Source organism: Geobacillus uzenensis, from assembly GCF_002217665.1.
GTDB lineage: Bacteria > Bacillota > Bacilli > Bacillales > Anoxybacillaceae > Geobacillus > Geobacillus subterraneus.
Genome location: NZ_NEWL01000006.1, coordinates 55,703 through 113,373 on the forward strand (window position 1 = coordinate 55,703; position 57,671 = coordinate 113,373).

51 protein-coding genes, 7 tRNA genes, 1 rRNA gene and 3 pseudogenes (1 of these 62 cut by a window edge) are annotated in these 57,671 nt (G+C 48.2%); 35 read left to right on the forward strand and 27 right to left on the reverse strand.

The features are described 5' to 3' along the window. The first annotated feature begins 206 nt into the window (after window positions 1-206). From B9L21_RS17910 to B9L21_RS07705, 9 genes are all read left to right on the forward strand, one after another. Window positions 207-296: a putative holin-like toxin gene (locus B9L21_RS17910; protein WP_223812045.1), complete on the forward strand. Its 90-nt coding sequence runs from the start codon at window positions 207-209 to the stop codon at window positions 294-296. 339 nt (window positions 297-635) lie between these two features. Further along, window positions 636-752: ribosomal RNA gene (gene rrf / locus B9L21_RS07670) — 5S ribosomal RNA — on the forward strand. Window positions 753-761: 9 nt separating this feature from the next. Continuing rightward, window positions 762-836: transfer RNA gene (locus tag B9L21_RS07675), tRNA-Val, on the forward strand. A 4-nt stretch (window positions 837-840) separates the two neighbouring features. After that, window positions 841-912 (forward strand) — tRNA-Ala (locus B9L21_RS07680). Window positions 913-920: 8 nt separating this feature from the next. After that, window positions 921-1,003: transfer RNA gene (locus B9L21_RS07685), tRNA-Leu, on the forward strand. A gap of 17 nt (window positions 1,004-1,020) precedes the next feature. Beyond that, window positions 1,021-1,113: transfer RNA gene (locus B9L21_RS07690), tRNA-Ser, on the forward strand. Between the two features lie 315 nt (window positions 1,114-1,428). Continuing rightward, a tRNA-Thr gene (locus B9L21_RS07695) sits at window positions 1,429-1,501 on the forward strand. Between the two features lie 11 nt (window positions 1,502-1,512). Beyond that, window positions 1,513-1,594 (forward strand) — tRNA-Tyr (locus B9L21_RS07700). A gap of 20 nt (window positions 1,595-1,614) precedes the next feature. After that, window positions 1,615-1,688, forward strand: a tRNA-Ile gene (locus B9L21_RS07705). A gap of 353 nt (window positions 1,689-2,041) precedes the next feature. On the opposite strand, the gene B9L21_RS07710 is transcribed toward B9L21_RS07705, so the two are convergent. Beyond that, complete coding sequence (locus B9L21_RS07710) at window positions 2,042-2,890, reverse strand: MBL fold metallo-hydrolase (RefSeq protein ID WP_063165870.1); 849 nt, start codon at window positions 2,888-2,890, stop codon at window positions 2,042-2,044. Between the two features lie 167 nt (window positions 2,891-3,057). On the opposite strand from B9L21_RS07710, the gene B9L21_RS07715 reads away from it, so the two are divergent. Next, window positions 3,058-3,357 carry a phasin family protein gene (locus B9L21_RS07715; protein ID WP_033014101.1) on the forward strand — a complete coding sequence of 100 codons (300 nt, stop codon included), beginning with the start codon at window positions 3,058-3,060 and terminating at the stop codon, window positions 3,355-3,357. Between the two features lie 51 nt (window positions 3,358-3,408). Beyond that, window positions 3,409-5,085, forward strand: a complete 1,677-nt coding sequence (locus tag B9L21_RS07720) for an ABC1 kinase family protein (RefSeq protein ID WP_063165871.1) — start codon at window positions 3,409-3,411, stop codon at window positions 5,083-5,085. A gap of 356 nt (window positions 5,086-5,441) precedes the next feature. Here B9L21_RS07720 and B9L21_RS07725 read toward each other — a convergent pair whose 3' ends face one another. Next, window positions 5,442-5,900, reverse strand: coding sequence for a hypothetical protein (locus tag B9L21_RS07725; protein WP_318825731.1), 459 nt, complete (start codon window positions 5,898-5,900; stop codon window positions 5,442-5,444). Window positions 5,901-6,313: 413 nt separating this feature from the next. On the opposite strand from B9L21_RS07725, the gene B9L21_RS07730 reads away from it, so the two are divergent. The 4 genes from B9L21_RS07730 to B9L21_RS07745 all read left to right on the forward strand — a co-directional run bounded on the left by B9L21_RS07730 (window position 6,314) and on the right by B9L21_RS07745 (window position 11,678). Continuing rightward, complete coding sequence (locus B9L21_RS07730) at window positions 6,314-6,733, forward strand: CoA-binding protein (RefSeq protein WP_063165872.1); 420 nt, start codon at window positions 6,314-6,316, stop codon at window positions 6,731-6,733. 158 nt (window positions 6,734-6,891) lie between these two features. Continuing rightward, entirely contained in the window at window positions 6,892-8,829 is a 1,938-nt protein-coding gene (parE, locus tag B9L21_RS07735; protein WP_063165873.1) for a DNA topoisomerase IV subunit B, read from the forward strand. Window positions 8,830-8,889: 60 nt separating this feature from the next. Continuing rightward, entirely contained in the window at window positions 8,890-11,334 is a 2,445-nt protein-coding gene (gene parC, locus B9L21_RS07740) for a DNA topoisomerase IV subunit A (RefSeq protein ID WP_063165874.1), read from the forward strand. Further along, window positions 11,331-11,678 (forward strand): PilZ domain-containing protein, encoded by a 348-nt coding sequence (locus tag B9L21_RS07745; protein WP_063165875.1) that lies wholly within the window; start codon window positions 11,331-11,333, stop codon window positions 11,676-11,678. Before parC ends, B9L21_RS07745 begins: the two co-directional genes overlap by 4 nt. Window positions 11,679-11,872: 194 nt before the next feature. Here the strand turns inward: B9L21_RS07745 and B9L21_RS07750 are convergent, their stop codons facing one another. Continuing rightward, the gene (locus tag B9L21_RS07750) at window positions 11,873-12,580 is read right to left on the reverse strand and encodes a MerR family transcriptional regulator (RefSeq protein WP_063165876.1); all 708 of its coding nucleotides are present in this window, start codon (window positions 12,578-12,580) and stop codon (window positions 11,873-11,875) included. A 287-nt stretch (window positions 12,581-12,867) separates the two neighbouring features. Between B9L21_RS07750 and treP the strand changes: the two genes are divergently transcribed. The 6 genes from treP to B9L21_RS07780 all read left to right on the forward strand — a co-directional run bounded on the left by treP (window position 12,868) and on the right by B9L21_RS07780 (window position 20,793). After that, the gene (gene treP / locus B9L21_RS07755; RefSeq protein WP_063165877.1) at window positions 12,868-14,283 is read left to right on the forward strand and encodes a PTS system trehalose-specific EIIBC component; all 1,416 of its coding nucleotides are present in this window, start codon (window positions 12,868-12,870) and stop codon (window positions 14,281-14,283) included. 115 nt (window positions 14,284-14,398) lie between these two features. Continuing rightward, window positions 14,399-16,090, forward strand: coding sequence for an alpha,alpha-phosphotrehalase (treC, locus tag B9L21_RS07760; RefSeq protein WP_063165878.1), 1,692 nt, complete (start codon window positions 14,399-14,401; stop codon window positions 16,088-16,090). 22 nt (window positions 16,091-16,112) lie between these two features. After that, entirely contained in the window at window positions 16,113-16,826 is a 714-nt protein-coding gene (gene treR, locus B9L21_RS07765; protein WP_063165879.1) for a trehalose operon repressor, read from the forward strand. A 202-nt stretch (window positions 16,827-17,028) separates the two neighbouring features. Beyond that, window positions 17,029-18,441 carry a Na+/H+ antiporter NhaC family protein gene (locus B9L21_RS07770; protein ID WP_063165880.1) on the forward strand — a complete coding sequence of 471 codons (1,413 nt, stop codon included), beginning with the start codon at window positions 17,029-17,031 and terminating at the stop codon, window positions 18,439-18,441. A gap of 278 nt (window positions 18,442-18,719) precedes the next feature. Continuing rightward, window positions 18,720-19,166 carry an acyl-CoA thioesterase gene (locus B9L21_RS07775; protein WP_063165881.1) on the forward strand — a complete coding sequence of 149 codons (447 nt, stop codon included), beginning with the start codon at window positions 18,720-18,722 and terminating at the stop codon, window positions 19,164-19,166. A gap of 127 nt (window positions 19,167-19,293) precedes the next feature. Further along, window positions 19,294-20,793, forward strand: coding sequence for an aminotransferase class V-fold PLP-dependent enzyme (locus B9L21_RS07780; protein ID WP_063857353.1), 1,500 nt, complete (start codon window positions 19,294-19,296; stop codon window positions 20,791-20,793). 52 nt (window positions 20,794-20,845) lie between these two features. Here B9L21_RS07780 and B9L21_RS07785 read toward each other — a convergent pair whose 3' ends face one another. Continuing rightward, window positions 20,846-21,064: a DUF3888 domain-containing protein gene (locus B9L21_RS07785; protein WP_318825734.1), complete on the reverse strand. Its 219-nt coding sequence runs from the start codon at window positions 21,062-21,064 to the stop codon at window positions 20,846-20,848. A gap of 103 nt (window positions 21,065-21,167) precedes the next feature. Between B9L21_RS07785 and B9L21_RS07790 the strand changes: the two genes are divergently transcribed. Then, a complete protein-coding gene (locus B9L21_RS07790; RefSeq protein ID WP_063165883.1) occupies window positions 21,168-22,343 on the forward strand; it encodes an acyl-CoA dehydrogenase family protein in 1,176 nt (391 codons plus the stop codon). 96 nt (window positions 22,344-22,439) lie between these two features. On the opposite strand, the gene speE is transcribed toward B9L21_RS07790, so the two are convergent. The 5 genes from speE to nsrR all read right to left on the reverse strand — a co-directional run bounded on the left by speE (window position 22,440) and on the right by nsrR (window position 24,575). Further along, entirely contained in the window at window positions 22,440-23,315 is an 876-nt protein-coding gene (gene speE / locus B9L21_RS07795; RefSeq protein ID WP_063165884.1) for a polyamine aminopropyltransferase, read from the reverse strand. An 81-nt stretch (window positions 23,316-23,396) separates the two neighbouring features. Further along, complete coding sequence (locus B9L21_RS17605) at window positions 23,397-23,546, reverse strand: hypothetical protein (protein WP_168157881.1); 150 nt, start codon at window positions 23,544-23,546, stop codon at window positions 23,397-23,399. A 22-nt stretch (window positions 23,547-23,568) separates the two neighbouring features. Then, window positions 23,569-23,904, reverse strand: a complete 336-nt coding sequence (locus tag B9L21_RS07800; protein ID WP_143424845.1) for an FAD-dependent oxidoreductase — start codon at window positions 23,902-23,904, stop codon at window positions 23,569-23,571. Continuing rightward, complete coding sequence (locus B9L21_RS18260; RefSeq protein WP_082816543.1) at window positions 23,789-24,037, reverse strand: FAD-dependent oxidoreductase; 249 nt, start codon at window positions 24,035-24,037, stop codon at window positions 23,789-23,791. Before B9L21_RS18260 ends, B9L21_RS07800 begins: the two co-directional genes overlap by 116 nt. Before the next feature lie 91 nt (window positions 24,038-24,128). Then, complete coding sequence (gene nsrR / locus B9L21_RS07810) at window positions 24,129-24,575, reverse strand: nitric oxide-sensing transcriptional repressor NsrR (protein WP_063165886.1); 447 nt, start codon at window positions 24,573-24,575, stop codon at window positions 24,129-24,131. Between the two features lie 173 nt (window positions 24,576-24,748). Here nsrR and hmpA point away from each other — a divergent pair, with 173 nt between their 5' ends. The 7 genes from hmpA to B9L21_RS07845 all read left to right on the forward strand — a co-directional run bounded on the left by hmpA (window position 24,749) and on the right by B9L21_RS07845 (window position 32,161). Next, on the forward strand, window positions 24,749-25,984 hold the full coding sequence (hmpA, locus tag B9L21_RS07815) for an NO-inducible flavohemoprotein (protein ID WP_063165887.1): 1,236 nt from the start codon (window positions 24,749-24,751) through the stop codon (window positions 25,982-25,984). A 144-nt stretch (window positions 25,985-26,128) separates the two neighbouring features. Continuing rightward, window positions 26,129-27,031 carry a formyltetrahydrofolate deformylase gene (gene purU / locus B9L21_RS07820; RefSeq protein WP_063165888.1) on the forward strand — a complete coding sequence of 301 codons (903 nt, stop codon included), beginning with the start codon at window positions 26,129-26,131 and terminating at the stop codon, window positions 27,029-27,031. A gap of 115 nt (window positions 27,032-27,146) precedes the next feature. After that, a complete protein-coding gene (locus B9L21_RS07825) occupies window positions 27,147-27,521 on the forward strand; it encodes a helix-turn-helix transcriptional regulator (RefSeq protein WP_063165889.1) in 375 nt (124 codons plus the stop codon). 128 nt (window positions 27,522-27,649) lie between these two features. Continuing rightward, window positions 27,650-28,525 carry an AAA family ATPase gene (locus tag B9L21_RS07830; RefSeq protein WP_063165890.1) on the forward strand — a complete coding sequence of 292 codons (876 nt, stop codon included), beginning with the start codon at window positions 27,650-27,652 and terminating at the stop codon, window positions 28,523-28,525. Window positions 28,526-28,535: 10 nt separating this feature from the next. Next, a complete protein-coding gene (locus B9L21_RS07835) occupies window positions 28,536-30,446 on the forward strand; it encodes a vWA domain-containing protein (RefSeq protein WP_063165891.1) in 1,911 nt (636 codons plus the stop codon). A gap of 18 nt (window positions 30,447-30,464) precedes the next feature. Continuing rightward, a complete protein-coding gene (locus B9L21_RS07840) occupies window positions 30,465-31,706 on the forward strand; it encodes a DHH family phosphoesterase (RefSeq protein WP_063165892.1) in 1,242 nt (413 codons plus the stop codon). A 260-nt stretch (window positions 31,707-31,966) separates the two neighbouring features. Further along, complete coding sequence (locus B9L21_RS07845; protein ID WP_063165893.1) at window positions 31,967-32,161, forward strand: hypothetical protein; 195 nt, start codon at window positions 31,967-31,969, stop codon at window positions 32,159-32,161. 118 nt (window positions 32,162-32,279) lie between these two features. Here B9L21_RS07845 and B9L21_RS07850 read toward each other — a convergent pair whose 3' ends face one another. Then, window positions 32,280-33,332, reverse strand: a complete 1,053-nt coding sequence (locus B9L21_RS07850) for a sulfite oxidase (RefSeq protein WP_318825732.1) — start codon at window positions 33,330-33,332, stop codon at window positions 32,280-32,282. A 350-nt stretch (window positions 33,333-33,682) separates the two neighbouring features. Between B9L21_RS07850 and B9L21_RS07855 the strand changes: the two genes are divergently transcribed. Next, window positions 33,683-34,588 carry a tyrosine-type recombinase/integrase gene (locus B9L21_RS07855; protein ID WP_033005840.1) on the forward strand — a complete coding sequence of 302 codons (906 nt, stop codon included), beginning with the start codon at window positions 33,683-33,685 and terminating at the stop codon, window positions 34,586-34,588. A gap of 39 nt (window positions 34,589-34,627) precedes the next feature. On the opposite strand, the gene B9L21_RS07860 is transcribed toward B9L21_RS07855, so the two are convergent. From B9L21_RS07860 to B9L21_RS07875, 4 genes are all read right to left on the reverse strand, one after another. Further along, entirely contained in the window at window positions 34,628-36,082 is a 1,455-nt protein-coding gene (locus B9L21_RS07860) for a tyrosine-type recombinase/integrase (protein ID WP_063165895.1), read from the reverse strand. A 251-nt stretch (window positions 36,083-36,333) separates the two neighbouring features. Beyond that, entirely contained in the window at window positions 36,334-36,822 is a 489-nt protein-coding gene (locus tag B9L21_RS07865) for a hypothetical protein (RefSeq protein WP_063165896.1), read from the reverse strand. Window positions 36,823-37,854: 1,032 nt separating this feature from the next. Continuing rightward, complete coding sequence (locus B9L21_RS17610) at window positions 37,855-38,184, reverse strand: hypothetical protein (RefSeq protein WP_174539024.1); 330 nt, start codon at window positions 38,182-38,184, stop codon at window positions 37,855-37,857. Between the two features lie 88 nt (window positions 38,185-38,272). Continuing rightward, window positions 38,273-38,578: a hypothetical protein gene (locus tag B9L21_RS07875; RefSeq protein WP_225995632.1), complete on the reverse strand. Its 306-nt coding sequence runs from the start codon at window positions 38,576-38,578 to the stop codon at window positions 38,273-38,275. 382 nt (window positions 38,579-38,960) lie between these two features. On the opposite strand from B9L21_RS07875, the gene B9L21_RS17315 reads away from it, so the two are divergent. Continuing rightward, a complete protein-coding gene (locus B9L21_RS17315; protein WP_143424846.1) occupies window positions 38,961-39,503 on the forward strand; it encodes a hypothetical protein in 543 nt (180 codons plus the stop codon). Window positions 39,504-39,648: 145 nt separating this feature from the next. Here the strand turns inward: B9L21_RS17315 and B9L21_RS18265 are convergent, their stop codons facing one another. From B9L21_RS18265 to B9L21_RS07885, 3 genes and pseudogenes are all read right to left on the reverse strand, one after another. Continuing rightward, a complete protein-coding gene (locus B9L21_RS18265) occupies window positions 39,649-39,861 on the reverse strand; it encodes an ATP-binding protein (RefSeq protein ID WP_063857330.1) in 213 nt (70 codons plus the stop codon). Further along, on the reverse strand, window positions 39,809-40,030 hold the full coding sequence (locus tag B9L21_RS18270; RefSeq protein ID WP_413229272.1) for an ATP-binding protein: 222 nt from the start codon (window positions 40,028-40,030) through the stop codon (window positions 39,809-39,811). Before B9L21_RS18270 ends, B9L21_RS18265 begins: the two co-directional genes overlap by 53 nt. Before the next feature lie 546 nt (window positions 40,031-40,576). Next, window positions 40,577-41,134 (reverse strand): annotated as a pseudogene (locus tag B9L21_RS07885) (type I restriction endonuclease subunit R); the annotation flags it as partial. 187 nt (window positions 41,135-41,321) lie between these two features. Between B9L21_RS07885 and B9L21_RS07890 the strand changes: the two are divergent. Together B9L21_RS07890 and B9L21_RS07895 are read left to right on the forward strand one after the other, a co-directional pair. Continuing rightward, window positions 41,322-41,780, forward strand: coding sequence for a hypothetical protein (locus B9L21_RS07890; protein WP_082816545.1), 459 nt, complete (start codon window positions 41,322-41,324; stop codon window positions 41,778-41,780). A 621-nt stretch (window positions 41,781-42,401) separates the two neighbouring features. Beyond that, complete coding sequence (locus B9L21_RS07895; protein ID WP_225995633.1) at window positions 42,402-42,854, forward strand: tyrosine-type recombinase/integrase; 453 nt, start codon at window positions 42,402-42,404, stop codon at window positions 42,852-42,854. A gap of 30 nt (window positions 42,855-42,884) precedes the next feature. Here the strand turns inward: B9L21_RS07895 and B9L21_RS07900 are convergent, their stop codons facing one another. Further along, on the reverse strand, window positions 42,885-43,682 hold the full coding sequence (locus B9L21_RS07900) for an endonuclease NucS domain-containing protein (protein ID WP_063165907.1): 798 nt from the start codon (window positions 43,680-43,682) through the stop codon (window positions 42,885-42,887). Window positions 43,683-43,875: 193 nt separating this feature from the next. Between B9L21_RS07900 and B9L21_RS07905 the strand changes: the two are divergent. Next, a pseudogene (locus tag B9L21_RS07905) lies at window positions 43,876-44,106 on the forward strand (IS701 family transposase); the annotation flags it as partial. 138 nt (window positions 44,107-44,244) lie between these two features. Here B9L21_RS07905 and B9L21_RS07910 read toward each other — a convergent pair. The 3 genes and pseudogenes from B9L21_RS07910 to B9L21_RS07920 form a co-directional block, all read right to left on the reverse strand. Further along, the gene (locus B9L21_RS07910; RefSeq protein ID WP_047818383.1) at window positions 44,245-45,228 is read right to left on the reverse strand and encodes a DUF3800 domain-containing protein; all 984 of its coding nucleotides are present in this window, start codon (window positions 45,226-45,228) and stop codon (window positions 44,245-44,247) included. A gap of 533 nt (window positions 45,229-45,761) precedes the next feature. Beyond that, window positions 45,762-46,016: pseudogene (locus B9L21_RS07915) on the reverse strand (multidrug ABC transporter permease); the annotation flags it as partial. Between the two features lie 46 nt (window positions 46,017-46,062). Beyond that, window positions 46,063-46,635 (reverse strand): Uma2 family endonuclease, encoded by a 573-nt coding sequence (locus B9L21_RS07920; RefSeq protein ID WP_063165910.1) that lies wholly within the window; start codon window positions 46,633-46,635, stop codon window positions 46,063-46,065. 246 nt (window positions 46,636-46,881) lie between these two features. Between B9L21_RS07920 and B9L21_RS07925 the strand changes: the two genes are divergently transcribed. Beyond that, window positions 46,882-48,921, forward strand: a complete 2,040-nt coding sequence (locus B9L21_RS07925) for a molybdopterin-dependent oxidoreductase (RefSeq protein ID WP_063165911.1) — start codon at window positions 46,882-46,884, stop codon at window positions 48,919-48,921. Between the two features lie 347 nt (window positions 48,922-49,268). Here B9L21_RS07925 and B9L21_RS07930 read toward each other — a convergent pair whose 3' ends face one another. The 6 genes from B9L21_RS07930 to B9L21_RS07955 all read right to left on the reverse strand — a co-directional run. Next, window positions 49,269-49,694 carry an NUDIX hydrolase gene (locus B9L21_RS07930; protein WP_063165912.1) on the reverse strand — a complete coding sequence of 142 codons (426 nt, stop codon included), beginning with the start codon at window positions 49,692-49,694 and terminating at the stop codon, window positions 49,269-49,271. A 185-nt stretch (window positions 49,695-49,879) separates the two neighbouring features. Continuing rightward, window positions 49,880-52,090 (reverse strand): catalase/peroxidase HPI, encoded by a 2,211-nt coding sequence (gene katG / locus B9L21_RS07935; RefSeq protein WP_063165913.1) that lies wholly within the window; start codon window positions 52,088-52,090, stop codon window positions 49,880-49,882. 1,395 nt (window positions 52,091-53,485) lie between these two features. After that, entirely contained in the window at window positions 53,486-54,220 is a 735-nt protein-coding gene (locus B9L21_RS07940) for a LytR/AlgR family response regulator transcription factor (RefSeq protein WP_063165915.1), read from the reverse strand. A gap of 82 nt (window positions 54,221-54,302) precedes the next feature. Next, the gene (locus B9L21_RS07945) at window positions 54,303-56,030 is read right to left on the reverse strand and encodes a DUF342 domain-containing protein (protein WP_225995634.1); all 1,728 of its coding nucleotides are present in this window, start codon (window positions 56,028-56,030) and stop codon (window positions 54,303-54,305) included. Between the two features lie 188 nt (window positions 56,031-56,218). Continuing rightward, entirely contained in the window at window positions 56,219-56,935 is a 717-nt protein-coding gene (locus tag B9L21_RS07950) for an EAL domain-containing protein (RefSeq protein WP_063165916.1), read from the reverse strand. Between the two features lie 171 nt (window positions 56,936-57,106). After that, window positions 57,107-57,671, reverse strand: partial view of an MHYT domain-containing protein gene (locus B9L21_RS07955; RefSeq protein ID WP_063857366.1) — the final stretch only. The gene runs 2,165 nt beyond the window's last position; 565 of the gene's 2,730 nt are visible here — the last part of the coding sequence; its start codon lies beyond the right edge, outside the window; the stop codon is at window positions 57,107-57,109.

Genomic DNA, 57,671 nt, shown 5'->3' on the forward strand with positions numbered 1-57,671 from the left:
GTTTTCAAACGGTGATCAGGACTAGAAAGAAAGGGAGAAGAGGCCAGCGAGGTAAGACAGGAGGTTCGGGTAGGGAAACATTCCTAATTTTCGACGAGAACACGAATGTATATTCGCATTTGCTTCATTCAATGGTATAATGAAACATGCACAGCTATATGCAGGGTGGGCAGTGGCCACTCCCCGAATGAAAGGGGGTGGTGCTGATGGTGACGATTGCCGATGCGCTGACGCTCATGATTGCGTTTGCGTCGCTCGTCGTTGCGGTGATCGCCGTCGCAAAAGACAAAAAGTAACCCACCCTGCTAGGCCGAGGCGAGGGTAGGTTACGATGCCCGAGGCTTGGGCCACTGCGCTTCTTGCAGCGGCTGTGCATGCAGGGCATTGGTGGCCGCCAGTGCCCTGCTTTATTGTACGTTTCCGTTTCTTTTATTATACGCGTACAAAGTAGGTGATGACAAGAACTTTCCAAAAAGAGACGGCGAATATCGAAAAGAGGAAAAATGGTGTTGACTCTTTCGATTTTTTATAGTAAATTTCATATTGTCGTTCTGATGCTCAAAGCATGAAAGAAAAAAGAGCAAAAAAGCTTGACAAATATTTTGATTGGTTTATAATAAATATCGTCGCCATTGCCTAGTGGTGATAGCGGAGAGGAAACACTCGTTCCCATCCCGAACACGGAAGTTAAGCTCTCCAGCGCCGATGGTAGTTGGGGCCAGCGCCCCTGCAAGAGTAGGTCGCTGCTAGGCATAGAAGATGGAGTATTAGCTCAGCGGGAGAGCACCACGTTGACAGCGTGGGGGTCACTGGTTCGATCCCAGTATACTCCACCATGATGGGGCGTTAGTTCAGGGGGAGAACGCTTCGCTGGCAGCGAAGAGGTCAGGGGTTCAAATCCCCTACGCTCCATTGATCATGCGGTCGTGGCGGAATGGCAGACGCGCTAGGTTGAGGGCCTAGTGGGGGCAACCCCGTGGAGGTTCAAGTCCTCTCGACCGCATCGCTCCAAACAGTTACGGAGGAGTACCCAAGTCTGGCTGAAGGGGTCGGTTTCGAAAACCGATAGGGGTGTCACAGCCCGCGGGGGTTCGAATCCCTCCTCCTCCGCCATATAAAGTCGGAATTTCATATTATGCCGACTTAGCTCAATTGGTAGAGACGAGCATCCGCTTCATCGAATCAGCTGCGAGTTGCCTCGACGCATCCATCTTCCATGGAATAAGCGAGTAGAGGAAGAGGCACAGAGCTCAATAGCGAGCCAGTTTCCTGATCTGTATTATGCCGACTTAGCTCAATTGGTAGAGACGAGCATCCGCTTCATCGAATCAGCTGCGAGTTGCCTCGACGCATCCATCTTCCATGAATAAGCGAGTAGAGGAAGAGGCACAGAGCTCAATAGCGAGCCAGTTTCCTGATCTGTATTATGCCGACTTAGCTCAATTGGTAGAGCAACTGAATCGTAATCAGTAGGTTGCGGGTTCAAGTCCTGCAGTCGGCATCATTGATCACGGAGGGGTAGCGAAGTGGCTAAACGCGGCGGACTGTAAATCCGCTCCCTTTGGGTTCGGCGGTTCGAATCCGTCCCCCTCCATTTGTTTATTTCCTATAAGCGGGCCTATAGCTCAGCTGGTCAGAGCGCACGCCTGATAAGCGTGAGGTCGGTGGTTCAAGTCCACTTAGGCCCATCTCTTATGTTGGACGGCAAGAGTCATTCTTGCCGTTTTTGTATGATGGCTGACGGTGCAATGTGCTCCGTTTCTCATCCTGAACTGAGAAGTTCTTCGTTTCCACATGTGAGTAGCCGGCTTTCATTTTGTAGTAACAAGACATCGTTCATGCCTGCTATCCGGCGACGTAAGGGGGCTGACCCAAAAGGTCGTCTACCTTTAAGATAGGAACAACATATAGTGTGGCAGAAACAGTCAGTACGTATATATAGCGGTGAAAGAGGGTGTCCCGAAAGGATCGGGACACCCTCTTTTCTTGTTTGAACATCATTGCAAAGGTTGCCTTTGACATGGAACGGTCGTTCGGTTGCCTACTGGACATACTTCCCATAGTCCGGGACAGCGATGCGGTCAAAATCACGGGCGAGTTTTGTCAGTCCTTCGCGCAGCTCTTCGCCGGAGACAGGGGCGCCGTGCCCGGTGATGGCAACTGACGGAAGGAGCGCCGCTAACTTGCGCACTGACTCGCGGGCAGCGTCCCAATCGATGGTATAATAGCGCGGCGGGCCGCTAATCTCTGTTTGCTGGATCAATACTTTATACAGCGAGTCTTGACGGACGGTGACGAACGCGTCGCCGGCGATTAAGGCGGCATCGCGCGGCCGGAATAAGGAAATATGGCCTGGGGTGTGTCCCGGTGTGTGGATCCAGCGGAACTCCGGCAAGTGCGGGACGGTGCCGTCCGCAGGGAGCGGCTGGACGCGGTTGCCTAACTGAATCGGCTCGTTCGGAAAAAACGGTGAGATTTTGGCGATGAAGCCACCCTCGACGGAAGCGTCCGGCTCAGGGTAGCGGACTTTCCCAGTCAAATACGGGAGTTCGGCCGAGTGGGCATACACCGGGACGTTCCAATGTTCTACGAGCTCGACAATCGCCCCGACGTGGTCAAAATGGCCGTGGGTTAAAATAATGGCTTGCGGACGGCTGCCTTCTCCAAACCGTTGTTCCACAACAGAAATAATGTCATCCGCCGATCCCGGCATGCCAGCGTCGATCAAGACGAACGCGCGGTCGTCCGGGCGGCCGACAAGACAAATGTTCACGATTTGGATCGTATGGCAGTACAAATCGGGAAGCACGCTGACGCCGACACCGCTTGCTGCCGATGTCGCGGGAATGAAACGGTAGTCTTCTCCATAGTGCAGCTGTTCATCAGTCATCGAGATCCCCTCCTGCGAATGATCGTCCAACGATAGCATGCCGCACCATGGCATGACGTATACAAAACAGTGCCAGATCCATCAAGGAAATCCACTGTCTAACTCGACAAGGATCACCAAAGAATGGTACGATAGGGAAAAACGAATGGATAAAGGAGGCAAAGCGGATGAGCATTTTGAAAAAGGGGTTGGCGTTTGGGCTTGGACTAGCCATTGCCAGTAAAGAACAAGCGGAAAAATTGATCGATGAGTTGGTCAAAAAAGGAGAGCTGTCGCTCGATGAATCGAAAGAAGTGATCGACCAATGGAAGCAGCAAACCGAAGCGCGGAAAGCGGAAGTGCAGCGGCTTGTGCGTGAGCAAATCAAACAAGTGATTGACAAGCTTGATTTAGCGACGAAGGAAGATGTGCGGCAGCTCGAGGAACGGATCCGCCGCCTCGAAGAAAAGGAACAAAGCGGGCAGTAAACTGTTACCGGCTGTCCGCTTGCTTTTGGCCGTTGTAAGGGAGATGGTCGGATGATCGGGAAGCGGATGCGCCATATTGGCCGATACCATGAAATTGCTGTCGCCTTGCTTCGGCACGGGTTCGGGATGATTGTTGACGAGCTCGGTTTTTCGTCCTTTCTTTCCTTGCCGCCGCGCGGGCGGGCAGAACAGGGGAAGCGGGAAGGAAAGACGGTTGGGGAACGTCTCCGCCTTGTGCTTGAGGAGCTCGGCCCGACATTTATTAAGCTCGGGCAAATTGCCAGCACGCGGCCGGATTTGATTCCTGAATCGATCATCCGTGAGCTCGAAAAGCTGCAAGACCAAGTTCCGCCGTTTTCGTTTTCCGAGGTCCGCCGGATTGTGGAAGCGGAGTTAGGCGGTTCCCTAGAGGAGCTTTTTCGGTCATTTGACGAAACTCCGCTGGCGGCTGCTTCGCTCGGGCAAGTACATCGGGCCGTTCTTCCTTCCGGACAAGCTGTTGTGGTGAAAGTGCAGCGCCCGCATATTGCGGTGCGGATTGAGACGGATTTGGACATTTTGCAGGACTTAGCGATGCTCGCGGAACGGCGCTTAGATTGGGCGGCGTCTTATCGGCTATCTGAGATCGTTGATGAACTGGCCAAATCGCTGCGGCAAGAGCTCGATTATACGGTCGAGGCGCGTCACGCCGAAACGTTTGCGAGTCAATTTGCCGGTGATCCATCGATGTATGTCCCCGGCGTTTTTTGGGAATATACAACGAAAACGGTATTGACGATGGAATATGTGGAGGGAATTAAGCTCGGGGAAATCGAGCGGCTGAAAGAGAGCGGCTATTCGTTAAAAGCACTGGCGGAACGCTTGACTGTCTCAATGTTGAAGCAAATGTTCGAACATGGTTTTTTCCATGGTGATCCTCATCCTGGCAATGTATTCGTTCTCCCCGGCGGAGTGCTGGCCTTCATTGATTTCGGCTTAATGGGACGTCTCCGCCCGCATGTCAAGCACCACCTTTCGTCGCTTGTCATCGCCTTGATGCGGCAAAACACGGACGGGGTGTTGAACGCGATTTATGGCCTCGGCCTTGTTCCAGATGAGGTGGATGAAGGGAAACTGCGCGACGATATGGACGAGTTGCGCGAGAAGTATTATCGCGTTCCGCTTGGTGAGGTGAGCCTCGGCGAAGCGGTCGGAGATCTTCTGACGGTGGCGTTTCAGCATGGCATTCGCATTCCGAGCGACTTGACGCTGTTAGGGAAAGCGTTGTTGACGGTCGAAGGAGTGGTGGAGACGCTGGATCCGCAGTTTCGTGTGATGGATGTTGCTGAACCGTTCGGAAAAAAATTACTGAAAGAGCGGCTTCGGCCCGACCGCGTGGCAGAAACGGCGTGGAAGCGCGTGGCCGATTATGGCGAGTTGCTGCTTCGGCTGCCGGACAGTGTCAAGGAACTGACGAAGGTCATGCGGCGCGGCAAACTTCAGCTCGAGATGACAGCGTCAGACCTTGAGGCCCTTTTGCGTAAGCTCGATCAAATTAGCAACCGACTGTCAATTAGCATCGTTCTTCTTTCGGTGAGCATCGTCATGGCTGGCATGATGATCGCGTCATCGCTAGGACGGCAGTCGATGATGTTATGGAAAATTCCGGTCATCGAAATCGGGTTTGGGATAGTGGCGATCATGTTTGGTTGGTTGCTTTATTCCATTTTCCGTTCAGGAAAGCTTTAGCTCGGGTGTATGCCGTATGGAACTTAATGTTTCGAAAGGGTCATTTATATTTGAGTGAAACGCGAGAAGGCGGTGGTGTAGTAGGAGCCACTGTTGATTATGATACGTTTTCCAATTAAGGGGAAATTTGCGCGATCCGCTTTCTTTTTTGGCGAAATGCGGCCAATTTGGGCGCGGCAGCCGTTTTTCACCGGCCTTCTAGGATGGGAAGAAGTGGATGTGTATATGCAGTGGTGAAGTGGGCGTCTCACCGCTTTTTGAGACGCCCGCGTAAATGCGCGATTCCGTCTATGAGGGAGGGACGGAAGAATATCTATCACTACACAAAAACCCTGCCGCTTTCGCTATCAGGGGATTCACGCAGGGCGGTGGTTTGCCTGGATGCGAACGAGAAAGCGGGTCGCTCCATAGGCAATGAATACGATAATTAAATCGATGAGGAAGAGATGGAACTCGCGCAACCCTCGGTGCAGTTCAAGCAAGCCAAGCCACTGTTCAAGTGAAGCGAGTCCGAAAGCAAATATTGCGCTCAACAATATCGTATATAAATAAAAATTTTTGTTGTGGTTCGTGCAATATTGGTAAAGCAGCAAAAAGCCGACTGGCAGCACCGACGCGGTAATGTTTAAGGCAAACGGCAAAAACGGTGTCAAAAAATAACGGGGCGACAAATACATGGCGTTTTCTAAGGCGATGTAAGCATAGGTCCATAAAACGTGGACAGTATAGCCAAAGAAAAAGATTTCGAAGATCCGTTTCCGATCGACGGTGAAAACCAGCAACACTAAAGGAGCGATGAGAAACGCGAAGATCAACCAAAACGGTCACGTTCCGACGCTGGAGTAATCGTTCCAATACGATTGGAGCAGCCTGTGCAACTGTTCACGTGTTTGGTCGATGTCTTTCCAATATGCTTGAGCGTTCACAAACAATCCCCTCCTTTGCCTGTCTTTGTTTATCATGTTGCATAATCGAACGGGATATGCAACAAACGTCTGTCTCAGGCGGCGTAAACGGTGGAAAAAGAGGAAAACGCTGTTTCAGGCGCTGTGATTTCGGGGAAGATAAAGGACAACTGTGTTTTCTGCCGGCTTGCCGCGGCTGTGCATAGAGGCGGTGTACGAAAGGCAGACGATTTTTCCGTATTTTCCATGAACTCGGCAGGATTTTCATCCCTAAGAGGCGAAACTAGTACAACGAAAAGAGGAACGAGGAAGGAGAGAACCCGATGTCCATTGTCAATCCAAGTCGGGAAGAGATCGGCGACATTTTGCGGAAGGCGAAGCGGATTGCTGTGGTTGGCCTGTCCAACAACCCGGAACGTGAGTCGTATATGGTAGCGAAGGCGATGAAGGATGCCGGATACGAAATTATTCCCGTCAATCCGATGATTGATGAATGGGAAGGCATTCCGGCGGTCGACAAACTGACCGATATCGAAGGGCATGTTGATATTGTCGATGTGTTTCGCCGTTCCGAACATTTGCCGGAACTCGCCCGCGAGTTTGTTCAAATCGACGCCGACGTGTTTTGGGCGCAACTTGGCGTTGTGAACGAAGAAGCGTATCGCTTTTTAAAAGAAAAAGGCTATACGGTTATTATGGACCGCTGCATCAAAGTGGAACATGCGCTCACGAAGCGCGTATAACGACGAAACGGCCATCTTCCCTAAGATGGTCCTTTCGTTTTTTCGGCGCATTTGTCCGATTTTGTCAGGCGGTGTCAAAAGACAATGGACAGCTGGGCGTTTTATGGTACAATAAAACAGAAACAGATGTTCTTGTTTTGGCAGGAAAGGGTGGTCTTGTGGCAAAGCGATCGGTATATGAATATAACGAAGAGGCGATTCAAGTATTAGAAGGGCTTGAAGCGGTGAGAAAGCGGCCGGGGATGTACATCGGCAGCACTGACAGCCGCGGCTTGCACCATCTCGTCTATGAAATTGTCGACAATTCGGTTGACGAGGCATTAGCTGGATACGGAAACTACATTCTTGTCCAAATACATAAAGATCACAGCGTCACCGTTTTGGATGAAGGGCGCGGCATGCCGGTTGGGATGCATAAGCTCGGCAAGCCGACGCCGGAAGTGATTTTGACCGTGCTGCATGCCGGCGGCAAGTTCGGTCAAGGCGGGTATAAAACGAGCGGCGGTTTGCACGGGGTCGGGGCGTCGGTCGTCAACGCCTTGTCTGAATGGCTTGTTGTCACCATTCACCGCGACGGCTTCATCTATCGGCAGCGGTTTGAGAACGGCGGCAAGCCGGTGACGACGCTTGAAAAAATCGGGACGACAAACAAAACCGGGACGATCATTCAATTCAAGCCTGACCCGGCGATTTTCAGCACGACGGTGTTTGATTACGAAACGTTGAGCGAGCGGCTGCGCGAATCAGCGTTTTTGTTAAAAGGGCTGAAAATCGAACTTGTTGATGAGCGGACCGGGATGTGTGAAGTGTTTCATTACGAAAATGGAATTGAAGCGTTTGTCGCCTATTTGAATGAAGAAAAAGACGTGCTCCATCCGGTCGCCTATTTTGCCGGCGAGCAAAACGGCATTGAAGTCGAGTTTGCCTTCCAATTTCATGACGGCTACTCGGAAAATGTCTTGTCGTTTGTCAACAACGTGCGCACGAAAGACGGGGGCACGCACGAAGCCGGGGCGAAAACAGCGATGACGCGTGTCTTTAACGAATACGCCCGCCGCGTCGGCTTATTGAAGGAAAAGGATAAAAACCTTGAGGGGGCCGATATTCGCGAAGGGCTGTCAGCCATCGTTTCGGTGCGCATTCCGGAGCATTTATTGCAGTTTGAAGGGCAGACGAAAGGCAAGCTTGGAACGAGCGAGGCGCGTTCAGCCGTCGATGCGGTCGTGTCTGAACAGCTGACCTACTTTTTGCAGGAAAACCCGGATGTGAGCGCGATGCTCATTAAAAAAGCGATCCGGGCGTACCAAGCGCGCGAGGCGGCTCGCAAAGCACGCGAAGAGGCGCGAAGCGGCAAAAAGCGGAAAGGGAAAGAGGCGCTGTTAAGCGGCAAGCTGACGCCGGCGCAAGGGCGCAATCCGCAAAAAAACGAACTGTATTTGGTCGAAGGCGACTCGGCGGGCGGTTCGGCGAAGCAAGGGCGCGACCGCCGCTTCCAGGCGGTGCTGCCATTGCGCGGGAAAGTCATTAACACCGAGAAGGCAAAGCTTGGCGACATTTTGAAAAACGAGGAAATCAATACGATCATCCACGCCATTGGCGGTGGTGTCGGCGCCGATTTTTCGCTTGAGGACATTCACTACGACAAAGTGATCATTATGACGGACGCTGACACGGACGGCGCCCATATTCAAGTGCTGCTGCTGACGTTTTTTTACCGTTACATGCGCCCACTCATCGAGGCGGGGAAAGTGTACATCGCCTTGCCGCCGCTTTATAAAATCAGCAAACGAAGCGGCAAAAAGGAAACGGTTGAGTACGCGTGGACGGATGAACAGCTTCGGGAGATCACGAAAAAAATGGGCCGCGGCTACACGATTCAGCGCTACAAAGGGTTAGGGGAAATGAACGCCGACCAGCTGTGGGAAACGACGATGAACCCACAGACGCGCACGTTAATCCGCGTGCGCATCGAAGACGCCGCCCGCGCCGAGCGGCGGGTGACGACGCTCATGGGCGATAAAGTCGAGCCGCGCCGCAAATGGATTGAAACGCACGTCGCCTTTGGGCTTGAGGAGGAGCCAGGCTGGATCGGCTGATGGCGGCTTGAGGCAAGCCGCCTTTTTGGCGTTGATGTTCGTTAGGAAAGGAGAATGACGATGGCAGAACGATTGTTGGAATTGCCTTTAGAAGATGTGCTTGGCGACCGCTTTGGCCGCTACAGCAAATACATTATCCAAGACCGGGCGCTGCCTGATGCGCGCGACGGGTTAAAGCCGGTGCAGCGCCGCATTTTATATGCCATGTATGTCGATGGCAATACGGCCGATAAGCCGTTTCGCAAAGCGGCGAAAACGGTCGGAAACGTGATCGGCAACTTCCATCCGCACGGCGATTCGTCCGTGTATGAGGCGATGGTGCGAATGAGCCAGGATTGGAAGCTGCGCAACGTGCTCATTGAAATGCACGGCAACAACGGGAGCTTGGATGGCGACCCGCCGGCGGCGATGCGCTACACGGAAGCGCGTCTGTCGGCCATCGCCGCTGAGCTGCTTCGCGACATTGACAAGGAGACGGTCGCCTTTGTGCCGAACTTTGATGATACGACGGATGAACCGACTGTCCTGCCGGCGATGTTTCCGAACTTGCTCGTCAACGGTTCGACCGGCATCTCAGCCGGCTATGCGACGGACATTCCGCCGCATGCGCTCGGCGAGGTGATCGATGCCGTCCTGCTTCGGGTTGATCGGCCGGATTGCACCGTGGACGATCTAATGACTGTTCTTCCCGGCCCCGATTTTCCGACGGGGGGCATCATCCAAGGGAAAGACGGCATTCGCAAAGCATACGAGACCGGGCGCGGGAAAATCATCATCCGCGCCAAGGCGGCGATCGAGCAGGCAAAAGGCGGCAAAAGGCATATTGTGATTACCGAGTTGCCTTACGAGGTGAACAAAGCGAACTTAGTGAAAAAGATCGATGAGCTGCGCCTGGACAAAAAGCTCGACGGCATCGCCGACGTCCGCGACGAAACGGACCGGAACGGGCTGTCGATCGTGATTGAACTGAAAAAAGATGCCGATGCTGAAGCGATTCTCAACTATTTATACAAAAACACCGACTTGCAAGTGCCATACAGCTTCAATATGGTGGCGATTCACGAGCGCCGGCCGAAGCTGATGAGCTTGCCGGAACTGCTTGATGCGTACATCGCCCACCGGAAGGACGTTGTTACGAACCGTTCGCATTTTGAACTGAAAAAAGCGAATGAGCGGAAACATATCGTGGACGGCTTAATTAAGGCGCTTTCCATTTTAGACGAGGTAATTGCGACGATTCGCGCCTCAAGCGACAAGCGGGACGCCAAAGACCGGCTGATCGCCAACTACGGATTTACCGAGGCGCAGGCGGAGGCGATCGTGACGCTTCAGTTGTACCGGCTGACGAATACGGACATTGCCGCACTCCGGCAAGAGGCGGAAGGGCTCGACAAAACGATCGCCGAGCTGACCGCGATTCTCGCTGACGAGAAAAAGCTTCTTGCGGTTATTAAAAAAGAGTTAAAGGCGATGAAAAAACAATACGCCGACGAACGGAGAACGGTGATTGAAGAAGAAATTGAGGAGCTGAAAGTCAACGTCGAAGCGCTCATTCCGGCGGAAGACGTCATCGTGACGGTGACGAAAGAAGGATATGTGAAACGGACGAGCTACCGTTCCTACAGTGCGTCCAACGGCCAGGACATCGGGATGAAAGAGACCGACCGTCTGCTCGCCCAGTTGGAGATGAATACAACTGATGTGCTTTTGTTGTTCACCCGGCGCGGCTATTATTTGTATTGCCCGGTGCACACGCTGCCGGACATTCGCTGGAAAGACGTTGGCCAGCATATTTCGAGCCTCATTCCGCTCGAGCGCGATGATGAACTTGTTGCGGCCGTTCCGGTTTCCTCTTTTGAAACGAATGAGCAGCTTGTCTTTGTGACAAGGCATGGCATGGTGAAGCGAACGGAGCTTTCCCAATACCAAGTGCAGCGCTATACACGCCCGCTTGTGGCGGTCAATCTGAAAGACGATGATGGTGTGATTGCCGTCTATGCGACTGACGGCCGGGGCCTCGTTTGGCTGGCGACGCATGATGGCTATGCGCTCTTGTTTGCCGAAGAGGAGATGAGCTTAGTCGGTGTGCGTGCCGCCGGGGTGAAAGGCATTCAACTCAAAGAAGGTGATTTTGTCGCCGCCGCCTGCCCGATTCGTCCCGAAGATAACGGTTCTCTCGTTGTTGTGACGCAGCGCGGTGCCGTGAAAAAAATGGCTGTTAGCGAGTTCGAGCCGACGTCGCGCGCCAAGCGCGGAGCGATGATCGTGCGCGAAGTGAAATCCAACCCGCACCGCATCGTCGGGGCAGTCAAGGCTAGTGACGGTGAAGAAAGGATTGGGCTGCGGACGGAAAAAGGGGTCACCGAGACGGTCGATGCAGCTTCGCTCCGACCGACCGACCGTTATGGTACCGGTTCCTTCCTCATTGACACCGACGAAGCCGGGGCGGTGGTCGACGTTTGGAAAGAGCCGGCGAAGTTGTTCGGAAAAGGGGAAGAAGAATGAGGTTTAAACGTCAAGAACCGTTTCGCTATCAGTTAGGACAACCGCTGTCAGCTGAACTGATCGCCTCCGATGGCCAACATAGCGTGTTGATTCATGACATCAGTCCGCATGGCATGAAGTTGGAAGCGAAAAAACGTCTTCCGTTTTCTCGAGAAGGTTCCGAAGTGGAAGTGTCGTTTGCGGTAGGCGGGGGTTCCTTGACAGTTGGCGGCCGGCTTGTGTGGGAACGGCCGTTTGCCCGCATCTATTATTACGGTATCCGCCTCCATGTAACCAAGCAAGAAGAAGAGCGGTTGATCGAGGCCATCAAACAGCATGCGGCCGAGAGCCGGCGGATGCAATGAACAAAAGCGGCATGTCAAATCAAGTCGTTCCACCCTTGTAAGGAATCACGATCATTGGAGGTTAAGACATATTATTCAAGGGGGCTGATCCCAAAATGTGTTCGTATTTCGGGATCAGCCCCAAGTTCATTGAAAATCATCGTGTTTTCCCCAATACTTTAAAAAGGGTTTTTCCACATCCGCGATTCGTTCCTTCACCAAAACTTCCACCATTTGTTCGCCCGGGTGCGGGCGGCGACGGCGCTTGTCGCTGTTTGGCGGAAGGAAAGGACGAGTTCGCGGAACGCTTTCTCCCGCTCTAAAATGCGCTGTTCGAGCTGCTTTCGTTCTTCTTCCTGCCTTGCCTTTTCCTCGTGGCAAAACGCGACGACCGTTTCCAAATGTTCATGCAGCTGTTCGGTTTTTTGCTGCCAAGCTTCTTTATAATCGCGAAGTGAGCGGTGTACGGTCTCGGCGGCGGCCGCCGTTTGCTCCCCGATATCGTCAAGCTTCCCTTTGACTTCATCCATCGCTTGCCGCACGACAGCAACTGTTTCCTGCTTTAAGGCGGTGACGATGTCGTCTCTCATGCGGGCAGCCAGCTGCTCGGCTATGTATGGGGCGCCATGGCGCAGCAAGCGGGGAACATCGATAATTTCTCCTTCCATGACCGCCGCTTCCGGGGGAGCGGACGGCTCGTTCGCCTGTTTCAATTCCGCGGCGATCTCGTGCGGACGGCGGCCGCTAGCGAGCAGCGTCTGGATATGGCGGAACTGGTTGATAAGCTCTTCAGTGTAAATGCGCGCTCCTTGGGAGGTGCGCGGGATGGTAATCCATTCAGCAAATTGTTTTTCCCATTGTTTCAAGTCGCGGGACGTGACCCCGATTTTTTTCGCTGCTTCGCGGAGCGTATATGTTTTCATGGTGTTCCCCTCATCCTTTCTTTCCTCGTTTATGATCGCTATCTTTTTATTTTCCCACTCAGCCGTTTATTTTCCTGCTGTTTGACAAAACATAACAAAAGAAGTGGGAGTTAGCAAAAAACAAACATTCTTTGTCGAACTGTGTAAATATTTGCCGAAAGACGTTGACATACTTGTATATACAGGGTAAAATAAAGTCAGGTTGTATATACAAGTTTTTTTGTAACCGATTGCTGAAAGCGATTTAACGCAATCGAAAGCGGGAGAAAGAAAAGGAGGCATTCATCATGGGGGCATATGCACAAGCAGCTGCACAAATCGTTGAGGCCGTCGGCGGCAAAGAGAACATCGTCGCCGCTACGCATTGTGTGACACGGCTTCGGTTTGCGCTCAAAGATGAAGGAAAAGTTGATAAAGATGCGCTTGAACGCATCGATGTCGTGAAAGGGTCGTTTTCGGCCAACGGCCAGTTTCAAGTCGTCATCGGCCAAGGGCTCGTGGATAAAGTGTATAACGAGCTTGTCGAGCTGACCGGCATCGGCCGGGCGACAAAGCAGGAAATTAAGGATGCGGCGGAAGCGAAGCTCAACCCGCTGCAGCGCGCCATTAAGACGCTCGCTGACATTTTTATCCCGATTTTGCCGGCGATCGTCACAGCCGGTTTGTTAATGGGGATCAACAACGTTTTGACCGGTCCAGGCATTTTTTATGAAGGAAAATCGTTTGTCGACGTGCATCAAGAATGGGCCGATCTGGCGAACATGATCAACTTGATCGCCAATACGGCGTTCGTCTTCCTGCCTGGTTTGATCGGCTGGTCGGCAGTGACAAAATTCGGCGGCAGCCCGCTGTTGGGAATTATCCTTGGCTTGATGCTCGTTCACCCGGATTTGCTGAACGCCTGGGGCTGGGGCGCGGCGAAACAAGAGGGGGAAATCCCGGTTTGGCATTTATTCGGGCTTGATGTGCAAAAAGTCGGCTATCAAGGACAAGTGTTGCCTGTGTTAGTGGCTTCGTACGTATTGGCGAAGATCGAGCTGTTTTTGCGCAAGCGCATCCCGGATGCGTTCCAACTGCTGCTTGTCGCGCCGCTTGCTCTGCTTGTTACAGGTTTCTTGGCGTTTATCGCCATCGGGCCGATCACGTTTACGATCGGGAACGCGATTACGAACGTGTTTGTCGGGATTTTTGACAACGTTCCGGCCATTGGCGGCTTGCTGTATGGGGCGCTGTATGCGCCGCTTGTCGTCACCGGGATGCACCATACGTTCTTGCCGGTTGACTTGCAGCTGATCGCCAGCACAGGCGGTACGTTCCTATGGCCGATTTTGGTCATGTCGAACATCGCCCAAGGCTCTGCGGCATTAGCGATGATGTTCGTCGCCAAAGACGAAAAGCTGCGCGGATTGTCGTTCACGTCAGCTGTTTCAGCGTATCTCGGCATAACCGAGCCGGCGATGTTCGGGGTTAACTTGCGTTTCCGCTTCCCGTTTATTGCCGCGATGACAGGGGCCGCGATCGCCGGCATGTTCATCACGATCAATAAGGTGATTGCTCCGTCAATTGGTGTTGGCGGTCTGCCGGGCTTCTTGTCGATTGTGCCGCAAAAATGGATCCCGTTCTTTATCGGGATGGCGATTGCTATTGTGGTGCCGTTTGTGCTGACGTTTGTTTTCGGCAAAGTGCGCAAAGCAGCACGCTAATCGCTCGCCTTCATCGGGGGAAAGGAACGATGCATTCGCTGGCATACCGTTGGCCGCTGACGCCAATGGTATGCTTTTCATTCATTGTTGAAGCCAACAAACGAGGTGAAGAGACGTGTCAACAACACCATGGTGGAAAAAGGCGGTTGTCTATCAAATTTATCCGAAGAGCTTCCGCGATACGAATGGGGACGGCATCGGCGACTTGCCGGGCATCATCGAAAAGCTTGATTATTTGAAAGAACTAGGCGTCGATGTCATTTGGCTGACGCCCATTTACGCTTCGCCCCAGCGCGACAACGGCTATGACATTAGCGATTATTTCGCCATTCATCACGCATACGGAACGATGGGCGATTTTGACCGTTTGCTTAAGGAAGTGCATGCGCGCGGCATGAAGCTTGTCATGGATATGGTCGTCAACCATACGTCAACCGACCATGAATGGTTTAAGCAGGCGAGCGCATCGAAAACGAATCCGTATCGCCATTTTTACATTTGGCGCGACCCGAAGCCGGACGGCAGCGCGCCGAACAACTGGCAGTCGAAATTCGGCGGCTCAGCGTGGCAATACGATGAACAAACCGGGCAATATTATTTGCATTTGTTCGATGTGACGCAAGCCGATTTGAACTGGGAAAACGAAGAACTACGCCGCCGCATTTATGACATGATGCATTTTTGGCTGAAAAAAGGGGTGGACGGCTTTCGGTTGGATGTTATCAACTTGCTGTCCAAAGACCAGCGTTTTCCAGACGATGACGGCTCGATTCCGCCGGGGGACGGACGCCGCTTTTATACGGACGGCCCGCGCATTCACGAATTTTTGCAAGAGATGAATCGGGAAGTGTTTTCTAAATATGACGTCATGACGGTCGGGGAAATGTCGTCAACGACGATCGATCATTGCATTCGTTACACGAACCCGGAAAATCGCGAGCTGAACATGACGTTTAATTTCCATCACTTGAAAGTCGATTACCCGAACGGGGAAAAATGGGCGGTCGCTCCATTTGATTTTCTCGCGTTAAAACGCATTTTGTCGGAATGGCAAGTACGGATGCACGAAGGAGGGGGATGGAATGCGCTCTTTTGGTGCAACCACGACCAACCACGCGTCGTGTCGCGCTATGGCGATGACGGGACGTATTGGAAAGAGTCAGCGAAAATGCTGGCGACGACGATTCATCTCATGCAAGGAACGCCATACATTTACCAAGGCGAAGAAATCGGGATGACCGATCCGAAATTCACCGATATTCGTGACTACCGCGACGTGGAGTCGCTTAACATGTACCGGATCTTGCAAGAACAAGGCAAAAGCGAGCAGGAAGTGCTCGAGATTTTGCAGCGGAAGTCGCGCGACAATTCGCGCACACCGATGCAATGGGACGACAGCCCGCACGCCGGTTTTACATCCGGCACACCGTGGATTCGCGTCGCCGACAACTACCGGCGCATCAACGTGAAACAGGCGCTTGCCGACCGTGATTCCATTTTTTATCACTATAAGCGGCTGATTGAGCTGCGCAAGCAGTATGACATTATTACGACCGGCCGCTACGAGCTGCTCCTTGCCGACGATCCGCATCTTTTCGCCTATATGCGCCACGGCGATGGGGAGAAGCTGCTTGTCGTCAACAACTTTTATCCGGTGGAGACAACGTTTGCGCTGCCGGAAGAAGCAGGAGCGAATGACTATACGGGCGAATTGCTGCTCGCCAATTACCCGGATGCACCGGCTGATTTCCGCCGCATGGTGCTGCGCCCGTATGAATCGGTCGTTTATCTTCTCCGCCGTCCATGATACAATACAGACGGTGATGATTATGCATGAAAACAAATATTTAGCCATTTATCACGATCTCGTTTCCCGCATCCGCCGCGGGGAATGGAAGGCGTATGACAAGCTGCCGTCGGAAAACGAGCTGGCTGTCCGGTATAAGACATCGCGCGAGACGATTCGCAAAGCGCTCAATTTATTGTCCGAGCACGGATATATCCAAAAAATGAAAGGAAAAGGATCGATCGTGCTCGATGTCGGCAAATACGACTTTCCGGTCTCCGGATTGGTCAGCTTTAAGGAGCTGGCGCAAACGATGAAGCAGCCGGTGCGGACGATCGTCCATGAACTGGCGGTCATTAAACCGGATGGCGAGCTCAGGCAGCAGCTGCGCGCCTCAAGCAAGGACGAGGTGTGGAAGGTCGTGCGCGTCCGCGAAATCGGCGGGGAGCGGATCATTTTGGATAAAGACTTTTTCTTAAAAAAGCATGTGCCGCTGTTGACGGAAGAGATTTGCGAAGACTCGATTTATGAATACTTGGAAACAAAGCTGCATTTGCCGATCAGCTTTGCGAAAAAAGAAATGTCGGTCGACGAGGCGACGGAGGAAGACCGCCGCTATTTGGATCTCAATGGCGATGACCGTGTCGTCGTCGTCAAAAACTATGTCTATTTAAGCGACGCCACCTTGTTTCAATATACAGAATCGCGACACCGGCTTGACAAGTTTCGGTTTGTCGATTTCGCGCGCCGGAAATGACAGCGCCCAGCCGTGCGTTCCCCGACCTAGGATGGCGGCCCACATTTTTGATGCCACGCTGCGTCTTATGACGCGGCTTTTTTGTTCCCCCAACCGATTAATACCAAAATAAAACTATGTTCTAAATAACCATTGATAATCATAAACAACTTACGTTATGGCTATCCTTGTTAACAACGGCATCGGAAAGGGGGACGCCGACGTGGAAGGAACATGGTGGTCGCTATTGCCGTTTCTTCTTATCATTCCACTCGCTGTTTGGCTGAAAGAAATTTTGCCTGGCTTGGTGGTCGGTCTGCTTGTCGGGGCGCTCTGTCTTGAACGGTCGGTCATCGGTGCGATCGAGCGGGCTGTTTCCGCTATTCTTCATTCGCTCAATGATGTTGAACATATAAAAGTGGCAGCGTTTTTATATTTGTTTGGGTCGCTCGTCGGCATGATGCAAATTACCGGCGGGATTAAAGGATTTGTCGAGAGGCTTTCCGGGCGCATCCATACGAAGCGCGGACTGCTTTTATTTGTTTGGCTGACGGTGCCGGTGACGTTTTTTATGCCGATGTTCCGCATCATGCTGCTTGGGCCGGTGATGAAAGCAGTGCTTCGCCAGTTCCGCATCGACCGCCGCCGCATGGCGTACATCATCGATGTCTCGACCGAGCCGATCATCGTGCTCTTGCCGGCGGCAACGGCGTTTGTCGGCTTTATGACTTCGGTCGTGGCGGCAGCGCTGGCGCAAAACGATATTCGTGAATCGGCATATGACATCTTTTTGCGCAGCTTGCCGTACAACTTGTTTGCCATCATCACCCTTATTGTCGGGCTGTTGACGACGATGATGAACATTCGCATTGGCAACCCGCGGGCGAAAAAAGGGGAAGGGGAAACGAATGAACTGCACGGCCTTGGGCTGCGCAAAGAACTGGCGCTGATCGCCGGCGATCCGCTTCATCTTTTTGTCCCGTTGGCGCTGCTGCTTGGGCTGACGTTTGCCTTTTTTGTCTATGACGGCCGGCAACGCGGGGCGCGCGATTGGCTCGGGGCGTTTTCCGAAGCCGATGCGACGTGGGCGATGCTTTTGGCGCTGTTCGTGACGATCCTGTTGTCGATGGTGTTTTATTTGTGGCGCAGGCAGTCGCTTTCCGAGCTGATTTATCACTTTTTTGCCGGGGGCAACGAACTCATGGCGCCGATCGGCATGCTCATTCTCGTTTGGGCTGTATCGGCGGTGGCGGGCGAGCTCGGGTTTACAACGTACGTAGCATCGACGTTCGGCACATGGCTCCCGGGGCCGTTCGTGCCGGCAGCGGTGTTTTTAGCCGGGTCGTTTCTCTCCTATTTTATCGGATCATCATGGGGGACGTGGGGCATTTTTATGCCGCTTGGCGTCACGCTCGCCCATGCGACCGGAGCGCCGCTTGAGATGACCGTCGGCGCGGTGTTTGCGAGCGGAACGTTCGGCGCGTTCGCTTCGCCGCTTGGCGATACAACGATTACGACCGCGGCAATTATGGATATGGATTTAATGGGCTATGCGAAATACAAGCTGCGCATCTCCCTAATTTGCGCTGGGCTGTCGCTGGCCGGGTACGTATTTTTGCCGCTTTGGGCCGGTTAGAAGGATCGCTGTCCCATCCGGCCTTTTCTTTATCTTTATTATAAAAATAAAACTATGTTCTAAATAATCATCAAACAAAACAGTTGCATCTATAAGGAAATCAAGCTATGATAAAAACAACATACTGACTAGTCGGTAGCAAAGCGTCAGGCGATGCTTAAGGCATCAGACGCTTGACCCCACCAAAGAAAGCCTAAAGCTGAACTCGCCCTTGACCGGCTCTCTCAAAAGTGAGAGTCAAGGGCGGCAGGGACAAAACGAAGGGGAGAGGGAGAAGCATGAAAACACATACGATCACCGTCAATCCGCGTTTTTGCGAAACCGATGCGCTCGGCCATTTGAGCAATATTAGCTATTTTATTTATTTAGAGGAGGCGCGCACCCGTCTATTTGATGAATTGAGCTACGGAGGGCGGACGGGCGATTGGCACTTCATTTTGGCGTCCGCGAAATGCGATTTTGTCAACCAAGGGTTTTTTGGCCGGCGGCTTCGCGTAGAGACGAACGTCTCCCGCATCGGCCACAAAAGCTTTCAATGCATTCACCGCATCATGGAAGAAGAGACCGGCAAACTGATCGCAATTGGAGAAGCAGCGGTCGTCTACTTCAATTTTCATACGCAGGCGAGCGAACCGCTTCCTGACGACTTGCGGGCGTTGCTTGCGCAATACCTCGTCTCGGCTGCTGAGGAGGCGGATTCGTCTCTGCGGTGCGAAAAACAATGACAACATTTGAATTGCATCATCCGCCAACAAGGCGGATTTTTTTTCGCTCTCGTTCGTTTTCTCCGGACCGAATCGCCCAATGGCTACATATGGTATGAGTAGGTGGCTGGAAAAAGGAGGAATACCCATGACGATTCGTGCGACAATTGGGAGCACAACATATACGCACGGCGGCGAGCTCGAGGCATATTTCCAGCCGTTTCGCGACGGAACCATCGGCCGGTTTCACCCGTTTTCCACACCGTTTGGTGAACAACGGCTCATTTACGCTGACTGGACGGCGAGCGGACGGCTGTACCGACCGATTGAAGAAAAAATGGTTCGCGAGCTTGGCCCGTTTGTCGGCAACACGCATACAGAGTCAAATGTGACCGGAACGAAAATGACGCTTGCGTATCAATATGCAAAAGAAATCATTAAACAGCACGTTCACGCGGGAAAAGGCGATGTGCTGATCATGCAAGGGGCGGGCATGACGAGCGCCGTCAACAAACTGCAGCGCCTGCTTGGCTTGCGTGTGCCGGAACGATGGAAACCGCGCTTGGCGCTCACCAATGACGAACGCCCGGTCGTTTTTGTCACCCATATGGAGCACCATTCAAATTTATTGTCATGGGCCGAAACGATCGCCGAGGTCGTAACGGTTCGGCCAACTGCTAACGGCGGAGTTGACCTTGATCATTTGCGCGAGCTGCTTGACCGCTACCGCCAGCGGCCACAAAAAATCGGCGCATTCACCGCCTGCTCGAATGTAACCGGTCTTGAGACGCCATACCACGAATTAGCCAAACTTATGCATGAGTACGGCGGGCTTTGTTTCGTCGATTTTGCCGCCTCTGCTCCATACGTCCGCATCGATATGCATCCAGACGATCCGATGGAAAAGCTTGATGGGATTTACTTTTCCCCCCATAAGTTTCTCGGCGGTCCAGGAAGCGCCGGCGTGCTTGTGTTTGACGGACGCCTTTACCGCCAGCACGCGCCGGACCATCCGGGCGGCGGGACGGTGTATTGGACTGACCCATGGGGGCATTATGAGTACGTGGAGGCGATTGAAGAGCGGGAGGACGGAGGAACGCCGCCGTTTTGGCAAACGATCAAAGCCGCGCTCGCCATTCAGCTGAAAGAACAGATGAATGTCGCGAAGATGCGCGCTCGGGAAAAAGAACTCGTCTCACTCTTGCTGCCGGCGCTGCAGGACATCCCTGGCGTTCATGTGCTCGAAGGACACCGAAGCGACAGGCTCGGCATTGTTTCGTTTGTGATCGAAGAGCTTCATTATCATCTTGTCGTCAAGCTGCTCAACGACCGCTTTGGCATTCAGGCGCGCGGCGGCTGCTCATGCGCCGGGCCGTACGGCCATTATTTGCTTGGCATTGACAAACAACAGTCGGCTGCCTTGCTTAAGGAAGTCAAAAGCGGCAATGCCTTTGCCAAACCAGGATGGGTGCGCCTATCGCTCCATCCGACGATGACGAACGAAGAAGTGTACATGATCATTCACGCGGTGCGGCAAATCGCTCGTCATGGCCAGCGTTGGCAGGAGGAATACGAATATGACGCGGCGAAAAATGAGTTTGTCCATCGCGGCGATGATCGGTATATCCGGCATTTTTTCCTCTTTTGAACGTTGTTTTTGTTCCTTACACTGGCCGTCTGAAAGCGAAGACGGTTATTTTTTATTGTCGCTGATTAGTGAGTCTATTATTGTAGTAATCCCCTATGTTGTTTTTTATTTTCTCTTCGATGTGCTTGTAATCAATAATACGAATTTTGCAAAAATTGATTTCAAGTGTTATTATATCCATTCCGTAAGGAGGATTGTGAGCCCCTTTAATCTCTACTATTGGAAATTCTTTATTACAACTTATAATTTTATGAGCGGAGGGCTTGTTCAGATGTGATTAGGCATCGGTGGCAGGCATTGAAGCGTTTTTGTTTCTACCTTTCACCAAAATCGGTACAATGAAATCATCTCAACAACAAAAGAAGGGGAGAACGATGAACGAATTGTACCATTTGCTCGTGCGAAACGAGCGGGAACGGAAACTGTACGAACGAGCGCGGCATCTTGCTGAACGGTTTGCATCACGGGCGGCAAATTATGACGAACGGGCGGAGTTCCCGTTTGCCGATTTTGCTGATTTACAGGAAGCCGGGTTTCTTTCTCTTACGATCCCCGCCGAATACGGAGGCCAAGGGGCGTCGCTTTATGAATGGGTGCTTGTGCAAGAAGTGCTCGCCCAAGGCAGCGGCGCCACCGCCTTGTCGTTCGGATGGCATGCGAGCATTTTGATGCGTCTGTTTTTGCTCCGGCGCTGGCCGGAATCAACGCTCGCCCGATTGGCCGAAGAAGTCGTCCAACACCACGCGCTCATTAACAGCGCCCATTCCGAACGGGCGACCGGCAGCCCTGCGCGCGGCGGAAAACCGGAAACAAAGGCCGTTCTCCGCCATGGCCGCTTTGTGCTCCGGGGGCGCAAAGCGTTTGCCTCGTTAGCCCCGGCGTTGGATTACGTGTTGATTTCGGCCACCATCGAAGACAGCGGCGACGTCGGCGAATTTCTTGTGCCGATGGACGCCGCGGGCGTCCGCATTGAGCCGACGTGGAACACGCTCGGCATGCGGGCGACGCGCAGCGATGACCTCGTCCTTGAGGACGTGGAAGTGGAAACGGATGCGCTCGTGGAAACGCTCGGGAAGCCAAATGAAACCGCACCGGCGCAAGGATGGCTGCTGCACGTTCCGGCTTGTTACTTAGGCATCGCCATTGCCGCACGCAATGAAGCGCTCCGCTTTGCGCAAACGTACCAGCCGAATACATTATCGCGTCCAATTGCCACAACGCCTGAAGTGCAGCGGAAAATCGCCGACATGGAATGGCGGCTCATCCATGCGCGTCATTTTCTCTATGCGGTCGCGGACCTATGGGATCGCTATCCGGAAAAACGAACCGAGATGAAAGAGGAGCTCGCCGCCGCCAAGCTGGTCGCCACGAATACCGCACTTGAGGTCGTCGATGGAGCCATGCGCATCGTTGGCGGGCAAAGCTTGTTCGCTGACAGTCCGCTCGGGCGTTATTACCGCGATGTCCGCGCCGGGCTGCACAATCCGCCTGCCGATGACTTGACGCTCGCATGGCTGGCCAAACGGGCGCTATCTGATAACGAACAATAAAAGGGGCTCTTCTATCAAGAAAGGAGCGCATCTCCGAAGACGTGGCAAGAAACAAAAAAGCTGTCCTTCACACATGAGGACAGCTTTCTTATCGAATTACTTCGCCTCAAGCGCCGAACGCAAAAATTCCGGCAAGGCAAAACATTGGCGAAAGACGGCGTCATTAACGTATTTCGTGTCGTTTGGAATCGCCGTTTGCGCCGGGAAATCAAGCGGCCGTTTCGAGCCGATCGTAAAGCTCCACAGCCCGCCCGGGTACGTCGGCACGACCGCCGTGTACACGAGCACGTGCGGGAACAGTTCACGAATGTTGCGGTAGGTGCGTGTTAAAATATCCAAATGGAAAATCGGAGATTGGCTTTGGCACACCATGAGCCCGTCCTCTTTTAATGCGCGATGCACATTGGCGTAAAACTCCGGCGAAAACAGCGCTTCAGCCGGGCCGACCGGATCGGAGGAGTCGATCATCACGACGTCGTATGCGTCTTCTTTTCCTTGTACAAACGCGACGCCGTCGCCGTAAATAAACTGCACCCGCGGGTCGGATAAGTTGCCGGAGACGGCCGGCAAATGTTCTTTGCACGCCCGGACGACCTTTTCGTCGATTTCCACCATGTCGATGGTCTCCAAGCGGGCGTACTTAGCCGCTTCACGGGCCGCTCCACAGTCGCCGCCGCCGATGATGAGCGCTCGTTTGGCGTCCGGGTGGAACTGCAGCGGCACGTGTGTGATCATTTCGTTATAAATATGACCATCGATCGAGGTCGTTTGCACGACGCCGTCAAGAACAAGCATGCGGCCGAAATCATACGAATCCAAAATCATGACATGCTGGTACTCGGACGGCTCGGCAAAGATCACCTCTTTGATGCGGTAGCTGATTTTTAAATTGTCGCGGTCATCTTCGGTGAGCCAGAGCTCCCCGTTGTCCCAATGTAAATAAGGTGGTAAGGCGTTTCCTTGGTGTTTCATTGTTACCTCCTTTAGTCTTGCGGATTTTCTCACACCTTTCTAATCTTAATATATTATGCGAAATGTGGCAAACAAAGGGGATTAGCGGCCGGTGCCGGATGTGTTCATCCCGCCACCCATATTGGACGACTGGTTACGTTTTTCCGGCCGCTCGTCGTTACTGCCGCAGCCGGCGCAAAGGCTGATCGCCAACGCGCCAATGGCGGCTAGTGACACCCATCGTTTTCGCATCTTTTCCTCCTCCTTTCGTGTTTCATCCTCCGCCGAAGCGGCGGGCGACGACTGCTGCCGCCCGCTGTCCGGACAAGACCGCCCCTTCCATCGTCGCAAAGTATGGCTGGCGCGTATAGTCTCCCGCTAGCGTCAAACCGGGTACATCGGTTTGCTGCCTCGGGCGCAAGTGGTCATAGCCGGGAGCGAGCGAATGAAAATCTTCCGGGTGGGAAATGATCCGGCTTTGCCTTATATGTCCGCTAAGCGGCAAGCCGATTGTGCTGGCGTCTGCATAGACTTGGGAAAGAATCGCTTCCCCGCTCGCCTTGATCCATCGCTCTGGGTCGCCGATAATGATCGACAAACGCCCCGGCACATGACGAAATGTCGTCCGCGACTGCTCCGTCGCGTTCAAGCACAAGCACGCGATGGCGGCGGCGGACGAGCTCCCAGGCGCAGGCAAGACCGGCCAGTCCAGAGCCGATAACAATCACTTCGTACCGTCTCATCGTTCTGTCTCCCTTCTCTGCGGCGATGCTTGCTTATAGTGTGCCTGTCAACAGACAAAATAACACTCCCCGCCATTCGGACGGAGAGTGTTTATCGATTGCGCCGCTCCCCAAGCAAAATGCGGAGCGACGTCCGGTTTTCCAGCAAATCGGCAAGCGTATACGCATCGAGCACGCGCAAAAACGCCTCTAGCGCTTCGCGAAGGGCGAAACGAAGGCGGCAGGCAGGCGTCAAGACGCACTCATTGCCGTGGGCGGCAAAGCACTCGACAAGCGACAAATTGTCTTCCGTCTCACGGACGACCGCCCCGATGACGATCTCCTCAGGCCGTTTTGCTAGGCGGATTCCGCCGTTGCGCCCGCGGATCGTTTCGATGTAGCCAAGCTTGCCGAGCTCATGGACAATTTTGCTTAAATGATGCTCAGACAGCGAAAACGCAGTGGAAATTTCCTTAATGTTCGTTTTTTCTCCTTCCTCAAGCGTCCCTAAAAACAAGAGGACGCGCAACGCGTATTCCGTGTAGTTGGTTAACTGCATCTTCGTCCACAACCTTTTATGCAACATGATCGAATTTTATTGTACCATACCCGCTTCGCACGGGGAATTGTGAACAATTTGTTAAAGATGTATTTGAAATATTGCTTTTTGTTGCCGTCCATGTTTGAATAAAAGATGTATTTGAAATACATGTTTTGTGAGGGGATGGAACAATGACTACGATCACAACTTTACATCCGAAAACGATCGAAATCGTCAAATCGACCGTGCCGGTATTAGAGAAGCACGGGGAACAGATTACGAAACGGTTTTATGAACTCATGTTTTCCAATCATCCGGAGCTGCTGAATGTGTTTAACCATGCCAACCAAAAACAAGGGCGGCAGCAACGCGCTTTGGCTTCAGCGGTATATGCAGCGGCGCGCTATATCGATCAACTCGACGCCATTTTGCCGGTCGTGCGGCAAATCGGCCATAAACACCGGAGCTTAGGCATCCAGCCGGAACAATATCCGATCGTCGGAAAACATTTGTTGCTCGCGATCAAAGACGTGCTTGGCGACGCCGCCACGGATGAAGTCATTGCCGCGTGGGCGGAAGCATACGAAGCCATTGCCGCTGTTTTCATCCAAGTCGAGAAGGAACTCTACGAGGAAGCAGCGGCCAAACACGGCGGCTGGCGCGGATTTCGCCGTTTTGTCGTCGCCAAAAAAGTGAAAGAAAGCGACGTCATTACGTCGTTTTATTTCCAACCGGAAGACGGGGGTGCCATCAGCGATTACTTGCCAGGCCAATATGTGAGCGTCAAACTGTCGATTCCAGGCGAAACGTACACGCACATCCGTCAGTACAGCTTATCAGATGCCCCTGGAAAAGGGTATTACCGCATCAGCGTCAAACGGGAAGGAGCGACGGCTGAAAAACCGGCTGGCATTGTGTCAAACTACTTGCATGACCATATCCAAGAAGGCGATGTGCTTGAAGTAAGCGCCCCGGCCGGCGACTTTACGCTTGATCTCACCAAAGAAACGCCGGTCGTCTTTATCAGCGGCGGCGTCGGCATCACTCCGCTTTTGAGCATGGCAAGTACGCTGGCCATCCGGCAGCCCAACCGCCAAGCGACTTTCCTTCAAGCGGCTCTCAATGGCCGCGTGCAAGCGTTCGATCAAGAGTTGCAAGCTTTAGCGGAAAATCCCGCATTTTCATATCACATTTGTTACGAGTTCCCGTCCGACGAAGACCGGAAACACCCACATTTTCGCAAAGAAGGGCGGATCGATTTGGAATGGATGCAAACGGTCATTCCATCTAAAGATGCTGACTTTTACTTCTGTGGCCCGGTGCCGTTTATGAAAACCGTCTATCGCGCGCTGAAACAATGGGGCGTGCCGGAGGAGCGCATCCATTACGAATTTTTCGGCCCGGCCGGCGATTTGACCAAAGACTGATCAAAGACCATCCGTGGAAAAGGCATCTCCTTGTGAGGGAGGTGCCTTTTGTTATGGCGGACATTCACATTTCCCTGTTGGCAAGCCCGCCAATTTTTTGTATGATGGAAACTAAATAACGGCAAGAAAAGGGAGAGACAACGGATGAGCACATTTCGCCAACATCGCTGGCAATCGTTTTTGCAAGGCTATGAACACCGCGCCCGGCTGCTCATTTCCTGTCCGGACCGTCCCGGCATCGTTGCAGCGGTCACCTCATTTCTTTATGAGCATGGGGCAAATATCGTCGAATCAAGCCAATACTCAACCGATCCGGAAGGCGGAACGTTTTTCCTCCGTTTGGAGTTTGACTGCCTGAACGTCGCCGATCGGAAGGAAACGATCGAAGCGGCGTTTGCCCCAATTGCCGAGGAATTCGGCATGACGTGGCAGCTTCGGCTGCATAATGACATTCGGCGAATCGCCATTTTTGTCTCGAAAGCGGAACATTGTTTGCTTGAGCTGCTTTGGCAATGGCAGGCGGGCGAACTGATTGCCGATATCGCCCTTGTCATCAGCAATCATCCCGACTTGCGCGACGTGGTCGAGCCGCTTGGGATCCCGTATGTACATATTCCGGTGACGAAAGAAACAAAAGCCGACGCAGAAGCCGAACAAATCCGCCTGCTTCGCGACTATCGGATCGATACGATTGTGCTCGCCCGCTACATGCAAATTTTATCGCCGGCGTTTGTCGCTGAATTTCCGGGGCGAATCATCAACATTCACCACTCATTTTTGCCGGCGTTTATCGGCGCGCGGCCGTACGAGCGGGCCTATGAGCGCGGCGTCAAGCTGATCGGCGCCACGTCCCATTACGTCACCGATGATTTAGACGAAGGGCCGATCATTGAACAGGACGTCGCCCGCGTTGATCACCGCCATCATCCCGACGATTTGAAGCGGATCGGCCGCCTAATTGAAAAAACGGTGCTCGCACGGGCGCTCAGATGGCATTTGGAAGACCGGGTCATCATTCACGGCAACAAAACGATCGTGTTCTATTGAAAGCGGGCGGGGGAGGAGGTTTCCTCTCCCGCATGGTATCATGAAAAGAAAGCGGAATTAAGCAGGAATTCGCGCTCAGTGAGGCGAATGAAACATCTGAAGGGAGGACAAGATCATGGGAGAGAAACGGACGCCCAGCGGTTTTCTGTTAAAACAACGTGCGTTTTTAAAATTGTATTTGATCACCTTAACGGAACAGGAGCGGCTGTACGGACTGAAGCTGCTTGACGTACTGCGCCAAGAGTTTAAGCCGTTCGGCTACCGGCCGAACCATTCGGAAGTGTACAAGGCGCTTCACGATTTGATCGAAGACGGCATTTTAAAGCAAGTGAAGCAGAAAAAAGAAGGGATGAAGTACCAGGAAGTCGTGTATTACCGGTTCGCCGACGGAGGACAGGAAAAAGCAAAACTGTACAAACGCCAGCTAAAAGCGGAGCTTGACCGATGCGCGGCGCTCATTCGCAAAGCCATTGAGGACAACTACAGCTAGGAGCGCCCTTGTTTTTTCTTTTATATTATTTACATAATATAATTATGGTTTATTTCGTTTGTTTTGCGTCCTGACAGGTGATTTAGTAGAATGAAGAGGGAAGATGGCAACAGAGAGGAAGGCATCCAATGATGACATGGCCCTTAGTTGTAACAAAAGAAATGGAAAAACGAAAAGAGCAGTTCCGCCACGATCCGGATCGGGCGTTGATTGGGTCCGGCGGGTATACGGCCGAAGACGAGGCCATTATCCATGATGCGGCAGTCGCGCTTGCGCTTGGAAAAAACGTGCTCTTAAAAGGCCCAACCGGGTCAGGCAAAACGCGGCTTGCTGAAACATTGTCCGCACTGTTCGGGCAGCCCATGCATAGCATCAACTGTTCTGTCGACCTAGACGCCGAAGCGCTGCTCGGGTTTAAGACGATTGTGCACCGCAGCGGCCAGGCGGTGATCGATTACGTTCCCGGCCCGGTCATTCAAGCGATGACAAACGGCCATTTATTATATATTGATGAAATCAACATGGCCAAACCAGAAACGCTCCCGATTTTAAACAGTGTGCTTGATTATCGGCGTCGGCTCACCAACCCGCTCACTGGCGAGGTCGTGCAGGCGAAGCCGACGTTTGGCGTCATCGCGGCGATCAATGAAGGCTACATCGGCACCGTGCCGCTCAATGAAGCGTTAAAAAACCGGTTTGTCGTCATCGATGTGCCATACGTGCAAGGAGCGACGTTAAAATCAGTGTTGTTGGCGCAAACTACATTAACGGACGAAACGTTGATTGATCGTTTCGTTAGTCTGTCAGCCGATTTGCTTACACAAGTGCGAAACGGACAAATTGCCGAAGAAGCCGCCTCGGTGCGCGCCTTGCTCGATGCGTGCGATTTGGCGGCGCATATGCCTCCATTGCGCGCAATTGAACGAAGCATTATCGATAAGCTCGATGACGAGCGGGAACGGGCAGCGGTGCGCAACATCGCTGAAACATGGTTTGACGAGTAGGGGGCGGCACATGGAACGGTTTATGATGTTCAACGACCAGCCGATCGATTCGTTTTTGGTCATGGAGCTTTCCGATCTCGCCCAAACGCTTGCCCGCGACCGCGGCTGGACGGTGGAGTTTGCCGCTCATTCCGGCGTTCATCTAGCGAAGCAGACGATATATGTGAGCCAATTTTGGGGTGTCTACCCGTCGCCGGACAAAGAGCAGGCGATGAAAAGCGATGTGGTCTTGCGAATGATCGGCACGCGCCGGCATACCGATGCGGGTGCCGTCCGCGCCTTCCGGCAAACGGCGGAGGCGCAGCCGCTGTCTAAACTGTCCAAACAATTGTTTTCCTTTGCTGAAGATCTCCGTTTGGAAGCGGTGTGTGAGCGGGAGCGGCCAGGTTTGAAGCGATGGTTTCGCGCGCGCCGCCGCCTATACCGCCGCTATTTCACCCAGCAATGGCAAGCAAACCGAACGCGGTGCGCCTTGGCTGATCAATTTTTAGCGGCCATGTATTTGCGGCTGACCGCGGATTCGCCGCTTGATGATGTCCCGCTTGTTCCGATGGCAGATGAGGCGAGACAAGCGCGCCTTGAAGCGCTATGGCCGCAATTTTATGACGTCTCATCGACGGCGGAAACAGCCCGCTGGACGCTGACGATTGTTGCGCTGATGGAGAGCGTGCTGCCCGATGATATGGTGAACACCTATACGTCGCTGCCGATTGTCGACGACGGGGAAGACGAACGGAAGATGACGATTCACGACTTAAAGCGAACCGATCCGTTGGAAAACCGCGACACATCGAACGATTCCTCAAACGGTGACGTGTACCGGCAAGTGATGCCGACTTGGCACCGGGAAACGAGCCGAACGGGCGGAAATTTTCTCCGTTTCGAGCTTGAGCGCGGCACCCGCACCGGAATGCTTGGCGACGGGGCGCGGCCGGGGGATGACAGCGACCAGGCGCTCGCCATCGTTCAAGGAACGTCCCGACCGACGAATCGAAATGAATATGGCCTCGAAGCGCACGCCTCCTTTGACGATCATCCCCGCACCAGAAGCGGCGCTCCGTATGGCGAGGCGAACCGTCAAGCCGAGCTCGTGCTTCTTCCTTCCCCACCGCCAAGCCCGCTCCATCTCGAGCAGTACCGCGCCAAGCAGGCGGCGGTGGCGCCGTACCGGAAACGGCTCGTGCGCGTGATGGAGCAATGGCTTGAGCATCAGCGCAGCGCTTGGCGCACAAACTTGCCCGCCGGGCGGCTGCGCAAACAGCTGGTGCCGTTTTTCACCGATGAGCGGCCGCGCTTGTTTTACAAAAAAGGCGAGCCAGCGCGGCGGTTTGATGCAGTATTTGGATTGCTTGTCGACTGCTCCGCCTCGATGCACGACAAAATGGAAGAGACGAAAACCGGTCTTGTCCTTTGCCATGAGGCACTGAAAACGTTGCGGGTGCCGCATGCCATTGTTGGATTTTGGGAAGATGCGAACGAAGCAACCGCCTCTTGGCAACCCAACTACATGCAAACGGCTGTATCGTTTCGCCGATCATTGGGGCCATCAAGCGGCCCGGCAATCATGCAGCTTGAGCCGCACGAAGACAACCGCGACGGATTGGCCATCCGCTGGATGACGGAACAGCTCCTTGGCCGTCCGGAAGCGCAAAAAGTGTTGCTCGTGTTCTCCGATGGCGAGCCGGCCGCATACGGCTACGAACAAAACGGCATCATCGATACGCATGAAGCGGTCGCCGACGCGCGCCGTCGCGGCATCGAGGTCGTCAACCTCTTTTTAGGGCGCGGCGCCGATGACGAATCGACGCGGCGGACGATCGAAAACATTTACGGTCGTTTCCGCGTCTTCGTGCCGCATGTCAGTGAACTGACGGACCGGCTGCTTCCGCTTTTGAAAATGTGGCTGCAAAGAAGCTTGTGATAAAAAGGATGGGAAGCGATGATCAAATTATTTACCGACAGCGATTTAGACGGCATCGGCTGCGGGTTGCTCGCAAAGCTGGCGTTTACGGAAGTCAACATTTCGTTTTGTTCCTACCGGAATCTAGATGAGCGGGTCGCTCAGTTTCTGCAAAGTGAAGAAGCAGAGAGCGCTATGCTGTTTATCACCGACTTGGCCGTCGGCAAGGACGTCGAAGAGCAGCTTGCCGAACGGGCGAAGCGTGGCGGCCATGTGCAAGTCGTCGACCACCACGTAACAGCGCTTCATTTCAACAACTACCCGTGGGGCTGGGTCGTACCGACCGATGACAACGGCAAAAAAACGTGCGCGACCTCGCTCTTTTACGATTACCTCGTCCGTGAAGGAAAACTGACACAAAGCGACTCGCTAGCAACATTTGTCGAGCTCGTCCGCCAATATGATACATGGGAATGGGAAGAAAATGGAAATCTACAGGCGAAGCGGCTTAATGATTTATTGACGATTTTAGGACTCGACGGCTTTTGGGAGACGATGAGCGAACGGCTTTCCTCCGGCGAACCGTTCACCTTGACCGAAACGGAAGAGTTGCTTTTGGATATGGAGGAAAAGAAAATTCAGCGCTACATCCGGCAAAAACAAAAGCAGCTCGTCCAACGCTCACTCGGCGACTATTGCATCGGTGTTGTATTCGCTGAACGGCATTTGTCGGAACTTGGCAACGCCTTATCAAAACGATACCCGCACCTTGACTTGATCGCGATGGTCAATATGGGGACGAAACATATCGGTTTTCGCACCATTCACGATGATGTCAACGTCGCTGAATTCGCTCGGCAGTTTGGTGGCGGCGGCCATCCGAAAGCGTCCGGTTGTTTTGTCGATGATGCGACATTCCCGCTCTTTGTCGTCGAGACGTTCCCGCTGTTGCCGGTTTACGGCGATGCGGAACAAAACCAGCTGAACAAACGGGACGAAGCGGAAGGGGTGTTTTGGACGAACCATCACGGCCAATGGTGGTTGAGCCGCCGGACGGAACAAGGTTGGAGTTTGCATGCCGATGGGGGGGAGGCCCGTACGTTTCCTGAAGAAGCCACGGGCGAACGCTGGCTGAAGCGGCAGTTTGCGGCAGGCCTTGCCCACGATGCCGCTGTGCTTGAATTTCTAAGCGCGCGGCTTGGGCGGGACAAAGACGCCATTCAGGCCGACTACCCGGCAGCCGTCAAACAATACAAGCAACAAACCGGCATTGGGGATTGATGCCGGTTTTCTTTGTTGTAAATGCATCTCTTTTCAATGGCATGGATTTCCTCCATTTACCGTTTGTCCTCTTCGGTTGTTTCCTTTTTGAACCATTGGGAACGGAACGGCCGGCAACGGCAACCCGCAGTTTCCGGAATGCCCCGGAAACTGCTTTTTCACAGCAACGCGGTGCAGAAAATGTTAACATAATTGTAACAGTTTTTGTGTTTAGGAAAAACAGTCTTTAATTATAATATGTATATGGGGAGGTGAGGAGGATGAAACAGTATGTCTTTTCCTTCTACACAGATCAAGGAAAGACGGTTTCGTGGGAAGAGACCATCTTGGCGTCCGGAATGATGGAAGCCTTTTCAAAAGCCCAACGGATGCTGATCAAATATAACCAGGAAAAAGGCGTGCCAGTTCGCATTCGGTATAAAGGTGTCCGCTATCGCCATACCGATATTGCATGATACGGAAAGTTAGAAGAAAGGATGGGAACATGCTCTCCCTGCGACTATCGACACGCAGCGGATAACGTGCAGTGTTTCTTGTAAGTGATTCAAGAAACCCTGCACGTTTTTATGTTGGTCAGGTGATTTGCACCCGCACGCGCGAAATGGCGTGATAGCCGTATCCTTTCCGATTCCAAAGCGGATGCGGCGGTTGCGTTCGCCCCGCTGAATCAGTCGCCCGCACCAAAATTTCGTAGTCTCCTGGACGGTCGGCGTTCCATTCCCATTGCCAATGCACCCATGCATACGGTTCATGATCATCACGGCTTACTTTCGCTTCCCTCCACGTCCGTCCGCCATCGAGGCTCACCTCGACACGGGTAATAACGCCCCGTCCTGTCCAAGCAATGCCTTCCACCTTTAGCGGACCGCGCCGATGAATCGAGCGATCGAGCGGAAACTGAATGAGCGAATTGACGCGAATGGTCGTCACCGGCCGTTTGCCGTCATCCCGATCCGGATGAGGATAATACATATAGTCGATGGATTGAAACGGACCGGTAAACGGGTGATCGGTGACGATGATGTGCGCGAGCCATTTGACTGACGCCATTCCGTACCACCCGGGCACGATCAGGCGGAGCGGATATCCGCGCTGAAGCGAAAGCGGGGCGCCGTTGTACGCATACGCAATCATCGTATCCGGATGCAGCGCTTTGGCCAGCGGCAAGCTGCGCACATACGAAAATACGCCGTCCATATCGGGGCGTAGTCCCTCATCTGCACCGACAAACACAACCTCGGCCGCTCCCGGCCGCACCCCAGCCCGCGCCAGCACTTCGCGAAGCGGCACGCCCGTCCAAGCCCCTTGGCTCAATGCGCCTCCTTCCCATTGCTCCCCAAATGGGGGAGGGGAGAACTTCGCCCGCTGGTTGCCTGCGCACTCGAGCACCGCTGTGATCGTCTTGGCTGGCATCGCTTTCAACTCGGCAAGCGAAAGGGACAGCGGAAACGAAACAAGCCCGCGAACTGTCAAACGATCGGGAAGACGCAGCGGATACGGAAAATGATTGCGGCGAAACACATACCGTTCCGGTACGAAACGCAAACGGTGCAAAAACCAAATCGGCGACTCTTGATTTTCCGGCACAACGCTCCTTGTCAACAAATACGGACGAGCTCTCGTCATCATCGCGCACTCCTTTAACCGGGATAGGCTCGCTATCATGCGTATGCAACGGGACAGTCGGTTCATGCCGGATGGAGATTTTTTTGTTTCTGTCTCACTATCACGAGATTACTTGTCAACGAAACAAACGTTTATATAACTTCTTATAATTTATATTATGTAAACTTATCAATTTCCCCGAAATTTGAGGGTTTCTTCCCTCAAGTACCCATAAAATCAATTATCCGGAACTTGTTAACCTAAGTTCCTCATAATTTTTTGTGTCTACGAATTATCATTTTTTAAACGAATTATCATTATTTTTTTATCGATTATCATCGGTCGTTGATTATCAACTGGAGGTGTTTTTTATGTTGTTTCGACAAGCCATTGATGAATTTGTGTTGTACTTGCAAATTGAAAAAAACTATTCACTTAACACCGTTGATGGTTATGCGTATGATTTGAGATGTTTCGAGAACTTCTTAATTCAACACGGTTATTCTGTACAACTTCATGACATTACAAAAACGCATGTTCGTCGCTTCATCCAGCATCAGATTACAAAAGAAAACGTCAAACCTAGAACGGTCTATCGGAGAATTTCTTGCTTGAAATCGTTCAGTAAATACTGTGTCAAAGAAAATCTAATCGACAGCGATTTTATGATCGGAATTGATACTCCTAAAACGGATAGCAAATTACCGACTTATATGTCTTTGTCTGAACTACGAAAGCTGTTCCATTTTTTGGAGCAAGACAATAGCCGAATGGCGATGCGAAACCATCTTCTATTTAAACTGTTAGCCACTACGGGTATGCGAAGATCTGAAATTGTTGAACTAACTTGGGAACAAATTGATTTATCGAACAACACGATACGCATATATGGGAAAGGAAAAAAAGAGCGCTTACTCCCCCTTCATCCCATGGTTGTCCCTTTAATTAAGAGCTATATGGGAAGTTTAGAAGAATATCAGCTCCATCCTTCCCAACCGGTATTTTTAAATAAAAACGGTAAAAAACTGAATCCGCGTGGTTTACATAAGATATTTAAAGAAATCTTACAAAAAGCTGGTCTGCCACCTCAACGGTTCTCACTCCATCATTTGCGGCATACGTTTGCTACCTTGTTGATACAAGAAAATAAAGAAAATGTTGATTTGCGTACCGTACAAGAACTACTCGGCCATGAAAGTTTAGTCACGACGCAAGTATACACGCATGTTGACTTTGAGCAAAAGAAAAAAGCGATTGAAACATTTAACATATTTTAAAACCTGCTTAGTACGGAAATAACTACCCTAGCCGGGTAGTTATTTCATGTGAATATGAGTTGGCGGATACAAAGGCACTGGATGCGTGAGATCGTACGACATTGAGTGCATTCCATGAGTTTGCTGATAAGGCATTGGAGCATGGGGAAAATACCCTTGCTGCGCCATAGCAATCTGATTATAAAGTTCTGGTGCTTGAAATGTAAAATAATCAGAATGATTATTCCCTGATTCTTTAAGTATTTTTTGCTGTAATGCAGCAAATGCATACTTTACGAGATGTTCTTTAAACAGATTGATGTAATTTTTGTTTTTCAATTGATTCGAATAAACTTTAGGAATTTCATCAAAAATTTCTTCTAAATCTAGAGTGATATTATAATTAGATTCAAGTTCCATAGTGGTTTCAAAAAGAGTTTCGATTATTACTTGGGCCGCTCGAATTTCTTTAATATACTTTGCATCGCTTAAAATATAATGCTGCAGAGCGCCAAGCTCATACCTGGAATGGCCAAGTAAAAACCTGATGGCATCATCTGAGACCCCCATTTCATGAAACAATGTAGAAAGAGTGTATCGTAATCCGTGCGGTGTGAAATACTTCTCTGTTTTACGGATGATTTTGTTTCTTCTTCCCTTCTCTTTTGCATGATTATGATTTTCCTTATTCTCTGGTTGTTCATATTCTACTTTTATCCATCCCAAATGTTCACATACTTTATCGATTATATAATTCATCTGCTTGTTAATGAGCGGCTTTCCTCTCAAGCCGTATAACAATGCATCATTTGGTTCCATGTGTTCAATATATTGGGTGAGTAATTTCATGAGCTTAGGTGGTAATGGAATAAAGAAGTCTTTGTTTTTGCTGTTTGGCGAATTGTCAGTGTGTTTATCCCCTTCCTCTAGATATTGGTCAAGAAGTTTATCTTCTTTTACTCGATCTTTTTTTGGATCGAACTCATAAACTAGACCGTTCATAGTAGTAGAGACTGAACGAACGGTTAGTTTTTCGAGCGATGTGACTCTGAGAGCAGTAAACATATCTATTAGGGTTGGAACTAATACATTAACACCTCTTTCTTGCAACTCAAACGCAGCTTTGTAAACTTGGTATAATTCGATGATATTTAATGCTCTCGAATGATGTTTTTGTTTATTAGAATCTGTGATTTTTAATGCTGCGAATGGATTTCCGTTAATAACTCCGAGCCGGTTATAATGCGTAAACATAGATTGCATCGTTGCCTGATGTTGTTTTATCGTTCTCGGACTATAGCCTTGTTTTCGTTGATCATTTTCCCATATCTTCACAAATTCATAATCGATATTCTCAAGCACTGGATTTAACCCTTGGTTTAACATATATTCTGACATGTAAATTACATTTTTACGGTAGGTACGTCTAGTGTTTTTTGACCAAAACTGGCTTTTTTCATATTCATTAAAAGCCTCAATTAAAGTAGATTTAGCTGAAATATTTGTCTTGCTCATGATCTATTACCTCCGTATAAAAATAATTGAACTTAAAATACAAAAAACCCCAAGCCAAACACCGCTACTTCTTATGCGTGTATATACGCATAGGTAGCGCTGTAAAGCTTGGGGTTTTCCCTTGTCGTATATTAAGTTATTCATTTGTTTTGTATTTTATCAGATTATGATGAAAAGTCAACAATTATTTTGCAAAATATAATAATAAGAGCAAAGAATCTGCAATCATAAGTGACGATTATTACCAATCATCAGCCATCCTTTTCTTTTAAATCAACCTTGTAATATTCCAACCCTCTTTGCAGCAAAACATTTACTAGTGCATTTATTTTAAATGATTTTTCTATACTTAGATTTTTTATTGTGTTATACATTTTTTCTGTTAAGAAAAAGGTCTTCTTCTCTTTTAACAACGAATGATCTACTTTTAAGTAATCTTTGAACATTTTATATTCCAAATCGAAATTCTCTTCAACGTTTATTGGCGTTCGATTTTCTTGTTTCTTTTTTACAAAGGGTTTATCAACTAATAAAACGACGATTCTACTTTTTACATCTCTACTCAATGATTCTTCTGGTGCAATACCTTTATATTTATATTCATTTTCTTCTTGATCAAATTCAATTGCTGCATTTGCCAGTTTTCTTTCTAAGTCTTTTTCATTTATTCCTGCCATAGCTGCAACTTCTGCAATTGATTTTCCGTTGTTTAACTGTTCTAATGCTTCTATTAATTTCATTTAAATCACCTCCGATTGTTTTAAACATTATAACTTCGCTTGTGCTAAATTTTAATAACTTTTGCAGAATATTTGTGGCAATTTATAGCCATATAAATTCAGATGTGCTACGGATTCTGAAAAGAATGTATTCAAAATTTATCATGATATTTTGATCAATCTATACTTAATCGATGGCCTTATCAGCAGTTTTACAATGCCCGGTCGAACGATACAAATAAAAGATACGAATTAAAATACATCCGCCCCATCACTTATCGAAATAGTATTGGCCGTCATGCAACCTTTCTTTTATTGAACGATTTAAAAGTGCATTTTTTCCATTCGGCTCAAACGAAAAGCTAAAATATTTAACATTGAGCCACAGATTCATAGGGTTAACTGGGTACATTAAAACCTACCCAGTTAACTGTATGAACAACTTCATATACCTAATAGTTTAAAAATGGCTTCAGATCAAGTGTTCTAAAATTTAGAAGAATGACCTATCCAGACGAGTATTACTATATCCCGACTCCTAATTTGACCCAAATTTTTTAATAAAATAAATTACATTTTTCGGATGGATATAACATTATTTGATAATAAAAAAACCAGTATCAAATTGATACCGGTTAATCATTCATCATAGTAATTTTTATTTTTTTACATATTTCCCGTACTAAATCAAATCTTTTTACATAAATCCCGTACCGAGAAAAATTCCGCACTGAGACCACAGTTTTTACTTAAATCCCGTACTGAGCTTTTACAAAATTCCCGTACCAAAATAATAGTTTTTACATAAATCCCATACCAAGCTAATGAAAACTATAGATTTCCGCAAATAAATACACTTTTTGTTCAAGCATTCATCATGTTTTAACTGTACACCCTACAGGATTTTTCATGCGTGTATGATCGTTTCACGTTTAAACGAAGGGTCTTCTATACCTGTACTTATATATTCAAAATCCCCATTAAATAAAAGATAGAGATCTATTTCTATCCAATCATCAGATTCTCGCTTACCTAAAAGAATAAGTGACTGTTCTAATTCTTGCCTGTTCCATCTACAACATTAATTTGGTCTAATTCTATTTGGATACGTTCCAGAACATTTGCTTTTACTATTGCCACCGGTATAGTGGCTTTTTGCGTTTCTGTACCCCCAAGTTCCAAAGCTAATTTATATAACGGATAATCATTTTGTAATAGTTGAATATCTTCTGTTTCAACTTTCGGTTTTAATGCAAATCGGACTGATTGATCCGTTTTTGATAAAATCTGTTCTAAACATCGATAAGATGAGTCGTTACGTCTAACAGTGGCGAATGCGATGCAATCATGATGAAGAAGATGTAGATTTGATTCGATGGCCATGGGGATCTATTGTTCGGTACCATGAAAAGAAACGAAAAAAAATGACCCCCGTTGAACTGCACTTCAACGGGAGTCATCTTTGTTTTCTTTAGAACTTCATCATAATTTTCATATTCCCTCCGCTGTTGCTAACAAATCGATTATTCTCATCAAATGCAAGAGGTCCTATCGCTGGAAAAACAAACAGACTATCTCCCTCACGCATTCTTTCTTCATAACGTATTCTGGCAATTGCCCATGCTTCCTCTAATGACAAAGCCCCCACGACATCCATTAATTCGTCTTTCTCTTTTGTTCTAAGAACGACATAATACTGATTCATAAATAATCCCTCCATCAAAAATGTTGATAAATAAAAAACATCGGCAAGAATGCCAACGACTGTTTTCGCCATACATCCTTACCGATGATTTTTCACCATTTTTCTGGACCAAAAAGGCCTTCTGTTATATTAATTGTAAAAGGAAAGAAAAGTAAAAAACAAAATCGATTATCTATTATCATTCTATCTTACCCTTTGCCTTTTTTTAACCCATTTCATCGAATTTCTCCCTGTAAAATAACAAATCTGCTCGACAAAAGTGAAGACTGGGTAGATAACATAATGGCCACCTAGGTAGGGAATTCAATATAGAGGCAAGCAAAAGAAACTTAAAGTATATTTGTAGTAATGAAATGAAAAAGAAACGGGAAGAAGTACGAATACATCCAAGAGAAAAATTAATCGAATAATCAAATGACAATGTCCAGATGACAAACAGGAGCGAGAGGAATAGGTGGAAAGTAGTTTTTACATATTTTCCGTACCAGCCATCCCCTTCTTTTTACAAAAATCCCGTACCAGCAAAGCACTTTTTACAAAATTTCCGTACCAGCAAAGCACTTTTTACAAAAATCCCGTACCAGCAAGGACTTTTTACAAAAATCCCGTACCAGCAAGGACTTTTTACAAAATTTCCGTACCAGCAAAGCACTTTTTACAAAAATCCCGTACCAGCAAGGACTTTTTACAAAATTTCCGTACCAGCAAAGCACTTTTTACAAAAATCCCGTACCAGCAAGGTACTTTTTACAAAAATCCCGTACCAGCAAGGCACTTTTTACAAAAATCCCGTACCAGCAAGGTACTTTTTACAAAAATCCCGTACCAGCAAGGCACTTTTTACAAAAATCCCGTACCGGCAAAGCACTTTTTACAAAATTTCCGTACCGAGAAGAGGTTTTTACATATTTTCCGTACCCCGAGTTCGACAGTCCATTTTAGGCAAGGACAATTTAGAAAAAGCCTTTTAAGTCTATACACTAGAAAAATACGTTGATTTTCGTAGGCACACACTTCGTATGTCAAGGTTGATTATATTTTCCCCAAAATCGCCGGTTTAACATTCCCCAGAAAGATCTCATGGAACCCTTTGTTTTTCTTTTTTGGATCCTCTTTTCCTGTAATCGATAGCTTTCCCCTCTTTAGGTAATGGAATGACGCAGCAATCGATCTAACATCGCCCGAGTCTCCCACAATTTCTTCCCATTCCCCAGAGCTTTTGTTGGGATATGCTCGTACCGCTGGGTGATCACTAGAAATAAGCAATGAGCGCTGTTCGGATCCAGTTTTAGGTACCCCATTTCATCGATCATGAGAACAGTTGGCTTCACAAAGACAGGAAGCTTTTTCTCCAACTTTCTGACTGCCTCTTCTTAACTGAGTGACCAAATCACGGGCGGTAACAAAATACGTTTGATATCCTCTTGCTATTGCCTCCATTCCAATCGAAATCACCAGGTGTGTCTTTCCAATCCTTGGTGGGCAGAGAAAAAGGATATTTTCTTTTCGGTCAATACACGACAACGTAAGCAGTTCTCGAATCCATCACTCATCCAACGAAGGTTGCGCGGTAAAAACGTATGGATCGTCTTGCGATACGGCAGTTTGGACTTTGATGAGCGTTTGGATCGATCGTTCCTGTCTTTTGACAATTTCCGCCTCTAATAAGCGAATAAGCGGAACAAAAACTCCGAATATGGCATATTAAGAGTAACTACGTATTCTACCATGGAGAATCATCGTTCCTCCGTGACAAGCAAATGGAATCGGTGACCATACTCGTGTATTCGTTCTTTCATGATCTTTCCCTTCTCAGGAATGCGTCATAACTCGTGATCATGAACCATTGCTCCTCTTATTGACATTATAGTTCTATTGTAAGTGAGGAATTTTATTCAGCTATATTGGGATTTTATCATCTGCTTTAACACATTATATATGGAACTGTAGATGAGTATTTTTCATTACAGTAATTTCCATTCCCTAAGAGACAAACAGGGGACCCCTTAGGCGACATGGAGCTGTTTTTTGATCACATCAATGGGAATATCTTGCTTTGCGGCGTCATAGACCTGTCATAATCACTTCAACAGGAGGGCATTCTGGAATCTCTCTCAGATAATTATACAAATCCACCGCAATGCGCCGGCTCATGCAGACAATCATTGCTTTTTGAAACGGATTGGCGACTTGGTTAAAATGTGATACGATATCTTTGGCTAAACGACGGAGCCGTTTTGGAGTACCGACGACTTTTTCCAGAGCGACCCATTTTCTTTTATAGTTCTCTGACTCTTCATCGTCTCCCCCTGCTTCTTCGATAATTTCTCTGTATTTTTCATCAATGTCTTCAGCGGATAAATCAAGCGGAATTAGGCGGCTCTCATAGTAAATTGGCAATGTCGCTTTGTCTTCGACCGCCTGAGCCATATCGTAGCGGTGGATAATATGTCCAAAAATTTCTTCTGTATTGTTATCAACAAAATCAACCGGGGTTCCCGTAAATCCAATATAGGAAGCGTTCGGCAAAGCATAACGCAACTGAGCGGCAAATCCGCCCGCAAAACCGGCTTGGGTGCGATGTGCTTCATCGGCAATCACAACAATGTTTCGTCTTTCCGATAAAACTCAACTGTAAATACAGCTTGTTGTACCGTCAACATGCGATTCACCTCCTTGTCTATCAATATTCACATCATAGACAAGAAAAGAAGAAAATATTCAGCTCACTTTATGATGTGGCTGAATAGTTACTTAAATAAAATAAATGTTGTGGCAATGAAATTATATTATAGATTAAGGGGAGGAGATTTATTTGATTAAGAGATTGAAACAGGGGATCATCGCTGCCATTGCAGCAGGATCATTAGTGTTAGGATTTGGAACTCCAAATACGTATGCTGTTTCCTATACTGACTTTGGACCAGCTTCGTTTGCTAATGGGGATGGTAAATACGAATTGACCATTCGAACCACTTCGGTAGAAAAGAATGTAACCATCTCAGTCTATGATCTTTATCGAGTAAATCGTAACTCGGGTGCCGTTACCCACATGTATGGTGATACTAGTGCTTTATCTGTTCGGCTTTGTAATGCTTCGACAGGAAACTGTACAGCCTTTAAATCATTTTCACAAGTGAACGGTAGTGCCATCTTCACGAATATGAAAGCTGGAACATTTTACGTGGATATACGTGATAGCTGGGCAAGTTACTATTTTAAAGGTACGGCCTCTGCAAAAACGCATAGTCGGGATCCATATGAATGGGAATGACCGGAGCAATCCGGTCTTTTTATTTTTGCCTCCCCCTCTTCCTTACTTTTCGTGGTTTTCGCTTGGCTTTTTTTAACCAAAAACAGGAACATATATTCGCGAATTGAACATATGTTCCTAAAAGAAGATCCTTGCGTCGATGTTGCTTGATATTTCTTGTCTGCCAAAAAATAGAATTTTATGTATCGATATGAAGAGCTTCTATGCCAACTGCGAATGCGTCGATCATGTACTGGATCCTCTCGAAGGTTATGTTGTCGTTGTTTCTTTTTCTAGACAAATAAGAACAAATGTGCTAATATATGTTATAAATTAGCAACTTATTTTTTGTTTACAATTATCATTTTTTTGTACAAATTATCAAAGTTTATCCTCGATTATTAAGTTAACTTACTGTTTTATCATTTTTTTATCGTTTCACTTTATATTATGTTAACTTATTATTTTCCCGGAATCTCATGACCTCTTCCCTCCAGTGCCCATAAAATCAATTATCCGGAACTTGTTAACCTAAGTTCCTCATAGTTTTTTGTGTCTACGAATTATCATTTTTTAAACGAATTATCATTATTTTTTTATCGATTATCATCGGTCGTTGATTATCAACTGGAGGTGTTTTTTATGTTGTTTCGACAAGCCATTGATGAATTTGTGTTGTACTTGCAAATTGAAAAAAACTATTCACTTAACACCGTTGATGGTTATGCTTATGATTTGAGATGTTTCGAGAACTTCTTAATTCAACACGGTTATTCTGTACAACTTCATGACATTACAAAAACGCATGTTCGTCGCTTCATCCAGCATCAGATTACAAAAGAAAATGTTAAACCTAGAACGGTCTATCGGAGAATTTCTTGCTTGAAATCGTTCAGTAAATACTGTGTCAAAGAAAATCTAATCGACAACGATTTTATGATTGGAATTGATACTCCTAAAACGGATAGCAAATTACCGACTTATATGTCTTTGTCTGAACTACGAAAACTGTTTCATTTTTTAGAGCAAGACAATAGCCGAATGGCGATGCGAAACCATCTTCTGTTTAAACTTTTTTTATTACTGTCTACTTGACAGGGGTAAGACCATTTTGAGCCAGCCTCATTATATACTTGCTTTCTGTATTGTGAAGTTAAGTTGATACTCAAATAGAGAAATTTCAGGGACGATAGAAGCGGCATATTTAAGTTTATCATCAACTTTTTTGGCTACTATTACTCCACTAACATTCTTTCCTTTTGCTATATTCTTTTTTACCCAACCCATGTATCGAGCAATTTGACCAATAGCTGCATCCGGTCCTTTGCTAAGTTTTAGCTCAAATACAACAAAATTACCTTCCTCGTCAACGGCTAAAATATCAATGAGCCCGACATCAGTTGGGTATTCTACTCCATTTCGTCCTTCATCGTCAATATATAATTTTAACCTTTTTCCATTCACGTCTAATGATTGAATGTTTTGTGCTATAAAGTCACGTAGATGGCTTTCAACAGGAAACAACATATCTGGTTCTGTTGACTCCAAGCCATTTTCTGTTTCAGCAATCGCTATGTCTTCTTCTAATCCTTTTTGAGCAACTGTTAATTTCCCATATTCATTTTTACGTATTTCCCATACACCATGTTCATTGGGATTATACAATACAACTTGCCCTCTTCCTACAGTAAACAAAAAATCATATTTAGAATTAGCAATTCTTGGTTTTTGATTCTCTGGGTAATGAACTCGTGAAGGTTGATTAACAGTACAAACAATGATCTGAGCATTTATCGTGTTTTCGTTAACATTACCATATTTGTTTTTGATATAATTTTTTATTTCAGCATATGTAACTTTTTGATTTGGGCTGTTTTCTACCGCTTCTTTAATCATTTGCCACACATATGGCTTGTTACTCATGTTAATTTAATCCTCCATTCTCTTATAGTGTGAGTGCGATCTAATGTGAATTTTACAAAATAACACTCATCTACTGTAGATGAGCAAATTCGCTAACATAAATTGACAACCAAACAAAAAAGGAGACATGAACCCAGCCCCTTGAGTAAAATAGATGTGCTCAAACCCATTCACACAAGGAGGTTCATGTCTCATGAATAGATTAGCACATCATCAAGGAATCCACAAGTTTTTCATGACGCTGGGATTGGCGCTTTATTTCTCGAAGCCGGTCATCAAGCATCTCGTTCATCTTGTCGACGCCTTGACGACCAAGGGATTTTCGGGGACATTGACGGATGTCGGGTACTGGAGTTTTCACCCGAATCATCGAACCACGCTCAGCCACTTTTTCACGAAAAGCCCTTGGAACGAGGAAAAACTAAGTGTAGACAGCCAATTTAGGTGTCGGACTGACGAAATGGGCGCCGATCCTTGATGCCACGGCGGTATTGTATTTGCTTTTTGAAATACTTGGCCGATTAACAAAATGAGAATCGTCGCAAGCAACGATTTCAAAATGTTAGATCATTTTTACCTGCGGTTCTATAATGGAATAATTTCTTCCGCGCCCTTCAATCTGGTCTTTATATCCTATAAGTGTATTTAGCATTGTATTAGGATAGTTCACTTTTTCTCTCAACTCTTTCAATGATTTTGGGGAATCTTCAAGCATTACTTTCTGGATACGTGTCATTTCTTGCACATCGTACGCGGCTTTATAGGTCATAAAAGGCGATACATAATCACTTATGTTCATGGGAGTAAGCTCTTCGCTTCCTGTCCATTTGTATAGTTTTATTTGTTTCTGGAACTTAGTAAGGTTATCTTGCTCGATCAGAAATCTATATATGAGATCGCTTTTTATTTTAGAAACATTTGATTGTTCAAGATAATTTTTTTCTAGCAAAAATACAACAATCCCCATAAAAGTATCGACTATTTGCAAAGGAATGGATTTAGCTGAATCTTGGGATATTACACTAACCACTCGATAGTTTTTGTTTCTATAGGCAGAATGTGCGTTCATCTGTTCAATAATTTTATGTCCAAGAAAAATTTGATCATATTCATCGTTCTGATCCACTTTAATTTTAACTTTAATCATCCCATCGTTTTTGCTAAATTCAGATAAATTTCTAGTCACACCATAGAACAGCCTTTCTGGTATCTTTATATAAAATAAATTTCTCAACTCAGGAGTAGTCAATCCTATCCTTTGCGCAGCATATAAGGCGTCCTTATTGTTCACGATAAGAATGTTTATTTTTACATCCTCATTGATAACTGTATGGAGAGTTTGGAAGTATTTTTTTACATGGTTGTCTTTCGTATACTCACGAAAGTGTAACTCACTAAAGGATTTACATTGTTTAAAGATATTCCGAACTTTTCTAACCACTTTTGCCATCGATATATCTGTACTTCCATAAGCACCATAATAAGAATACTCCACGTCAAGTTGATCAATTTTATTACTCTCATCAAAATAGATTAAGTAGTACATAAATTGACACACCTCATTTTTCTTACTCCAATTGATATATTTTTTATCTAAACTCTATTGACTAAAACAATTTTATGCCTTATATTTAATTTAAAGCAAGGTGTTATTTTCCCCGCTACCGTTTAGGCAGGGCTGATAGCACAAAAGTTCGGTAAGATAGCTTTTCCCCGCTACCGTTTAGGCAGGGCTGAGCTATCTTTTTTGTTTTTTGATAGCAACCTCATTGTCCATAGGTTACCTAGTCCTGCTAAAATAGTAAACCTTCACGCCTCCTAACGGACTCATTAAACTTTCGATTGGTTTACTAAAGTCTGCTCTTTCAACGTTGGACCAACTCTGGCATATGCGGAAAGGAGCGGCCAATAGCCGAATGCTCGACTGATTGGCCCGCCCCATTTCGTTTGTGCGCTCATTTGGCTGCAACGATGGTGGTCCCATTACTTTGTTTGTTCTTTTTCGACTCGTTTTGGCATATGCTCTTTTTCATACGATCTGTTGCGGAAGGAAGCGCAAGACAGCTTCCTTCTCCTCGATTAACCCACTTTGATCGCGTTTTTCTCTCCTTGTTGCAGTTGATACATTTGATAATATTTGCCTTTCTTGTTCATCAGTTCGTCATGAGTGCCGCGTTCGACGATCGTGCCGCGGTCTAGCACAAGAATTTGATCGGCATTTCGAATCGTCGATAAACGGTGAGCGATGATAAACGTGGTGCGCCCTTTTTTGAGCACATCGAGCGCTTGCTGAATGACCGCTTCCGTTTCCGTATCGATGTTGGCGGTTATTTGTAGATTGCAAGCATACTCCCCCATCTACGCTGACGCTTCGCGTTGTTTATGATAACCGCTGAAACACATCATGGAGGCAAACCTTTAAATCTGGATACAGAAAAGAAACGAGTACATCTTGTTCTCCAAATACTTCCCTTTTTTCATATGCTCCGTTATGCCATCCGTACACCTCCACGGTTCGATGCAGCGGATCAACCATCCAGTACTCTTTTACTTCAAACCGTTGATACAATTTGTATTTTTCATTTCGGTCTTTTAACGCCGTACTCGGAGACAACACTTCTACGATTAAATCAGGGGCTCCCACGCATCCCTTTTCTGTTATTTTCTCTCGGTTACAAATAACAGAAATATCGGGCTGCACCACATTTTTCGCGGATTTGTCATCAAGGCTTGAAGCGAATATGACATCAAATGGGGCCATGACCACTACACATCGTTGTTGTTGAAAATCATCCCGCAATGCCGCATACAACTCACCAACCATATACTGGTGAGCAAACGAAGGAGAAGGAGCCATGCTATATGGCACGCCATCAATCAATTCCCATTGTCCGTCCCATTTGAGATAATCTTCATATGTATAGTTGTGATTTGAAAACTCCGGAGTCGTCATCGCGCCTTCACTCCATTTCGTTTTTTGTTTCCATTATATCATTGCTATTCTTTTCGTTGGCCATGGATGGAAGCCGTGTTAGCGACAAAAACGGATATTGAATCATCCGTCTCCCCCCTCTTGTTTAGGATGTCATCGAATTCAAAAGTTCTATCTATCATCGTTGCCATACTCTTCAAATTATTTTATCATATTAACCGTCTAACTAAGTCTCCATTATTTCTTTGATCACGAAAGGGGAAAACGATGGGTTCATTTGTACAACAGCCAACCGGCATCTTTCCGTCTGTCTGTTCTCTCGATTGTCCTGATCAATGCGGGTTGCTCGTGCATAAGAAAGATGGGAAAATCGTGAAAATTCAAGGCGACCCGGATCATCCTGTGACAAAAGGCCATATATGCAATAAAGTGCGGAATATAACCGAACGAATTTACGACCTGAAGCGCTTGAAATACCCGATGAAACGTGTGGGTGCTAAAGGGGAAGGGAAATTTACGCGGATCAGCTGGGACGAAGCGCTCGAGACCATTGCGGCCAAATGGAAAGAATTGATTGAAACATACGGACCTGAAAGCATCCTTCCTTATAGCTTTTATGGCAACATGGGAAGACTCAGCGCCGAAGGCATGGACCGGCGTTTTTTCCATCGGCTAGGCGCATCCTTGCTTGATCGGACCATTTGTTCGTCCGCTGGATCTCAAGGGCTTCAATATACGATGGGAGGCGGCTTTGGAATCGATCCGGAAGAAACGATTCATGCCAAACTCGTCATCTTCTGGGGAATTAATGCGGTCAGTACGAACATGCATCAAGTCATCCTAGCCCAAAAAGCCCGAAAAAACGGGGCGAAGATTGTGGTAATTGATGTTCATAAAAACCAAACCGGGCAGCTTGCTGACTGGTTCATTCCGATCCTGCCGGGCACCGATGCCGCTCTTGCTTTAGGCATGATGCATATTTTATTTGCAGAAAACATGGTAGACGATGATTTTTTGAGAAAATATACGGTTGGATATGAGGAGCTGTGCGAACATGTGGTTCAGTACGATCCTATTATGGTTTCCAAAATAACAGGTGTTCCCGTTGAAGATATTTATAAGCTTGCCAGATGGTATGGGCAAACCACCCCTTCCTTCATTCGAATCGGCAACGGTTTGCAGCATCACGACAACGGAGGAATGTGCATCCGAACGATCGCCTGTCTCCCTGCCCTGACCGGACAATGGTTGGTCAAAGGCGGCGGCGCCATCAAATCCAATAGCGGCTACCTAGCTCTTAATCAAATGAGCTTGCAGCGCCCGGATCTATTGCAAAACAAACATACACGAATCATCAACATGAATCGGCTCGGTGAGGCATTGTTGGAATTGGATCCGCCGATTCGTTCGTTATTCGTGTACGGCACCAATCCGGCCGTCGTTGCTCCAAACAGCAACAAAGTACGACAAGGATTGGCGAGAGAGGATCTCTTTGTCATCGTGCATGATTTGTTTATGACAGAAACCGCCAAATACGCCGATATTGTGCTTCCGGCCACTTCTTCATTTGAAAATACAGATTTGTATACATCCTATTGGCACCACTATGTTCAAATTCAACAACCAGTGATTGAACGATACGGAGAGTCTAAATCGAATGTTGAAGTGTTCCAATTGTTGGCGAAACGAATGGGGTTTGAGGATCCGTGTTTATACGAGACAGAAGAAGAAATGATTTCGCAAGCCTTGGATCACCCAACCAACCCTTTCTTGGAAGGAATCCGTTATGAAACATTGGTAGAAAAACAGTATATCAAAGCAAAGGTCAAACGGTTGCTGCCGGGAACCTTACCAACGCCGAGCGGAAAAATGGAGCTGTATTCGAAGAAAATGGAACAAGATGGCTATCCTCCGTTGCCAACGTATACGCCGATTGTTGACGATGGGGATTTTCCGTTTTTCTTTGTGCCCGGTCCTAATCACAACTTTTTAAACACCACGTTCTCCAATAATGAAAAGCACATTTCGTTGGAAAAAGAACAGCGTTTGTATATGAATGTGAAAGATGCCCTGGCGAAAGGAATTAAAGATGGGGATCGAGTCCGAGTATGGAACGATCGCGGAGAATGCGTGTTGAAAGCGTCCGTTGGAGAACATGTCCTCCCTGGTGTCGTCGTCACGCAAGGGTTATGGGCCGATTCTCCGGGCACAAACCATTTGGTCAACTCCCTTACTCCCGATCGGATCGCCGACATGGGCGGCGGCGCGACCTTTTTCTCCGGCCGCGTCGATGTGGAAAAATGCTAGGATGAATGGCTCGAGGGGCTGGCTGGAAATCAATATGTAGGCCAGGTGCCCCTCTTTTTACTGTTTGCTGAAAACAGAAAACACTATCGTTATCGTTCCGTCTCCGCGAGCTGGCTTTATCCTCTCTCCAATCTCATCGCGAACATATGCGGTAAATTTAGCAGTTCTTCTTTCGTTGGCTTAAGTTGGAAAACGAGCAACTCACTTGGCCGTGCCGCCTCCCTTGTCTAAAGCATTCTTTACCTCGCTTGATCGGTTGGAAGAGCGATTGCTTCGGTCCATCCAGCCGAAGCAAAGCTCTCTGTCGGCGGGCAGGGAAAAGTGGCCGTCAAACAGCTGATCGGTTCTTATATGTAATTCAATATCTCACGCGGCGCAAACTCATCGATGCTCTGCAATTCTTCCTTGCTCCACCATTTTACCTGTTGCCATGCATCCTTTTCGTCTTTCGTCATATTTTCGAACGATAATCTCGTATCGGATGGAATCATGATTTTGTAATAAATCTCTCGACTAACAAAAGGACCTTGTTTCCCATCGATCCATACATCGAGTTGGAATAGGGGTTCGCCGACAAGGTCGACAACAATGCCTAGCTCTTCATATAACTCTCTTTTTAACGCTTCCGCCGGGGTCTCATTTTCTTCAATTCCTCCCCCTGGAGTCACCCATAACACCTTGTTTCCTACCACATCGCGAAATTCAAATCGCTGAAGAAGAATTTCATTCCGTTCATTGATGATCACGGCTCTAGAACATTGGCGTATCTTCATAAAAGGCTGCCCCCTATATCGATGATCGTTTTGATCGACTCATTCGTATTATCATATTTCACCATCTTTCCTCTATCCCTTCCCCCTTCGATTTTTCCGGTGGGGAGAGCGACGCTGCCGATCGAGCGGTTTTGTATGCCGCAAAAACAAGGCAGAGGGAATCCTCTCCCCCTGCCTTGTTTTCATTATCGAGCAGCGACCGATTCTCTTGCTTTTTTCACCAGATCAAAGCGGTCGGCGTTCATGACTTTCACCCACGCGTTGATGAAATCGCGGACGAATTTTTCTTGGTTATCGTCTTGGGCGTAAAATTCGGCGTAAGAGCGGAGGATGGAGTTCGATCCGAAAATGAGATCGACCCGGGTCGCTGTCCACCGCACTTGGCCGGTTTTCCGGTCGCGGATTTCGTAAATGCCGCCGTCGGTCGGCACCCATTCATAGTCCATATCCAACAGGTTGACGAAGAAGTCGTTGGTCAGCACCCCGATGCGGTCGGTAAACACGCCGTGGGGCAAATCGCGATAGTTCGCGCCCAACACGCGCAAGCCGCCAATTAAGACCGTCATTTCTGGACCCGTCAGCCCAAGGAGCTGCGCTTTGTCGATGAGCAGTTCTTCCGGCGGGACGCTGTATTCTTGCTTTTGATAGTTGCGGAAGCCGTCCGCAAACGGTTCTAATACGGCAAAGCTTTCGACGTCCGTTTGTTCTTGCGTCGCATCGCCGCGGCCAGGGAAAAATGGCACTTTGACGTCAAAACCAGCGTCGCGGGCCGCTTTTTCGACCGCAGCGCTGCCGCCAAGGACGATCAAGTCGGCGATGCTTACTTTTTTCGGCAGTTCGCGTTGGATGTCCTCATAGACGGACAGCACGTTGGCGAGCCGCTCCGGTTCGTTCACTTCCCAGTCTTTTTGCGGGGCGAGACGGATGCGGGCGCCGTTGGCTCCGCCGCGCTTGTCGGAATGGCGGAACGTGCTGGCTGAGGCCCATGCCGTCTTGACGAGTTCACTGACGGTCAGGCCCGAGTTCAAAATTTTCGCTTTGATTTGTTCGATTTCGGCATCAGTCAATTCATAGTCGACCGTCGGAATCGGGTCTTGCCAGATGAAGTCTTCTTTCGGCACTTCCGGACCTAAGTATCTCGTTTTCGGCCCCATATCGCGATGCGTCAGTTTGAACCAGGCACGGGCGAACGCATCCGCAAATTCTTCTGGATTTTGATGGAATCGGCGGGCGATTTTTTCGTATTCCGGGTCAAACCGAAGCGCCAAATCGGTCGTCATCATCATCGTCGGCACTTTTTTCGACGGGTTCTCGGCATCCGGCGCCAAGTCGTTTTCATTCGGGTCGACCGCCATCCATTGCCATGCTCCGGCTGGGCTTTTCGTCAGCCACCAGTCATAGCCAAACAGCATGTCAAAGTACGACGTATCCCACTGAGTTGGCGTCGGCGTCCAAGCGCCTTCAATGCCGCTGGTGATCGTATCGCTCCCTTTCCCTTTTCCGTAGGAGCTGATCCATCCCAGCCCTTGCGCTTCAATCGGGGCGGCTTCCGGCTCAGGACCGACGTGCGTGGCAGGGCCGGCGCCGTGCGCTTTTCCGAACGTATGACCGCCGGCGATCAAGGCGACCGTTTCTTCATCGTTCATCCCCATGCGGCGGAATGTCTCGCGAATATCGCGCGCCGCTGCTTTTGGATCCGGCTTGCCGTCCGGCCCTTCTGGGTTGACGTAGATTAACCCCATTTGCACCGCGGCGAGCGGGTTTTCAAGCTCGCGATCGCCGGAATAGCGTTCAGAGGAGAGCCACTCTTTTTCCGATCCCCAATACACGTCTTCTTCTGGATGCCAGACGTCAACGCGGCCGCCGCCAAACCCGATCGTTTTTCCGCCCATCGATTCAATGGCGACATTGCCTGCCAAAATGAACAAATCGGCCCAAGAGATTTTGTTCCCGTATTTCTTTTTGATCGGCCATAACAGCCGGCGCGCTTTATCCAAGTTGGCGTTGTCCGGCCAGCTGTTTAACGGCGCAAAGCGCTGCGTGCCTGTCGACGCGCCGCCGCGGCCGTCACCGATGCGATACGTCCCTGCCGAATGCCAAGCCATGCGGATCATTAACGGCCCGTAATGGCCATAGTCAGCCGGCCACCAGTCTTGGCTTTCGGTCATCAACTTGCGTAAATCTTCTTTCAGTGCCCAGTAATCTAATTTTTGAAATTCTACGGCATAGTCAAACTCTTCATCATGAGGGTTCGTCTTCTGGTCATGTTGATGGAGAATGCTTACATTCAGCTGATTCGGCCACCAGTCTTTGTTCGTCGTTCGATTCGAAGACTGATTCGTTACGCTTCCGTGAAACGGACATTGGGCTGCATTCTGACGATTTTGATTTTCCATTCTCCTGTTCTCCTTTCCCTTACTTAACTAAAAATGGGAATGCCATCATTACCATTTCTAACTGTTTTGTTACCAGTCAAAAATGATAACGATTCGTACATTAGAATTATACTAAATTTATATTTAATAGTAAATAATAAAAGATGCCTTTTATTATTTTTATCTTAATTAGGCGAGAAGACTCCCACTTCAACGAAGCGAAGCGGAGTAAGTGGGAGATGAATCGCCTTAACTATATTTTGCTGAAAATAGGATAGATTCAGTAAAATATAGTACCATATAGTTAGATGGGAGGTGAAAACATGTATTTTTGTATCAAACAACAGCTAAATGGTTTGACCAAAGAAGAATACTTGACTCTTCGAGAACTGTGCCATATTGCCAAGAACATGTACAACGTCGGTGAGTGTCTTATGCTCTAGCGGCGAAGTGGACACGCCTCAAAGAATAAGGATTGCTTGAAGCAGTCAAACTTCTTTGGAAGCCCCCACTTCAAATTTTCGCTAGAAAATTAAGTGGGGGTAGTTCACTTGTGTTGCTATACCAGTCCAAGGTGTGTCACTATTAATTTATGTTTCAATTGATGTAGAATTCAGTTTTTTTAATATAAAAGATGATTGCCTGCTTCATAAAAACGTAATGGCCTAGGAGTCCGGTGATTTAATGAAGCATATAGCTTCACAGCATCGTTTCTCAAATAGAAAAACCTTGTAGCATCGGTACTGCTTTTCACACATTCCCTCATCGATCAGGTGAAACACAACGATCGACCCTAGCTGACGTCAGATCACATGAAATGAGAAGATGATGCCGCAAAGCTTCCCAATTTGAGAAACATGGCAGTGCAGCGACCCTGCTCCCTTCATCACCGTCCTTCTAGAATGAGATACACAAAATAAACAAAAGGGAGCAAGCCGGAAACTGCCTTTAGGCGATGAGCCTTGAGCAACTGGCTTCTCCCTCTCTCTGATGCATAAACGGATCATATGCCTTTTCTCCGCCTATCTCACTGAAAGGCGGGAGCTTCTCAGAGCATCTCGTCTCCGTGGAAAAATGAGCTGAGTGATCTTGTTCATTTGATATTTTTATCGTTTAAAAATGGAGAGAACTTCTTTCAAAGTCAAGAAGCTCATTTTTACTTCACAGCCTGTTCGGCCTCTTGGCTGTAAAATTGATAGCGATTGAGTTTAGCTTTTGCCTAATAGAGGGCTTGGTCAGCATGGAGGATTAATTCTTTTGCCATGCTTCCATGCCACGGATAAAATGCCCTATAATAACCCGTAGTACTGTTCGATTAGTATCCTCTCCACCTGTTCCATACAATCCTCCATTGAAAGAATAAGACGATTCAAAGAGATGTTTACAACGTTTAACACTTTCCTCTAAAAAGCCTATCTAAAGATGTATAGTCGACATTTTCTGTTGTACTTCGTGAAATTTCAATTTCGAAATATAAGCCACTTTTTCACAGCCGAAAAAATGGGCAGCATACGTTTCACCAATTTGCACAATTTTCACTACCTTTTTCAAATTGATGATATACGAACGATGGGTTTTCAAAAAACAATCCGTGAGCCTCTTTTCTATATCGTTTAGAGGGGTTGTCGTCTCGTATTGCTCATCAGCCGTATGAATGATCGTTTTCCTATTTTCTTTCTCCACGAACAAAACATCTTCCAGAGGCAGCCAAACGATTGAATGTTTCGAACGGATCTCTAGTCTTTTGTCCGACTTCATTGACACAACGGGATGTCGGGCGATTTCGATGAACTTACGCGCTTTTTCGAGTGCTTGAAAGAGACGTGTGCGCTCGATCGGTTTCACGATATAATCGGCCGCGGATAGTTCAAACGCTTTGACCGCAAATTCGTCATACCCAGTAGTAAAAATCACTTGAACATCCGGCAAAGATTGTCTGCATAGTTTAACAGCTTCTATGCCATCAAGTCCAGGCATGCCGATATCAACAAGTACAATATCTGGCTGCTTCTCAAACACAAGCTGTAGCAGCTCCTCTCCGGTAGCCGCCTCCGCTACAACATCATAGTTTGGAAACAAACGGATAAAATTCCGCAAAATCGCCCTTGAAACCGCATCGTCATCAGCGATCAAGACCTTTAAATCATTCATTGAATCCTCTCCTTCTCCCCCTCCCCCTCCCTTATTCTAAACAATCCCCGCTAAACTTTCTTGTATTTGAAAAACAAGGAACTTAAAAGTGCTTGAACACGATTTTTTCATTCTCTCCTAAGGCTACTTCTATATGGTGTTGCTCTGTTTGGAACGTATAGACGGTTTGACCAATGTGAACGACAGTTCCCTCTTTCGCTACGCCAAGCCTTACTGTTTGTCCACGCGGCACTGTAATGTAGGTGGAGATTCCTGAATCCGATCCTGCCTCTTGAATGGACGCACCTTTTTTCGCGTAAGCGCGGCCGCCGCGCATCACCCCTTTAATGTCAAGAAACCCATCGGAATGGATCGTACAGTTATGGCATCCTTGACCAAAAACGACGATGTCTCCGTTGCAATAAATGGTGCTATTTAACGCATAGGCCATCTCGACACGGTTGTTCTCATTGTGTTTCCATGCATAGGAGCCGGTAATCCCTTTTATATCATCAAGCAGTTTGACAAGCTGTTGGAATGAATGCGATTCGTTCGGAACACTTGGAAAAAAACATCGTTGCAACCGCTCTGCCACGTCGCGCCAAACTGATGAAATTTGTTGGCCATCCTCTTTTTTTACGGCCTCTATATATTCCTTTCCTTTATTTTCTAAATCAGAAAACTTATCACGCATTAAATGTTTGATCAGCTTAAAGAAAAGAAGCTGTTCGTTTTTCGTCCAAGCGAACGTTTTCCACGACGGCGAACGAAGTAACTGTTTTATTAAGGTTACCATGTTTTCTATATCTTCTTCCATTTCGCTTAACAACAAGCGGATAAGCTCAGAAGGCATTGCCCGATCGGTTCCTGCCGAAATAGTGCTCCCGATCACATTGTTTCGAATGATCACGGCGTGTTTTGAGGTGACCGTCGCCCGATGGACGTTTTGGTAGATGATAATGCGTCCGTCTGCTTCCACTTCCATACCGTCTTCCACACTTCCAATAATATCGACATCGCCGTGAAAGCGAATATGACCCGAGCTCACGTTGACATCGCCTTCGTGGATGAATTTGTCAATCACGGAAATATGCACATCCAGCCCTTTTTGCCGAAATACTAACCGTCCGGTGGTCGACGCTATTATTTTTGTCCCGTTTTCGACCAACTTTACGCCTTTTCCTACATGAACAGTGACCGGTCGAACCGGTTTAGGCGGGATCAGCTCGTTTGTCACAGTAATCCCCGGAACACCGGGAACCGGGGGATGAATGACCGCTATAGTTTGCCCCGACCGAACGGAAGAAATATCTCCCCCTTTTAAACAATCCGCATTCTCGCCTTCACCCGACAGTTCCCTTTTCTGATTATAGTCTGTATTGACCGCCAGCTCCACCCAGCCGTTTGTTCCCTCCCGCGGCTTCACGCCTCTAGCAACGATAAAATCATCTGGCCGTGTCGTCTGCGCAGCTTCAACGATCGCGGCAAAATCGATCCCTTGAACGATATGCATAGATCGGAGTTTTTGCAAAATAGACTCGCAGTCGAACGTGTTTTGCACCTCAAGCAACAGCTCGGTTTGCGACCCGATTTGGCCGCTAACGCTGACTTCTTTCAATCCCCTTCGCTTGTTAGCTTCAGGTTCAACGCGTAAAATGGCATGCAGTTTATCTTCATCAACAACAATCTGCCATTTCATTATGACTATCTCTTCCACCGTCTGTACTCTAAACCGCTTTTCTCCCGCTGTAGCTGTTGTTTCCTTCATCTGCTCACCGGTCTCCATCATACAAATTCCCTCCCTTGCAGTAATGGGCAAAGAACGTTGCATCCGCCCCTTTCTCCCTTAAGCCTTTTTGGCTTGCCGTTTTCCGTGGCATTCGTATGCTCTTCGCCCGTGAATGACAAAACCGTGTTTTCCCCACCAAGATTATACGATCGCTTCGTTTGCCCTCCCGTTTTTGCCGCCTTAATCAAAGGAGGGAGCAAAGCTATACTAGTACATCCGTACGCAGCAGTTTAGGTCAACCGGTCCGGCTTGCCTAAAAGATACCCTTGTGCGGCCGGCACTCTTAACAGCTTGGCTTGGGCAAGATCCGTTTCCTTTTCGATTCCCTCTAGCACGAGCACCATTTTTGGACTGCAATAGTTTACGAGCAAGCTGACCATTTTTTGCTTTTCGACATCGGCTGCCAATCCTTGGGCGAAATATCGATCCAATTTTACATAATCCGGCTGTAGTTCAATAATTTTTTGTAAAGTAGAGGCTCCTTTGCCAACGTCATCGATCGCAATGTAAAATCCGTACTCCCTTATCAACTTTACAGTCGCGTTCAGTTTGCCGTCTTTCCATAGATCGTCGCCTTCTTCCGTTTCGTTCAGTTCGAACACAATCCGATTTTCAATATGCGGAAAACGTTCAACCAGTTTTTTTAATAACTGCGCAAACCCACGATGCAGCATGGTAGATGGGTACAAATTTACAAATAGGAGACCCCTTTTCCGTTCCCAGAAAGGAAATTGCGAAATGGAGCCCTCTAGCGATGCGAGATCCAGCTCATGCAAGCATCCTTCGTCACGGGCTTTTTGAAAAAGGTGTTCAATATTTTTGACTCCGTTTACCCGCAACAACGATTCATATCCGAAGATGCTCCAGTTCATTAAATCCCAGAGTGGTTGATAAACATGTTCAAACTGCTGTTTGCCAATTACATGTCGAACAGAAACAAAAGTCACCGCTTCGCTACTCCTTTATCATTCTTTTATCCTATCCTTTAATAGCCGCTAAGCATGAAAATCACCACAGGAAAAATGGACTATTTGTGTAATTTTCAATATAGCGTCTTTTCATATAGTTGTCTAACTTTTCCTATGCACCAAACACATGCAGATGCTCCTTAGCGGCATCTAAAAGGACATATTACGCTCTTTTTTCGACTTTTCACGACATATTTCCCCTTCGTTGTTCTTGTTGTGTGTCGAAACATCACTCTCTTTATAAGCGAGACTTTCTTCCCATAACCCCACTAACTTTTCAAGAAATGCGCTTACGTCCAACGGTTTCGTTATATAGTCCGTAAATCCCGCTTGTAATGCCTTTTTGATTTCTTTCGGAACAGCGTTAGCACTGATTGCGATTATTGGGATATGGCTCGTTCGTTCATTATGTCGCAACATGTCCAATACGGTATATCCGCTGAAATCCGGGAGATGGATGTCGATCAGGATCAGGTCAAATTGGCCATCGGCCGCCTTTTGCAAGCCTTCACCGCCGCTGTTAGCGAATGTTAACGAAAGATTGGGGAACGGTTGCAGGATATACTCCAACAATTTTAAGTTGGATGCATGATCTTCAATATATAAAATTTTTTTATGGCCGATTTGCATTAATCGCTCCTGATTCACCCGTTTATTTAGAGGCGAATGTGGCCCGTTATGAACGTATCGAATAGCTGGAAGGCTGATCGAAAAC

Excerpts from the sequence above, each read along its gene's own strand:
- B9L21_RS17910 (WP_223812045.1), top strand. The coding sequence starts at position 207 with ATGGTGACGATTGCCGATGCGCTGACGCTCATGATTGCGTTTGCGTCG.
- B9L21_RS07710 (WP_063165870.1), bottom strand. The coding sequence starts at position 2,890 with ATGACTGATGAACAGCTGCACTATGGAGAAGACTACCGTTTCATTCCC.
- B9L21_RS07715 (WP_033014101.1), top strand. The coding sequence starts at position 3,058 with ATGAGCATTTTGAAAAAGGGGTTGGCGTTTGGGCTTGGACTAGCCATT.
- B9L21_RS07720 (WP_063165871.1), top strand. The coding sequence starts at position 3,409 with ATGATCGGGAAGCGGATGCGCCATATTGGCCGATACCATGAAATTGCT.
- B9L21_RS07730 (WP_063165872.1), top strand. The coding sequence starts at position 6,314 with ATGTCCATTGTCAATCCAAGTCGGGAAGAGATCGGCGACATTTTGCGG.
- parC (WP_063165874.1), top strand. The coding sequence starts at position 8,890 with ATGGCAGAACGATTGTTGGAATTGCCTTTAGAAGATGTGCTTGGCGAC.
- B9L21_RS07745 (WP_063165875.1), top strand. The coding sequence starts at position 11,331 with ATGAGGTTTAAACGTCAAGAACCGTTTCGCTATCAGTTAGGACAACCG.
- B9L21_RS07750 (WP_063165876.1), bottom strand. The coding sequence starts at position 12,580 with ATGAAAACATATACGCTCCGCGAAGCAGCGAAAAAAATCGGGGTCACG.
- treP (WP_063165877.1), top strand. The coding sequence starts at position 12,868 with ATGGGGGCATATGCACAAGCAGCTGCACAAATCGTTGAGGCCGTCGGC.
- treR (WP_063165879.1), top strand. The coding sequence starts at position 16,113 with ATGCATGAAAACAAATATTTAGCCATTTATCACGATCTCGTTTCCCGC.
- B9L21_RS07775 (WP_063165881.1), top strand. The coding sequence starts at position 18,720 with ATGAAAACACATACGATCACCGTCAATCCGCGTTTTTGCGAAACCGAT.
- B9L21_RS07780 (WP_063857353.1), top strand. The coding sequence starts at position 19,294 with ATGACGATTCGTGCGACAATTGGGAGCACAACATATACGCACGGCGGC.
- B9L21_RS07790 (WP_063165883.1), top strand. The coding sequence starts at position 21,168 with ATGAACGAATTGTACCATTTGCTCGTGCGAAACGAGCGGGAACGGAAA.
- speE (WP_063165884.1), bottom strand. The coding sequence starts at position 23,315 with ATGAAACACCAAGGAAACGCCTTACCACCTTATTTACATTGGGACAAC.
- B9L21_RS17605 (WP_168157881.1), bottom strand. The coding sequence starts at position 23,546 with ATGCGAAAACGATGGGTGTCACTAGCCGCCATTGGCGCGTTGGCGATC.
- B9L21_RS18260 (WP_082816543.1), bottom strand. The coding sequence starts at position 24,037 with ATGAGACGGTACGAAGTGATTGTTATCGGCTCTGGACTGGCCGGTCTT.
- nsrR (WP_063165886.1), bottom strand. The coding sequence starts at position 24,575 with ATGCAGTTAACCAACTACACGGAATACGCGTTGCGCGTCCTCTTGTTT.
- hmpA (WP_063165887.1), top strand. The coding sequence starts at position 24,749 with ATGACTACGATCACAACTTTACATCCGAAAACGATCGAAATCGTCAAA.
- purU (WP_063165888.1), top strand. The coding sequence starts at position 26,129 with ATGAGCACATTTCGCCAACATCGCTGGCAATCGTTTTTGCAAGGCTAT.
- B9L21_RS07825 (WP_063165889.1), top strand. The coding sequence starts at position 27,147 with ATGGGAGAGAAACGGACGCCCAGCGGTTTTCTGTTAAAACAACGTGCG.
- B9L21_RS07830 (WP_063165890.1), top strand. The coding sequence starts at position 27,650 with ATGATGACATGGCCCTTAGTTGTAACAAAAGAAATGGAAAAACGAAAA.
- B9L21_RS07835 (WP_063165891.1), top strand. The coding sequence starts at position 28,536 with ATGGAACGGTTTATGATGTTCAACGACCAGCCGATCGATTCGTTTTTG.
- B9L21_RS07840 (WP_063165892.1), top strand. The coding sequence starts at position 30,465 with ATGATCAAATTATTTACCGACAGCGATTTAGACGGCATCGGCTGCGGG.
- B9L21_RS07845 (WP_063165893.1), top strand. The coding sequence starts at position 31,967 with ATGAAACAGTATGTCTTTTCCTTCTACACAGATCAAGGAAAGACGGTT.
- B9L21_RS07850 (WP_318825732.1), bottom strand. The coding sequence starts at position 33,332 with ATGACGAGAGCTCGTCCGTATTTGTTGACAAGGAGCGTTGTGCCGGAA.
- B9L21_RS07855 (WP_033005840.1), top strand. The coding sequence starts at position 33,683 with ATGTTGTTTCGACAAGCCATTGATGAATTTGTGTTGTACTTGCAAATT.
- B9L21_RS07860 (WP_063165895.1), bottom strand. The coding sequence starts at position 36,082 with ATGAGCAAGACAAATATTTCAGCTAAATCTACTTTAATTGAGGCTTTT.
- B9L21_RS07865 (WP_063165896.1), bottom strand. The coding sequence starts at position 36,822 with ATGAAATTAATAGAAGCATTAGAACAGTTAAACAACGGAAAATCAATT.
- B9L21_RS17610 (WP_174539024.1), bottom strand. The coding sequence starts at position 38,184 with ATGGCCATCGAATCAAATCTACATCTTCTTCATCATGATTGCATCGCA.
- B9L21_RS07875 (WP_225995632.1), bottom strand. The coding sequence starts at position 38,578 with ATGGCGAAAACAGTCGTTGGCATTCTTGCCGATGTTTTTTATTTATCA.
- B9L21_RS07895 (WP_225995633.1), top strand. The coding sequence starts at position 42,402 with ATGTTGTTTCGACAAGCCATTGATGAATTTGTGTTGTACTTGCAAATT.
- B9L21_RS07900 (WP_063165907.1), bottom strand. The coding sequence starts at position 43,682 with ATGAGTAACAAGCCATATGTGTGGCAAATGATTAAAGAAGCGGTAGAA.
- B9L21_RS07910 (WP_047818383.1), bottom strand. The coding sequence starts at position 45,228 with ATGTACTACTTAATCTATTTTGATGAGAGTAATAAAATTGATCAACTT.
- B9L21_RS07920 (WP_063165910.1), bottom strand. The coding sequence starts at position 46,635 with ATGACGACTCCGGAGTTTTCAAATCACAACTATACATATGAAGATTAT.
- B9L21_RS07925 (WP_063165911.1), top strand. The coding sequence starts at position 46,882 with ATGGGTTCATTTGTACAACAGCCAACCGGCATCTTTCCGTCTGTCTGT.
- B9L21_RS07930 (WP_063165912.1), bottom strand. The coding sequence starts at position 49,694 with ATGAAGATACGCCAATGTTCTAGAGCCGTGATCATCAATGAACGGAAT.
- katG (WP_063165913.1), bottom strand. The coding sequence starts at position 52,090 with ATGGAAAATCAAAATCGTCAGAATGCAGCCCAATGTCCGTTTCACGGA.
- B9L21_RS07940 (WP_063165915.1), bottom strand. The coding sequence starts at position 54,220 with ATGAATGATTTAAAGGTCTTGATCGCTGATGACGATGCGGTTTCAAGG.
- B9L21_RS07945 (WP_225995634.1), bottom strand. The coding sequence starts at position 56,030 with ATGCAACGTTCTTTGCCCATTACTGCAAGGGAGGGAATTTGTATGATG.